Origin of the sequence: Nostoc sp. FACHB-152 (assembly GCF_014697475.1) — a bacterium.
Classification (GTDB): domain Bacteria; phylum Cyanobacteriota; class Cyanobacteriia; order Cyanobacteriales; family Nostocaceae; genus Nostoc_B.
This window is the reverse complement of the sequence record NZ_JACJRV010000004.1, coordinates 1-57,671: the sequence shown is the minus strand read 5'-3', so window position 1 is coordinate 57,671 and position 57,671 is coordinate 1. Positions and strand designations below refer to the sequence as shown.

At 39.7% G+C, this 57,671-nt stretch carries 46 protein-coding genes (1 of these 46 running past the window's edge); 23 read left to right on the top strand and 23 right to left on the bottom strand.

What is annotated here, in order from left to right:
- The 6 genes from H6G76_RS05455 to H6G76_RS05430 form a co-directional block, all read left to right on the top strand.
- A protein-coding gene (locus H6G76_RS05455) for a NarK family nitrate/nitrite MFS transporter (RefSeq protein WP_190696592.1) crosses the window boundary here: on the top strand, positions 1–262 show its 3' portion. Its footprint begins 1,238 nt before the window's first position; only the last 262 of its 1,500 coding nucleotides appear in the window; its start codon lies off the left edge, out of view; the stop codon is at positions 260–262.
- A 219-nt stretch (positions 263–481) separates the two neighbouring features.
- Positions 482–2,713, top strand: coding sequence for a molybdopterin oxidoreductase family protein (locus H6G76_RS05450; RefSeq protein ID WP_190696589.1), 2,232 nt, complete (start codon positions 482–484; stop codon positions 2,711–2,713).
- A 217-nt stretch (positions 2,714–2,930) separates the two neighbouring features.
- Entirely contained in the window at positions 2,931–3,389 is a 459-nt protein-coding gene (locus tag H6G76_RS05445) for a phosphate-starvation-inducible PsiE family protein (protein WP_190696586.1), read from the top strand.
- Between the two features lie 93 nt (positions 3,390–3,482).
- The gene (locus H6G76_RS05440; protein WP_190697251.1) at positions 3,483–3,935 is read left to right on the top strand and encodes a nitrate reductase associated protein; all 453 of its coding nucleotides are present in this window, start codon (positions 3,483–3,485) and stop codon (positions 3,933–3,935) included.
- A gap of 92 nt (positions 3,936–4,027) precedes the next feature.
- Positions 4,028–4,627: a DJ-1/PfpI family protein gene (locus H6G76_RS05435; RefSeq protein WP_190696583.1), complete on the top strand. Its 600-nt coding sequence runs from the start codon at positions 4,028–4,030 to the stop codon at positions 4,625–4,627.
- 398 nt (positions 4,628–5,025) lie between these two features.
- Positions 5,026–6,405, top strand: coding sequence for a PrsW family glutamic-type intramembrane protease (locus H6G76_RS05430; protein WP_190696580.1), 1,380 nt, complete (start codon positions 5,026–5,028; stop codon positions 6,403–6,405).
- A 595-nt stretch (positions 6,406–7,000) separates the two neighbouring features.
- Here the strand turns inward: H6G76_RS05430 and H6G76_RS05425 are convergent.
- From H6G76_RS05425 to H6G76_RS05410, 4 genes are all read right to left on the bottom strand, one after another.
- Positions 7,001–7,645, bottom strand: coding sequence for a hypothetical protein (locus H6G76_RS05425; protein ID WP_190696576.1), 645 nt, complete (start codon positions 7,643–7,645; stop codon positions 7,001–7,003).
- A 174-nt stretch (positions 7,646–7,819) separates the two neighbouring features.
- The gene (locus H6G76_RS05420) at positions 7,820–9,397 is read right to left on the bottom strand and encodes a CHAT domain-containing protein (RefSeq protein WP_190696574.1); all 1,578 of its coding nucleotides are present in this window, start codon (positions 9,395–9,397) and stop codon (positions 7,820–7,822) included.
- A 133-nt stretch (positions 9,398–9,530) separates the two neighbouring features.
- Positions 9,531–11,759 (bottom strand): PP2C family serine/threonine-protein phosphatase, encoded by a 2,229-nt coding sequence (locus H6G76_RS05415; RefSeq protein ID WP_190696572.1) that lies wholly within the window; start codon positions 11,757–11,759, stop codon positions 9,531–9,533.
- A 1,243-nt stretch (positions 11,760–13,002) separates the two neighbouring features.
- Complete coding sequence (locus H6G76_RS05410; protein ID WP_190696570.1) at positions 13,003–13,359, bottom strand: NAD(P)H-quinone oxidoreductase subunit M; 357 nt, start codon at positions 13,357–13,359, stop codon at positions 13,003–13,005.
- A 1,086-nt stretch (positions 13,360–14,445) separates the two neighbouring features.
- Here H6G76_RS05410 and H6G76_RS05405 point away from each other — a divergent pair.
- Positions 14,446–14,727 (top strand): Npun_R1517 family heterocyst differentiation transcriptional regulator, encoded by a 282-nt coding sequence (locus tag H6G76_RS05405; RefSeq protein ID WP_190685194.1) that lies wholly within the window; start codon positions 14,446–14,448, stop codon positions 14,725–14,727.
- Positions 14,728–15,541: 814 nt separating this feature from the next.
- Here H6G76_RS05405 and H6G76_RS05400 read toward each other — a convergent pair.
- A complete protein-coding gene (locus H6G76_RS05400) occupies positions 15,542–16,237 on the bottom strand; it encodes a response regulator transcription factor (protein WP_190696567.1) in 696 nt (231 codons plus the stop codon).
- Between the two features lie 160 nt (positions 16,238–16,397).
- Between H6G76_RS05400 and H6G76_RS05395 the strand changes: the two genes are divergently transcribed.
- Positions 16,398–16,973 (top strand): Uma2 family endonuclease, encoded by a 576-nt coding sequence (locus H6G76_RS05395; RefSeq protein WP_190696564.1) that lies wholly within the window; start codon positions 16,398–16,400, stop codon positions 16,971–16,973.
- Positions 16,974–16,989: 16 nt separating this feature from the next.
- On the opposite strand, the gene H6G76_RS05390 is transcribed toward H6G76_RS05395, so the two are convergent.
- A complete protein-coding gene (locus H6G76_RS05390) occupies positions 16,990–17,958 on the bottom strand; it encodes a glycosyltransferase family 2 protein (RefSeq protein ID WP_190696552.1) in 969 nt (322 codons plus the stop codon).
- A 133-nt stretch (positions 17,959–18,091) separates the two neighbouring features.
- On the bottom strand, positions 18,092–19,429 hold the full coding sequence (gene ctpB / locus H6G76_RS05385) for a carboxyl-terminal processing protease CtpB (RefSeq protein WP_190696551.1): 1,338 nt from the start codon (positions 19,427–19,429) through the stop codon (positions 18,092–18,094).
- 325 nt (positions 19,430–19,754) lie between these two features.
- Between ctpB and H6G76_RS05380 the strand changes: the two genes are divergently transcribed.
- The 4 genes from H6G76_RS05380 to ssuD all read left to right on the top strand — a co-directional run bounded on the left by H6G76_RS05380 (position 19,755) and on the right by ssuD (position 23,929).
- Entirely contained in the window at positions 19,755–20,498 is a 744-nt protein-coding gene (locus H6G76_RS05380; protein WP_190696550.1) for a YdcF family protein, read from the top strand.
- 282 nt (positions 20,499–20,780) lie between these two features.
- Positions 20,781–21,536 (top strand): dienelactone hydrolase family protein, encoded by a 756-nt coding sequence (locus tag H6G76_RS05375; RefSeq protein WP_190696549.1) that lies wholly within the window; start codon positions 20,781–20,783, stop codon positions 21,534–21,536.
- Between the two features lie 205 nt (positions 21,537–21,741).
- Positions 21,742–22,788 carry a sulfonate ABC transporter substrate-binding protein gene (locus H6G76_RS05370; protein WP_190696548.1) on the top strand — a complete coding sequence of 349 codons (1,047 nt, stop codon included), beginning with the start codon at positions 21,742–21,744 and terminating at the stop codon, positions 22,786–22,788.
- Between the two features lie 4 nt (positions 22,789–22,792).
- Entirely contained in the window at positions 22,793–23,929 is a 1,137-nt protein-coding gene (gene ssuD, locus H6G76_RS05365; protein ID WP_190696547.1) for an FMNH2-dependent alkanesulfonate monooxygenase, read from the top strand.
- 42 nt (positions 23,930–23,971) lie between these two features.
- Here ssuD and H6G76_RS05360 read toward each other — a convergent pair whose 3' ends face one another.
- From H6G76_RS05360 to H6G76_RS05340, 5 genes are all read right to left on the bottom strand, one after another.
- Complete coding sequence (locus H6G76_RS05360; RefSeq protein WP_190696546.1) at positions 23,972–25,960, bottom strand: response regulator; 1,989 nt, start codon at positions 25,958–25,960, stop codon at positions 23,972–23,974.
- A complete protein-coding gene (locus H6G76_RS05355; RefSeq protein WP_190696545.1) occupies positions 25,957–32,010 on the bottom strand; it encodes a hybrid sensor histidine kinase/response regulator in 6,054 nt (2,017 codons plus the stop codon). The genes H6G76_RS05360 and H6G76_RS05355 overlap by 4 nt, the downstream gene beginning before the upstream one ends.
- A gap of 625 nt (positions 32,011–32,635) precedes the next feature.
- Positions 32,636–32,824 carry a hypothetical protein gene (locus tag H6G76_RS05350; protein WP_190696543.1) on the bottom strand — a complete coding sequence of 63 codons (189 nt, stop codon included), beginning with the start codon at positions 32,822–32,824 and terminating at the stop codon, positions 32,636–32,638.
- A 904-nt stretch (positions 32,825–33,728) separates the two neighbouring features.
- A complete protein-coding gene (locus H6G76_RS05345; RefSeq protein WP_190696535.1) occupies positions 33,729–34,700 on the bottom strand; it encodes a DUF362 domain-containing protein in 972 nt (323 codons plus the stop codon).
- Positions 34,701–34,817: 117 nt separating this feature from the next.
- Entirely contained in the window at positions 34,818–36,233 is a 1,416-nt protein-coding gene (locus H6G76_RS05340) for an aspartate ammonia-lyase (protein WP_190696533.1), read from the bottom strand.
- A 117-nt stretch (positions 36,234–36,350) separates the two neighbouring features.
- Between H6G76_RS05340 and H6G76_RS05335 the strand changes: the two genes are divergently transcribed.
- The 3 genes from H6G76_RS05335 to H6G76_RS05325 all read left to right on the top strand — a co-directional run bounded on the left by H6G76_RS05335 (position 36,351) and on the right by H6G76_RS05325 (position 38,050).
- Positions 36,351–36,914, top strand: coding sequence for a Uma2 family endonuclease (locus tag H6G76_RS05335; RefSeq protein WP_190696530.1), 564 nt, complete (start codon positions 36,351–36,353; stop codon positions 36,912–36,914).
- A 19-nt stretch (positions 36,915–36,933) separates the two neighbouring features.
- Positions 36,934–37,452 carry a CDP-diacylglycerol--glycerol-3-phosphate 3-phosphatidyltransferase gene (pgsA, locus tag H6G76_RS05330; RefSeq protein ID WP_190696527.1) on the top strand — a complete coding sequence of 173 codons (519 nt, stop codon included), beginning with the start codon at positions 36,934–36,936 and terminating at the stop codon, positions 37,450–37,452.
- 109 nt (positions 37,453–37,561) lie between these two features.
- Complete coding sequence (locus H6G76_RS05325; protein WP_190696523.1) at positions 37,562–38,050, top strand: lecithin retinol acyltransferase family protein; 489 nt, start codon at positions 37,562–37,564, stop codon at positions 38,048–38,050.
- Between the two features lie 142 nt (positions 38,051–38,192).
- Here H6G76_RS05325 and H6G76_RS05320 read toward each other — a convergent pair whose 3' ends face one another.
- Positions 38,193–39,125: an NAD-dependent epimerase/dehydratase family protein gene (locus H6G76_RS05320; RefSeq protein ID WP_190696519.1), complete on the bottom strand. Its 933-nt coding sequence runs from the start codon at positions 39,123–39,125 to the stop codon at positions 38,193–38,195.
- Between the two features lie 252 nt (positions 39,126–39,377).
- Between H6G76_RS05320 and H6G76_RS05315 the strand changes: the two genes are divergently transcribed.
- The 6 genes from H6G76_RS05315 to H6G76_RS05290 all read left to right on the top strand — a co-directional run bounded on the left by H6G76_RS05315 (position 39,378) and on the right by H6G76_RS05290 (position 45,688).
- On the top strand, positions 39,378–40,520 hold the full coding sequence (locus H6G76_RS05315; RefSeq protein ID WP_190696517.1) for a glycosyltransferase: 1,143 nt from the start codon (positions 39,378–39,380) through the stop codon (positions 40,518–40,520).
- A gap of 113 nt (positions 40,521–40,633) precedes the next feature.
- The gene (locus tag H6G76_RS05310; protein ID WP_190697248.1) at positions 40,634–41,389 is read left to right on the top strand and encodes a sugar transferase; all 756 of its coding nucleotides are present in this window, start codon (positions 40,634–40,636) and stop codon (positions 41,387–41,389) included.
- Positions 41,390–42,058: 669 nt separating this feature from the next.
- Entirely contained in the window at positions 42,059–43,138 is a 1,080-nt protein-coding gene (gene gmd / locus H6G76_RS05305; RefSeq protein ID WP_190696514.1) for a GDP-mannose 4,6-dehydratase, read from the top strand.
- A 25-nt stretch (positions 43,139–43,163) separates the two neighbouring features.
- Positions 43,164–44,108, top strand: a complete 945-nt coding sequence (locus H6G76_RS05300; protein ID WP_190696511.1) for a GDP-L-fucose synthase — start codon at positions 43,164–43,166, stop codon at positions 44,106–44,108.
- Between the two features lie 80 nt (positions 44,109–44,188).
- Positions 44,189–44,764, top strand: coding sequence for a 5-formyltetrahydrofolate cyclo-ligase (locus H6G76_RS05295; protein WP_190696508.1), 576 nt, complete (start codon positions 44,189–44,191; stop codon positions 44,762–44,764).
- Positions 44,765–44,848: 84 nt separating this feature from the next.
- On the top strand, positions 44,849–45,688 hold the full coding sequence (locus tag H6G76_RS05290) for a carbohydrate ABC transporter permease (RefSeq protein WP_190696505.1): 840 nt from the start codon (positions 44,849–44,851) through the stop codon (positions 45,686–45,688).
- Positions 45,689–45,694: 6 nt separating this feature from the next.
- Here the strand turns inward: H6G76_RS05290 and H6G76_RS05285 are convergent, their stop codons facing one another.
- The 8 genes from H6G76_RS05285 to psbQ form a co-directional block, all read right to left on the bottom strand.
- On the bottom strand, positions 45,695–46,405 hold the full coding sequence (locus H6G76_RS05285; RefSeq protein WP_397333612.1) for a sugar transferase: 711 nt from the start codon (positions 46,403–46,405) through the stop codon (positions 45,695–45,697).
- Between the two features lie 164 nt (positions 46,406–46,569).
- Positions 46,570–49,092, bottom strand: a complete 2,523-nt coding sequence (locus tag H6G76_RS05280) for a sigma 54-interacting transcriptional regulator (RefSeq protein ID WP_190696502.1) — start codon at positions 49,090–49,092, stop codon at positions 46,570–46,572.
- A 504-nt stretch (positions 49,093–49,596) separates the two neighbouring features.
- Complete coding sequence (locus H6G76_RS05275; protein ID WP_190696498.1) at positions 49,597–50,460, bottom strand: DUF6671 family protein; 864 nt, start codon at positions 50,458–50,460, stop codon at positions 49,597–49,599.
- A gap of 97 nt (positions 50,461–50,557) precedes the next feature.
- On the bottom strand, positions 50,558–51,040 hold the full coding sequence (locus H6G76_RS05270) for a hypothetical protein (RefSeq protein WP_190696496.1): 483 nt from the start codon (positions 51,038–51,040) through the stop codon (positions 50,558–50,560).
- Between the two features lie 71 nt (positions 51,041–51,111).
- The gene (hemJ, locus tag H6G76_RS05265) at positions 51,112–51,693 is read right to left on the bottom strand and encodes a protoporphyrinogen oxidase HemJ (protein ID WP_190696493.1); all 582 of its coding nucleotides are present in this window, start codon (positions 51,691–51,693) and stop codon (positions 51,112–51,114) included.
- Positions 51,694–51,878: 185 nt separating this feature from the next.
- Complete coding sequence (locus H6G76_RS05260) at positions 51,879–52,727, bottom strand: alpha/beta fold hydrolase (RefSeq protein WP_190696490.1); 849 nt, start codon at positions 52,725–52,727, stop codon at positions 51,879–51,881.
- Between the two features lie 88 nt (positions 52,728–52,815).
- Positions 52,816–53,880: an FAD-binding oxidoreductase gene (locus H6G76_RS05255; protein ID WP_190696487.1), complete on the bottom strand. Its 1,065-nt coding sequence runs from the start codon at positions 53,878–53,880 to the stop codon at positions 52,816–52,818.
- A gap of 89 nt (positions 53,881–53,969) precedes the next feature.
- Complete coding sequence (gene psbQ / locus H6G76_RS05250; protein WP_190696486.1) at positions 53,970–54,434, bottom strand: photosystem II protein PsbQ; 465 nt, start codon at positions 54,432–54,434, stop codon at positions 53,970–53,972.
- A 353-nt stretch (positions 54,435–54,787) separates the two neighbouring features.
- On the opposite strand from psbQ, the gene H6G76_RS05245 reads away from it, so the two are divergent.
- Positions 54,788–55,219: a hypothetical protein gene (locus tag H6G76_RS05245; RefSeq protein WP_190696483.1), complete on the top strand. Its 432-nt coding sequence runs from the start codon at positions 54,788–54,790 to the stop codon at positions 55,217–55,219.
- Positions 55,220–55,265: 46 nt separating this feature from the next.
- On the opposite strand, the gene H6G76_RS05240 is transcribed toward H6G76_RS05245, so the two are convergent.
- Positions 55,266–56,057 (bottom strand): Uma2 family endonuclease, encoded by a 792-nt coding sequence (locus tag H6G76_RS05240; RefSeq protein WP_190696475.1) that lies wholly within the window; start codon positions 56,055–56,057, stop codon positions 55,266–55,268.
- A 40-nt stretch (positions 56,058–56,097) separates the two neighbouring features.
- Positions 56,098–56,511 (bottom strand): thiol-disulfide oxidoreductase DCC family protein, encoded by a 414-nt coding sequence (locus H6G76_RS05235; protein WP_190696472.1) that lies wholly within the window; start codon positions 56,509–56,511, stop codon positions 56,098–56,100.
- Positions 56,512–56,587: 76 nt separating this feature from the next.
- Between H6G76_RS05235 and H6G76_RS05230 the strand changes: the two genes are divergently transcribed.
- On the top strand, positions 56,588–57,499 hold the full coding sequence (locus tag H6G76_RS05230; RefSeq protein WP_190697243.1) for an AraC family transcriptional regulator: 912 nt from the start codon (positions 56,588–56,590) through the stop codon (positions 57,497–57,499).
- Positions 57,500–57,671 lie beyond the last annotated feature (172 nt).

Here is a 57,671-nt window from a genome sequence, read left to right as displayed (position 1 = left end):
TGTCCCCCTGATCAAAAAAGAAGCCACCGGACAAATTGCTGGCAACGTTGGAGCTTACGGTAATTTTGGCGGTGTAGTTTACCTGACAATTTTTAGCTTAACCGATGCACCAACGCTATTTTCCACAATGGGTATAGCCGCAATGATTTGTGCTTTTATGTGTGCTTTCTTCCTCAAAGAACCTCAAGGTTCCTTTGCGGGTGCGGCTGAAGAATCACCAGAATCTTCAACTCAAAACTCTGTAATTTTAGCTGAAGAATAAACTCGACAAATTAAGGATGAAATTAGCTAAATAATTTCATCCTTATTCTCTTATCTACTTAGCCTGCGGCAAACTGCTTCCACGTCTAAGTCTGTTTACATCAGCGTTTAATAATTATTTTCTATTACTAATTACCTAAATTGTTTTCATAAAAAACCACAGATGCACACAGATGAATTATCTGTGTCTAACCTCCAAAATAAATAGTGGTGTAGCTACATGAGCGAATTTACTAAAACTCTTTGTCCTTATTGCGGTGTTGGCTGCGGTTTAGAAGTTTCGCCGCCAGCACAACATAATAAAGCAACTAATCGAGATAGTCAGGGAAATCCGACTTGGCGGGTAAGAGGCGACAAATCTCACCCTTCTAGCCAGGGTATGGTTTGTGTAAAAGGCGCAACGATCGCTGAATCTTTAGATAAAAATAGATTACATTACCCAATGGTGCGGGACTCTTTAGACCAAGAGTTCCGGCGAGTTAGCTGGGATGAAGCTTTTGAACTCATCACTAACCAAATTCAAACTGTACGCTTCACTCAAGGGCCAGAAGCTATATGTATGTATGGTTCCGGTCAGTTTCAAACTGAAGACTATTACATTGCCCAAAAACTTTTAAAAGGTTGTCTAGGAACTAACAACTTTGATGCGAACTCACGCTTATGTATGTCCAGTGCGGTATCTGGATATATTCAAAGTTTTGGTGCTGATGGCCCGCCTTGCTGCTACGAAGATTTAGAGTTAACTGATTGTGCATTTTTAATCGGGACTAATACAGCAGAATGTCATCCCATTGTTTTTAATCGACTGGAAAAATACCACAGAAAAAACCGCAAAGTCAAAATGGTGGTAGTTGATCCTCGTCGCACACCTACCGCCGAAGCCGCAGATCTACATTTAGCAATTCGTCCCGGTACAGACATCGACTTGTTAAATGGGATCGCCCATTTATTAATGCGTTGGAACTACATCGATGTTGGATTTATCGACGACTGTACCAGCAATTTTTCAGCCTATGCGGAAGTCATTCGCCACTATCCACCGGAAGTAGCAGCGCGTCAATGCGGAATCAGTATTGAAGATTTAGAAACAGCCGCCCGTTATTGGGGTCAGTCACAACGGGTGCTGTCTTTGTGGTCGATGGGTGTCAACCAATCAAGTGAAGGTACAGCCAAGGTTAGAACTATTATTAACCTGCACTTGATGACTGGACAAATCGGTAAGCCAGGGGCGGGGCCGTTTTCATTAACAGGTCAACCGAATGCGATGGGGGGTAGAGAAGCCGGAGGTTTATCGCATTTATTACCTGGTTATCGCTTGGTGAAAAATGACCAGCATCGCGCCGAAGTAGAAGATTTTTGGGGAGTAAAGCAGGGTCAAATTTCTCCTACCCCTGGTTTGACTGCTTGGGACATGATTACAGGCTTGGAGACTAGTGATGTGGGTGTACTGTGGATTGCAGCTACTAACCCAGCTGTAAGTATGCCAGATTTGGAACGGACTAAAAAAGCATTATTGCGATCGCCTTTCACTATTTACCAAGACGCATATTACCCCACAGAAACCGCCGCTTACGCTCATGTGTTGTTACCTGCTGCCCAGTGGGGCGAAAAAACTGGCATAATGACCAATTCTGAACGCCGAGTCACTCTGTGTCAAGCATTCCGTCAACCACCAAGAGAAGCCAAAGCCGACTGGGAAATTTTCGCGGAAGTCGGACGACGGTTAGGTTTTGCCGATAAGTTTAACTTTGCTAATTCTGCCGAAGTTTATGCCGAGTTTGTTCAACTAACTAAAAATCGCCCTTGCGATATGTCGGGTCTGGGTCATGAAAAATTACAGCAACAAGGGCCAACGCAATGGCCACACACAGCACAAGGGAATGGGGAGTCGGGAATGGGAAATGGGGATAAAACATCTTCTTCCCCTACACCCTCTAACTCAAAAAGACTCTACACAGATTTACGCTTCCACACCCCCGACGGTCGGGCGCGGTTCGGGGCGTATTACTCTAAAGGTTTAGCTGAACCACCTGATCCCAATTATCCTTTTGTGTTAACTACTGGTCGGCTTTATGGACATTGGCACACGCAAACCCGTACAGGCCGCATCGAAAAAATTCGCTCGATGCACCCCGAACCATTTATAGAAATTCATCCCCGTGATGCGGCTAAGTTAGGAATTACTGATAATCAGGTGATAGAAGTGCGATCGCGTCGTGGTCAAGCTCATTTTCCCGCAAAAGTAACAAAAGCGATCGCACCTGGAACTGTATTTGTCCCTATGCACTGGGGCGCACTTTGGGCGAATAATGCCGAAGCTAATGCCCTCACTCATCCTGAATCTTGTCCAGATTCTCTGCAACCAGAATTAAAAGCTTGTGCAGTACAACTAGCACCAATCTCTCTAGAAGTTACAAGCAAAAATTATCAACTCCAGTCCTCGCAATGGTGATCTGCTTGGTATATCCTTAAACAAGAAATTGGTAATTAAGAATTAGTATTTAGTAATTCAATCAATAGACCATAGTCAATGGTGATGATTTAGAATCTTCATCATCTACTATTGATTAAAAATGAGACATAATTTTTTATGTCTTCAGGCTTGATGTGTAATTATTATCTCTACTTCATTACCAATTTATTGTTTAACTAAAACCAGGATGCAGCAGATGAAAAGGTTATTCAAAAGTATCTTAGGCATGACCAGCGATGAAGCCTTTATGCATTTCATCGAAAACATCGAGGTAATAGTTTCTAAGGTTTTATCTGTTTTAATGGTGCTAGTAATTTTGGCTGCGATCGGAGATTTAGGCGTTTTTTTAGTTAGAGAACTATTCGATACTCCTTATGGAAAATTCAATACAACATTATTTAAAATATTTGGCTTGTTTTTGAATATCTTAATTGCCTTAGAAATTTTAGAAAACATCACAGCTTATTTGCGAAAACACGTTTTTCAGGTGGAATTAGTTATTGTCACTTCTTTAATAGCCGTAGCTCGTAAAATTATTATTCTTGACTTAGAAAAGGTTTCTGGTATTGATATAATTGGGTTAGGTATTGCCATTTTAGCTTTGTCAATTAGTTATTTAATAATTCGTTCCAGTAATTCTAAAAATTCGCACTAAATGTAAAAAATTAAACTTAATAATCAAGATTTAATTTATGTATATTAAATAATTTAAAGATTTCCATATCTATACAAAGGATATTTATTTGCTATTATGACCTTCTTTGAATTTGAAGCAGATTTTGTGGATTCTCTGCGTTGTATCCCGATGCAGGTACGCTATAAGTTAGACACTTGTGGTGTAAAGCTGAAGCTATCCGATTGGCACGAAATGACTCAAGCTGAACGTCAAGCTTTAGTAGAATTGCCTTGCACTACACAAACAGAAATTGAAGCTTATCAAGAATATCTCCAACAGCTAGTTTTAGAACGGACAGGTACACCTGCATCATCATTACCTATAGAACCATATCCAGCCTGGATGGATTCTCGTGTTGTACCAGCTAACCTACAAGAAAAAGCCAAAGAGATAGATGTCAATTTAACTTTAGAAGTGTGGACGGCTTTAACGCCTTTACAGCGATTTGCCTTAATTAAACTCAGCCGTCTTAGCCATGAAAATAAAAATTTTCCCAGAGCTATGGCAGAATTTCATCTGCTTTAATTTTAGTCAAGAGTCAATAGTCAATAGTCAATAGTGCATTTACACTTAATTCTTGACCATTGACATATAGCTAAAATAGAGGATTGTAATACATGGCTGCTAAAAAAATTTTGATGCTTGTGGGCGACTATGTAGAAGACTATGAGGTGATGGTTCCCTTCCAGGCTTTGCAAATGATAGGGCATACAATTCATGCAGTTTGTCCAGATAAAAAAGCTGGCGACAAAATAAGAACCGCAGTTCATGATTTTGAAGGCGACCAAACTTATAGTGAAAAACCCGGACACAATTTCACTTTAAATGCCACTTTTGCCGATATAGATGTCAACAGCTACAATGCGTTAGTAATACCCGGAGGACGCGCGCCAGAATATATCCGCCTGAATCAAAGGGTACTAGAAATTACCCGTCACTTTGCTCAAACAAATAAACCTATTGCTGCAATCTGTCATGGGTTGCAGCTATTAGCCGCAGCTGATGTCCTCCAAGGTAAAAGCTGCACCGGTTATCCCGCCTGTAGCCCGGAGGTGCGGGCGGCTGGTGGTGTATATGTACAGGTTCCAGTAGATGAGGCTATTGTTGATGGCAACTTAGTAACAGCACCAGCTTGGCCAGCACATTCCCGTTGGTTAGCGGAATTTCTCAAAGTCCTGGGTACAAAGGTTGAACATCCTGAAGTTGCCACAGTGTGACCGAGATATTGCAGGAGGACTTAGTTTTGTAGCTTTACCCTAAAGGGTAAGGCTAGTTTGAAAAACCGCCTTCTAGGAGAGTTTAATTTAGCTTGCTATTTTATATTTTTTGAATGCTATCAAAAGTGGCAAATAATACTATCTCTGTTAAAGCATATACAACAGCTATGTATTATGATGAAAATGCTCAAGCAAATAGGCACATCAGATACACCAAGTAGCTAAAATGCTTGTCAATATTGAAATAAATAATTTTAAATTTTGCATCAGCAAATTTTGAATTCGTTAGTAGAGACTAAAGCTATAGTGGATTTAGCAATTCTGCTGTGGGTGTGGCTCAGGTTAAGCCCTACTGCCAGAATTGCTGATGAATTAGTTTGGGAAGAAACTCTAACTCGATGACAGGCAAAAACGCAAGACATAATGCATTTCTGCGGCTGGTGTCTGGTAATGCAGCAGCTTTTGGTTCAGAATCTCGTTACGCGCTACACGCTAATAAAGAGGTGGTAATTGGACGTGACCCCAGCTGTCAAGTTGTCTTGGATGCCATGATTTATCGGATGGTATCTCGTCGTCATGCTGCGGTTCGTCCCCTTTCTGCGTCGCCTGATAACCAATTTACTTGGGTAATTTGTGATTTAAATAGTGCTAATGGTACTTATCTTAATGGTCAACGTTTTTATGGGTGTCAAGAATTACAACCAGGCGATCGCATTTCTTTAGGTAGTGATGGGCCACAATTCATTTTTGAGTATGACTTGATATCTCAACCAACAATGATGACCAAACAAGTCACACCATTACCTTCAGCCGCTAACTACCAAAATCACACCCAAATTAAGCAGCCAGATTCGGTTAGTTTTACACAACTTTTTCCCATTATTTCTACTGGTAAAGATTTAACCAGTAAGGCTTATCTTGTACCAGGAGTATTAACAGTAGTTTTTGTAGTGTTAATGTTTGCTACTGTTGGTCGCCCACAAGCTAACCAAGTCATTGTTGCTACTTATATCGCCTTTGTGGTTTACTACTTTGTTTACCAACTTTGTGGTAAGCAAAAGCCTTGGTGGGTATTAATTTGTACAGCACTGACTACAGCATTAATTTTGCTCAGTCCGATTTTAGATTTATTTATCTTCGTTTTTCGTGTTGTCTTGCCAGGTAATTTACCTTCACCTCAAGATTCTACGACCTTCACAGAACTGCTTATACGTATGTTTTTTGGTGCTGGGTTGATGGAAGAATTACTTAAGGCATTACCCGTATTAGGAGCCTATTTTGTTGGGATTAATTTACCTTCGCCTTGGCGCGATCGCATCGGTGTCTGGGAACCTCTTGATGGTATCCTCCTAGGAACAGCTTCCGCTTTGGGCTTCACACTTTTGGAAACCCTGGGGCAGTATGTACCTGATATTACTCAAAATGTTAGTCAACAAGTTGGTATTGGTGCGGCTGGTCAACTAGCTGGTCTACAACTGTTAATTCCACGGATTTTAGGCTCGGTAGCGGGCCACATGGCTTACAGTGGTTATTTAGGATATTTTATTGGTTTAGCTGTCCTCAAACCTAGCAAGAGTTGGCAAATTCTCTCTATTGGTTATCTTAGTGCGTCCGCACTCCACGCTTTATGGAACGCTACAGGTTCTATCAATGCGTTGCTCTTAGTAATCGTGGGAGTTTTATCTTACGCTGTGTTGATGGCGGCAATTTTGAAGGCACGGGCATTATCACCAAACCGATCACAAAATTTTGCGACTCGCTTTCTCGGCCCCAAATAAACCTGGTTTAATCCGATGTTTGGTTGAGCAGTTACTATTGTTACTATTGGGTGTGTCTATGCCGCAACGGCAGAACCAATTCCCTGCTCCTCTACACGCCTGCGGTCTTAATGAGCAGTCTTTAAATAAATAAGCTGTAGCAATAGCCACTTTTGTTAGGACACTGGTACATGGATACAATCTGGACAGCAAAAGACTTTTAAATCTGTCACCTGTCACCTGTTACCTGTCCACTGCTATATCACTTAATCTGCCGGGCTTCTCCTGCCACCTTCTTAAACTGGGTTGGGTGAATTATTAAGTTTTTGTCTATCTTAAGATAGATTGCACTGATTTGAAAATTAACTTAAGGTGGAATTATTTTAGGGTGCTTTTACCTAAAAAAGGTAATTTAAAATATTTGAAATTTTAATACAAATACTACATAAAGTAAAACCAGTAAGCACTACAATTCCAACCAAGCCCAGAAATATGACAGGATCTGCATAGCAGTTGTACCAATATTGATATCAAATAATAATGGCGACATCTGGATTCTGACAACCTAGATGCAGAAACCAATTCTCCATCCCAAATCTAGAGTTAAATAATGGTATTAGGCTTCTGTTTGCAATTCAAGTTGTTTAAGCGCGTAGTAAGCGATCGCTACACTGAGTTTTGCTTGCTCAATTTCTGATAAACTTGTCCAATCTTTACTTTCAACGTTACTAATAATCGCGTCCAGGTTTTTTGATTCACTGCTACGCATAGCATAAGCATAGGGACGAGCAAAAACAGATAAATCATCTGCACCCCAGCTAGGTAACACAGCTTGAACACACTCTACCAGTTGCTCACCCACTGATTGTTGCGACTTAAATATTTCGGCAGCTTTTTGAGCGATCGCATCTAGCCAACCATAAGGTATCTTAGATGCAAAAGAATTGTGTAAACTTGCTTGCAGGCTATTTAAAATTGAATTATTTTTTGTATTATGTTCGTAGTTTAAATTGGTAACTTCCGACCACAAAGTATCTAACTTGCCATAAAAAGACTGCGCTCTGGTATGTAGTTCTTCTTCCAGCAAATCTTGCAGACAAAACTGCCGTTCTACTTCTGTAAAATACGCTTCGGCTTCTTCATCAGCGGGATTCCAAGGATAGGCAGCATCTTCAGATTCTAGAAGTACTTCTAGTAACTCTAATTCCACTTGTGATGTAGGATGAGCGAAGTTTTCGGATATGTGAGGTTGGTTAATCATTTTTTGGCTCCTGATTAATTCTTTATCAATATTGATTGCTACAAGTTCTAAAATAGAATTTCCGCAAAATTAATCTGATTTTGTTAATGTTGACGATTAAGTATGATCTATAAGCTAATACGTATTAAAAATTAGCAAAGGCTACGCTTTTTTACAGTCTTCGTTCCCTAGCTTTTAGTCTTCAATCACAAACTCCCAAATTTCACCGCGATAACTACCAAACTTTAGTTGCATTCCCGATGTTAACGGTACTTCCTCACGGGAGATTTGTTGCCATTCATTAGAGGTGAAGCACCAAGTTGTGCCGAAAGTAGACCGATCCTGTAAGTAATAATTTTGTACTGGATTCGGCCCACTATAATTATTTCGGCATAATATTTCGGCGTGTCGCCTAGAAACCGATGGTTCAGGGATGACAATATCATTGTCTCTAGTGCGACCAATGCGAGTGACACCAGAACGCAAAAACCAAGTTTTACCACCTGGCGCAAGCGATCGCAAACAAGCAGTAGAAACTTGAGAATTTAGATTGGTAATTACACTATCTGGCAGTTCGGTAATGCCTTCATCAAAGCTTTTAATCAGATCGCCATTAAAATCAGGATGTAGATAGAGAACTGGTAAAGTCCAAGCAGGTTTGTTGAACTGATACAGGGTTAACAGTTCTTGTCGAGCTTCTGCTACAGCTTCATCAATTGGTTTACGCGATCGCAATGCTTCCGTAAAAGCTTTGATAAAACTCCGGCTTTCGTGGTCAGCAATTTCATCTCGCATCCCCAATACAGCTGGTACACCATGACGAATCAAAACTTCTGCTAAACTGCTGGCTGCGATCGCTTGACGATTCATAGCTGCTGGTTGTGCGCCCCAGCAGGCATTAAAAACAGCTAATTTTAAACCACTGCGAGTTAATACTTGTGCTAATTCGATGCCATTGAGAGTCATACCATGACTCAAAAATAACAGACCTCCGTCTGGGCCTGGCAAGCCATGACCCGCGTAAAAAAATACATTATAGGCTTTGGTTTCTAATTCTTGAATCAACTCCTCCGGTGTAGGTTGGATGAGTGTTTTCACCATACTAGGTGCATATCCTGAAGAGTTGCGACTTCCCTGGGGACGATTGCCTAGAATTTCTTCGAGGATAGTAGCTTCTTGTTTCAGTTCCAGCTTTTCATCCTTACCTAAAACCAGCAAAATGTTTAGTGCCTGATCTGTACGTAAATACGGCAGAGGTTCAACTTCACTTGTAGTGCGGCTGAATAGCACATTTTGTGATAAAGAAATTGCTGATTGACCAGGCTCGCGCTGCATAATTTCCCAAGGCAGGGCAATCAAATCTGGATCGCGAATTTCTAACTGCAAGCGCAAACGTTGATGCTGCCCCATAGCAATACCAAGACTACGCTCCAGGCTACCGAGAATTGGCCCGTCAAATACCCAGCGCCACAGATATATCCCTAGGTATTGCATCAGGCGGCCACCGTAACTAGGCATCTGGTCGAAAGTCGTTGAACCCAAGTTGACAGATAAAGGATTGGCTGTTTGAGGTGTTGTACTGGCTGTTATATTCAAGCCGCTATGGCCAGCAAACATTTGCTGCCACTCTCGCCAAATTTCAGTCAGTTCCGAAGGCCATACGCAGTCACGCAGAACATAGCCACTAGGATAGGGAGCATTGACCACCCAAATAGCAAAATTATCTGTGCCAGTGTTCGTTAAACGGGCGAGTGCCAGGTTCAGGGATGGCATGGTTTCTTCAAACTAAAAAGCAAAATTCAAATATTGGCAATCACGATTTTCCCTGCGGAAAACTTTTAATTGTGAGTTTTTTATCTAGTCATTAGATGTATTATTCCAGGTTTCTTTAAGTTTATCGAGTATTTCAGTTATTTTCATCGTTCCCACTTAGGTCATTAGACACGGGATTTCGCCTGTTTGCTGGCTGTAAGCCTGCTTTACAGGGATTTTCTTCGTCTGATGGTAAAACGCTAAAGCTTTGCAGTTGAGATAATTTTACGGTGAATCTTTTTTCGCTTTGGGCAGTAGGCGTGGTGTCTGAGGCACAAAGCTGTAATTCCACCACAGACTCTTGAGGAACCTGTGAATTGCTGGATTTTATCTCAATCACTTGCAAAAAACTACCAGACGGAAAATTTTGATTACCTAAAGTAATTTCTTTGCCGTTAGTAATGACCCACCCAGAAGCCAAGTTAGCTAGAGAACGCTCCGGCGTTTGGATAGCAGTTGGTTTTATAGTAGTAGGTGGATTAGAAAAGAAGGGAATTTTGGAATTCGCTCGCAACTGCATCGCTAAATATCCTAGAGAACCTGCGACGATGACCAAAATCAAGGGGACGATTAAGTGTAGTGGCAGTTGAGGATTTGAGGCAGGCTTTTGAATTTCAGGAACTAAGGTTTTCTGCTCAGAAATATCTTCTAGTAAAGTTGGCTGTGGCGGTTTAGGGACAATATTCGCTGTTTTGATCCTCGGACGCTCAGGAATCACAACTTTGAGTGGAACTTCTGGTTCAACATATTTAACTTGATAATGGACTAAGGCGATCGTGACATTATCATGTCCATTTTTAGTGTTAGCAATTTCGAGCAATTTGTCAGAAACTGTTGCTAAGTCTATTTCTTCTGTCAAAATTGGTAAAATCTCTGTTTCCCAGTATTCTTCCACCCGGTCAAAGTCACTCAAACCGTCTGATGTCAATAGAAAAACAGTATCTTCGTCCAGAATAAACCTCTGTGCTGTGGGATGTAACGTTGGGCTGGCACTCATTCCTAATGCCTGAACCAGGGAGCCAGAGCCACTCTGCTGTAATGCTTCTCGATAAATAGCATAGCCCAGGCGGACTTCACGAGAAGCCACATCATCGTCGAGTGTGACTTGATAACAACCATCCCGCGTAATCCAATAAGCTCGACTATCACCAACGTGAGTAATATACATTTCGTGAGCCACAGGCAATGCCATCACCAAGGTTGTACCCATGCGTTTTCTGCCTTGACGATGTTCACTGTCGTTGCGCTGGCTGATTTTATCATTGGCAGTTGCCGCAGCTTGCTCTAAATCAGTCAACAGCATTGCGGGGTCTATATGATCATAAGGAACCTTGGTAAGTTGCTGTACTTGTTGTTGAATTATTTCAATGGCTAAATTGGATGCCACATTGCCGCCTTCGTGTCCACCAATTCCATCACAGACAATAGCCAAGGCTGTAGTTTGGGGAGGTTTACGCAGTAACGTTCCACTAGGTGGATAACAGGCATCTTCGTTACGTTGTCGTCTGGGGCCAGTGTCAGTTTTGGTAATAATTTGAATTTTTGGAGATTGAGATTTGCCTAATTCGGCTAATCCTTGATCTAAAACCGCAATTAGCATTTCCGGTGAGGTGATTTCTTTCTGATTCAGAAAGTTGCTAACTTGGTTAATAAATTCAGCTATGACTGGTTGAGCATCTGGCACTAATTGTTGCCAAAACTTGCCTAGTGTCGATAAATTGATTTCTGCTGATGTATCACATCGTAATTCTAATAAGCGTACTAAAGGCCCTTCTACTCTTAACAAATGGGGGTCAATTAAACTAGAAGCAACACCTTCCGTGACCAGTGGTTGCCAGAGATGGGCTAACTGCCACAGCCAATTTAGTTGACGCATAGATGTAGCACCGCGCCAAGCATTGATCAACTGGGGATATAATCTTACTTGTGAGCCTGTCGCATCTACCTGTAAAGGTGGTTTTTCTAAAAGTAAAATTTCTCTACGCGAACGTCCATCTTTAAGTGGTAACACTCCATATACCTGGGGTATATGTAAGCGATAGGGAATTAGTCTTAAATAAGCTTTAATGGTCTGTAAATTTTCTATTTCTAGCCCTTGGGGAAGTAACCCAGGTTTAGTATCTAAAACCACAGATTTACTTATGACTAAATAGCGATCGGCTAATATTTCTCCAGGACTACCCACATTTAGACCATCACCTATAGCCCAAAGATATCTTTTGGGTATAGGCGTAGAACATCGTTGGCAAAACTTATGAGTCAGGGGGTTGGCAGCCTGACAAAGTTCATTTGGGCAGTTGAGGGTTGCCGCATCATTTTCCATAGTGTTCGCACTGATCAGCGATTGGCAATTTCTTTACAAGCATGGGAGCGGTAATCTAGACCGCTTTTGTTTCTACAATATAGACGCATCCTACCGGGATCATGATTCTAGTTAGCTGGTAAGTACCAGCAAATACTAATACTTGAACTAGTTATTTTCTCTAAACACCATACTCCTTAGCCAATTCTACAGCCTCAATCATAGCTTCTATTGCCATGTGATTTTCCGTCGCCTGAGAAACTAACTCCCACCCTGTCAACAAAGCTTAACCTCAATTTATCTGACACTGTTTACTTTTAGTAAATTACACTATCAAAAATGGGCATATAATACTATCTTTATCTGGAATTTATCAGCCAAAATGGTTCAATTAAAGCTAAAAACTGCAAACTTTACACACGAGGCTACAATTTAATCCGTCAATCTTAATAACGCAGTTATACTTTACTAAAGTGTCCTGAGCGATAAATTTCTTGTACTCAGTTAATTTTAATTAAGAACTAAGAAATTTTATAAAGTAGCTAATTAATAGCTTAAATTTTAGAGAATAAAGATTAAATTTATATAAATTGAAATTTATAACTTGATGTTAGTCAATTAAGTTAAATCAATTTATCAAAAGTTATTATTATCTATCAAACGGTATAATTTGGCTGGTATCAGAACAGAGAAAAATATAATTTTTTATTAATGGACGTATGATTCATACTTTCCAAGGAAAAGCGTTTTAAGGTTATTAATAACTTTGTTGAATTGTCAGTACGCTATGTTCAATTATTAGCGTATTTACGTATAGCTACTGATAATATGAAATTAAAATTTTATTGGATTTATAAGTATGCTGCTAAACACAAAAGGCTTTGACTACATAAATTAGATTCAGCAGATTTTGATTTATATTATGAATCTATAGGAATCCGGTTTGAATTTTGAAATTATCGGTACAGGCTGGGAGTAGGGAGTGGTGAGTAGGGAGTAGAAAAGAGTAATTTTTGGGGTACGGATTTTTTTCACAAATCAAATATGAGTCCTATAGAGGCAAATTATGTTCTTAATACCTTAGGGGCATAATATTGCCCCTAAGGTATTAATAGTGACAAGACAAACTACTTGTAACTTGTGACTTTTGACCTGTAACAACTAAACAGAAGTAAATACTAATTGTAGAAATTCTCCATAATTACTGAGTTATGGAAAGCATCAGCATTCTAGATCTGTTCTTTTCGGCATTTTGTGGAGTTTACTATTTTTGGTCTACAGCAAGTTGGGGTAGCCCCATGCTGTAGTTGGTGACACGAGCAGAGAGATTGTAGCTGATTTCGCCTTTTTGGAGGAGCGATCGCAGATAATGCTCTAAGTCTGAACCAATGCGGCGTAAGTTGTAGTCGGTGAGATCTACACCGCTAGATGCTTCTACTAATTCATCAAACTTACGATAAATCTTTTGTAGAGCATCTTCATTCCAGTTGAATTCGTTGTCTGGGTCAACATCCAAAGTTAAAACCTGATTACTGGGAACTAGTTCGCCATCCCGGTCAATTTCTGCCGCAAAAATGCGGATATGTCGGGTTGTGGACTTGAGCAGCATTGGATTGTCCATAGAAGGCTGTAAGGTTTGGGTTGATTACACTGAAATCATTGTAGACGCTTGCCCAGCCTTTAATCTGCTTTACTTATCAGCTTTAATTAATTAGGCAATAGACTAAACTCAAGAGAAACCGACAAGCTACTTGGACAGCCACTACGTTGTCGCAGTTGCCTCAAAATTGGAAGTGGAACATTTCTGGTGGGTAACCAACTGGACTCAACAGGACTTTCCTTCTTCCCTGCTCCCCCAATAAGGTTCGGATAAGAAATTTACTCGTGTTCGCGTAGCGTCTCCTTTAGAAGAAGGCAAGCAGGAGTGTGAGGGGGCAGAGGAAAGGTTACTAGACCTCTTGCAAAATGAGTTTTGCAAGAGGGGGGAAGGGTAAAGGTAAAAGGGAAAGGGTTTTTTCTTATCCCTTTACCCTTTCCCCGACTTCTGCAAGAAGTCTACTGTCTATTCCCTTCTGCTGTTTTAACGAAGAGATAACCGAACCGTATTGCCTGCTCCACCATCCCTCTGAATTCATAACTAGGGAATATTTTGATTTGCAAGTCTTATCTCCTGTTGCTAGAGGCGGAATATATATTGCTAGTTGAAAATTAGATTTTACTCTTGAGCAATTTATTTATCAAAATCTCCTGAAATTGTTGATGAAAAAAACTAACATCCCGTGTTTTTACGTAATGCTGCTACACATGACTCTAGGATTAATAAATATGAAGAAATCAGCAAATTTACTTACGTATAAACACCAAAAATCTAAGTAACAACTCAAACTGTTATTGACGTTCAGATAAAGTTGATGTAAAAACTTTTAAAAAGGTAGAACAACTTCTTACAGAAACTTTATTGTATAGAGTCTTAAAAACTGAATAATAGTTATGGTTTACCTAAACCGCTTCTAGCAGAGGAAGAGACAACTAAGTCAGCGAAAGGGCATCTGAAAAAGCACAGGAGAGAGAAATATAATCCATATGTTATAGGTTGAAATAAATTCTTAATTGTAGGAGTATGGATTAAAAAAAATATAAAGGATTTTTTGTTGAGGATGGTAGTTCCTTACTCTGATAACCACAAATTAATGGAATACTCAAAACTATGAACTCGAAAGCATTACCACGCCAGATAAATAATATCGAAGTAGGTGTTTATGAGTGCGAAATACATCTGAAATTTCGATTGATTGAAGAAAAGAGTTTATTAGGCGATCGCGAACAACTATTACAAGTGCTGCTAGATGCTTTGACTGAAGGTTCTGATGACTTTTTAGAGACACTGCAAGCCTCTGTTAAGGCTCAGGAGGTCTCCGAATTCAAAGCCTCGCCCCAAATGCGCCGCCAACTGATGCGCTTACGTAATGCGGTTGACAATAGTCAATAGTTGAAACTGAAGTTGTCAATTGGATAAACTTAGCTCCTTTGCCTGTCTTAGCTTGCGATCAGGTAGCCTGTATAAGCTAACCTTCAAGACACAGACCCCTGTTTACCTTGCTCTCGAAAAAGCTAAATCAAGCATCTACAGTAGCCATCACCCTTTGCACTACGAAGATACTTGGAAGCTAATAAAACTAATACGATTTTGGATTTTGCGAAAGCTTAAGCCAGTACGTAAACGGCTTTACCGACTTGAGCAAACTTTTTAAGACAGATTTTATAGCGATCGCCAGTAGTGTTAGGGCATCAGTAGATGAGAAAACTTAGACTCTCAAAGACTTTTAACCCTGTCATCTATCACCTGTCCCTTGCTATAGATTAGGAATCGCCTTCTGGGGCTGGTTTGCCTAAGTCTAAATGTCGTAATAATTTTTTAAATTGGTATAACCGAGAGTTCATACCTTGCTTTCAGGGCTGGTTAAAGTTTACGAAAATTAATCTTTCAGCATAATTTTTCTAACCAGGGTTTTGCTTTGAGAAAAAAAATTAGCGAGTAACCATTGCCGTTTAAATACCTAAACTAAATCTTTTCTAAATACAACAGTTTTCTTTTGTATGAAGCCCAAAGCAGCAGGTCTTGAGAGATTTTACAAAATTTTTGATCCAAATCACTTTTTTGGCTCCTCCTGCCTCGCCTGCTTGCCATCTGTATCAGTCTTAAGGTGAAACGGTAGGAGGCAGGAGTTGAGCCACTGCGGTGGACAGGTTTATCGGCATTAAGGACTGTGCCGCGCATGATTTCTAGAGTGGGAGTGCAGCTTTTATTTAGCAAGACCGTGTTCTAGTGCAAAACGCACTAACTCTGTACGGCTATTTGTACCAGTTTTACTAAACAAGCGGCTGACATATTTTTCTACATTCCGAACACTAGTCTCTAAGCGACGAGCAATTTCTTTGTTCATCAGCCCTTCAGCTACTAAGGTTAAAACACTCTGTTCTCTGGGTGTTAAGTCTATTTTGAAAGGGGCTGGAGATTGAGCGATCGCACTTCGTTGGGTTAATAAGGCTTTGATTTGGGCAATTTGATTTGCTAATTCGGCAATATCTGGAGTTTCACCATCTTCACCTGTAACGTTAGCCTTAGTCGGACGACGAGAAAGTAAATTTTCGACTATTGCGACTAACTCATCTGGATCGAAAGGTTTGGGTAAATAAGCATCCACACCTGCTTGATAACCTTGAATGCGATCGCCTGTCATGCCTTTGGCAGTTAAGAAGATGACTGGTAGTGCTTGAAAGCGGGGGTCTTCCCGTACTTGCTTAAGAAACTGATAACCGTCTACTTGGGGCATCATGATATCAGAAATCACTAAGTCAGGTGTGTTCTGCTCCATTAAGTCCCAGCCTTCACGGGCATTACTGGCAACTTGAACACTAAAACCGCTTTCTTGCAAATAATCTTTGACGGCTTCTCGCAATCCTGGTTCATCATCTACCAGTAACAATTGTGCTGACATTTATCATTCCCTTAAGTCTACCTTTTTCCAATTTAGCGAAAGTTGGCAAACAATAGTCATTTGTCGATGGTTAATGGTCATTTGTCCTTAGTCATTTGTTTTCTGCCTACACGATTAGTTTATAAATCACAATAGGATCTAGCGATCTAATCAAAAGCCGATGACTGCTATTACCTTGACCCTAGAACCTGTAATTCATCTCAACCCTGAGCAGTTTTATCAGCTATGCCAAGTTAACCCTGATACTAAATTAGAACGTACTGCATCAGGAGAATTAGTTGTCATGGCACCGACTGGTGGAGAAAGTGGCAGCCGTAACCGTAGGCTGACGCAACGCTTGGGAATTTGGACAGATGAAAATGGGACTGGCGAAGCGTTTGACTCTTCAACTATGTTTCAATTGCCTAATGGTGCTTTTCGTTCGCCTGATGCCGCTTGGATTTCTTTAGAACGTTGGCAAGCACTGTCTCCTGAAGAACGAAGGACTTTTCCCCCAATTTGTCCGGACTTTGTGGTAGAACTGCGTTCTGAAAGCGATACGCTTAAGTCCCTGCAAGAAAAAATGCAAGAGTACTTGAACAATGGGACGCGCTTAGGCTGGCTAATAGATCCTCAAGGTAAACGGGTAGAAATATACAGACCAGGTAAAGATAAAGAAGTTTTGTTTTCTCCTGTCCAACTATTTGGGGAGGATGTACTGCCAGGTTTTATCTTGGATTTGAGTGAGATTCTCTAAATAATATTGAGTCTTTTTACAGCCAATCAATGATTTTGGCGTTTTCTGGTAATTTAGCATCTCTTTGCCCGATCGCTCTTGCCCTGGCAGTAAATATACTGATAGGACTATTTAACAAATCTATCAGAGTGGCTTTCCCGGCGATCGCCTTAACACTATTGTTTGGTAATTCTTTTAATATCCAACGCCCCAAGCGATAGCCGCATTCTTTCAGTGTAATGTCTCGCATTAAGTCTATACCATGCAGTTCATGCAGATAGCGATTTGAACGTCCATAGCGTCGCCATTGACTGTGTAATTCTTGAAGGGTGGCGCGGTGATGGTGCTGCACAATTGCCTGTGGTGCAAATTCTATACGCCCAATGTTTTGTTGCAAAATCCGCCAGCAAATGTCTGCATCACCACCAGTAGTCAAATAAGGACGGAATAAGCCGGCTTTTTCTAACGCTAGGTGACGAATCGCTAAATTGGCAGTTTGACCATAAGCACAAAAGCGATGAGCAAGCGTGTGTTTTTGTGATAGGGTTTCTTGAAGTTCTGCGTATTGTTCTAGCAAACTGTTGCCGGGTAAGGCTGTAATTTCACCAGCTACGAGGACGACATCAGGATTGACAAACGGCTGCACAAGCAACTCTAGCCATTGTGGTTGTGGCTGACAATCTGCATCGGTAAAGGCAATAATTTCACCTGTGGCAGCACGAATTCCGGTGTTACGAGCTGCGTAGGAACTTTGTATTCTATTTTCGCTTAAAGGCCGAATTGTAATTGGAGAATTTGCAGCCGCTTCTTGAAGTAAAGTCAGGGTGCGATCGCTACTATTATTGTCTACGAGCAAGTATTCTACTCGGTCTTTGGGGTAGGTTTGCGACGATAAACAATTAACTAACGCTGGTAAATCTACCTCACCGTTATAAATAGGAACAACCACCGACACCATTGGCAAAAAGCTGTGGACGGTGGTTGCATCAACTGACTGATGATTCATAAAATTTGGGGTTTGGGTGATGGAATTACTAATTAGTATTCCCAATCCAAAATCTTATGAAGGTTTGATCAGACAGTTTTTATGACTCCAGCAATCTGGATTGAGAAATACTGAATACATGAACCTTGTGTTTTTAGAATTGCAAGTTGCTAGCACCGGTGCTGATAGTCCGGGTGTTTTGAGTAACGGGAGACTGGGCAAAACTGTTACTAGATAAAGCTGCGATCGCACGGGCATATTGTGGATCGCTGGGAGTAGCTAGTAAGTTGGGATTTGTTGCCAACTGACGCTCTTGCGCTTCTGTTAATTCTATTTTGATATCTGGTGTAATGCCCTTATGGTTAATATCTGTTCCTAGTGGGGTGTAGTAATGAGCAATGGTCACTGCCAATCCTGAACCATCAGAAAGTTCATGAACTGATTGGACTAAGGCTTTGCCAAAGGTTTGGCCGCCAATGACTACTGCCCGTTTGTTATCTTTAAGCGCGCCTGTAAGAATTTCGCTAGCACTGGCTGAATTACCATCTACCAGCACTGCCAAGGGGAGTTTTGTCAAGGCAGTACGATTAGCTTTACTTTGTTCACTGCTACCTTGACGGTCAACGGTGCGGACGATCGCACCATTATCCATCCACATCCGGGCAATTTCAATACTGGCTTGTAACAAACCGCCAGGATTTCCCCGCAGATCTAATACGAAAGCATCAACTTTCTTACCGTTCAAATCACGAATAGCACGGCGCATTTGGTCTGCGGCGTGACCGCTAAATTCTCTTAAGCGGATGTAGCCAACACGACGATTACCTTCTTGCTTCAGACCGTAACTGACTGTTGGGACTTCAATAGTTGCGCGTGTCAGTTTCAAGTCAAATGCACTCTGGCCTGTTCTTCCCAAACGTAGAGTTATGGGAGTACCAGCTTTACCACGAATTAACTTAGAAGCATCATCTACCTTCATTTTTAAGGTAGCTTTACCGTCAATTGCTAATATCTCATCGCCAGCTTTAATTCCAGCTTTCAATGCTGGGGAATTGTCTATGGCTTCGACAACAGTGAGCCGCTTGGTTTTTTCGTTGAGTTCCATCCGAATTCCAATACCTGAGACTTCACCTGATGTTTGATTAGTCAGAGCCTCATACTGTTTGGGATCCATAAATCTTGTGTATGGATCACCCAGTTTTTGCAAAGCTTCTCGAATAGCTACATAAGCTTCTTCTTTAGAAGCATAATCTTTACTTAATAGGCTCTGCCTAGTTGCTTGCCAATTTTGTTGATTAAAACTGCCATCAACATACTCACGATTTACCAGTTGCCATACTTGGTCAACTAAGGCTTTAGGGCTATCTTGTAGGGCTGCTCGAACGCAGCGAGTCCAAGCAGGTCCGAATACTGAGATAGTAGCTGTTGTGGCGATCGCTCCACCAATCATAGCTAGCTGGAGCGGCGAGTAACGTTTCGCAGAGTGGTTCATGTATATCAGCTGAAATAATTTGTGTTGTTGACAGTTTAGCAATCAGACTTTTCAGAGATTTTTAAGTTTTTATACTCTATTTTCATTTAATCTTTCTTCATTATTTACTCCTGTAAATTCTCCTCAGAATTTTGCCTTGCTACACTAACAAGGCATTTATACACTTGTTAAGTTGTTTAGCAGCAAAATCTAATACTGTATAGTTATTGTGACACTTTTAACTGTGTCCTATTTACACCCTATATTAATTTTATAAGATAGCATTTTGCTGGCTTGGTTGCAGGTATTTTTGCCGTTATTTAATTCAGCTTTTTTTAGCTATCTCATGACACATAAATTTACTCATATTTCGTCAATTTTCTCTGAACGTCGATTGCTCAAATGGTGGCAATTGTTACAAAAAGTTTCCCGAATTTTATGCTTGCTGTTTGGCTGCTGGCTTATTTTCACCACTATAACCTTAGTTTCTGCATCGTCTAGACCCGTCGATGCTTTATTTGTACTGGGTGGCAGTATTCGCCGTGAAATCTACGTTGCCCAACAAACAAAACAAAATCCACAAATCCCAATCTTAATTTCTAGCGGTTCGCCCGACCCCTGTATATGGTTAATTTTTCAACGAGAAGCAGCCGCATTACAAAATGTTTGGTTAGAAAATTGCGCGGATTCAACCTTTGATAACTTTTACTATGGAATTCCGATTCTGCGGCGTTGGGGAGTACATAAGGTCAAGCTGATTAGTTCTCCATCTCACTTTCCGCGAGCGAAATGGATGGCGCAGATTCTTTTCGGCGCGCATGGCATTTGGATAGAACCAGAGGTTGTGCAAGAAAAAGGCCGGCCTGGTAATCGTGAATTTGGATGGAAGACTGGATTTGATATTGCACGCAGTTTGATTTGGGCAGTTTTAAGTCAAGTTAGCCAACCGCAATGCTCACATATCACCAAGCTGACTGATGTGGATATGGAAGCTTGGCAGCGTCAAGGTTTTAAATGTGAACGTCAGGGAGGGGTGGGGATGAAGAAGGCAGGGGAGCAGAGGAGCAGGAGGGCAAGGGAAGGTAGATGAGTATAGAGGACTCTTGTTTCAGTAACTATTTGTAGAAAACCCATACCTGTGAGATTTAATACTATTTCTCCTAATTTAAAGATACAAATCATGCTCCTCTGCTCCCCCTGCGGTCTAAACTGCAAATTAAATGTTTAATAGCTTACAAGGGTCTTGCTATTGCATGATGTTTGTGAAATACTACTTTTAAAATACGGTAAATCGGTAAAGATTTAGTTGTATTTAGCAAAGCACACCATAAAAAAATCCTGTCCTCAAAGGAATTGCGGACTAATCCTTAAGATGACAAACACAGGAATTCGTACTAATCAAGTTAAAGTCCCAAATGGAGATTTGCAGATTGACGCTTACCTAGCCGAACCTGCAAAACAAGGGAAATTTCCGGCGGTAATTGTGATTCAAGAAATCTTTGGGGTCAACATCCACATTCGGGAAGTTACGGAAAGACTAGCCAAAGAGGGATATGTTGCGATCGCACCAGCATTATTTCAACGTACCGCCCCTGGTTTTGAGGCTGGCTATACTCCCGACGATATTCAACGCGGTCGCGCTGCCAAAGATCAGACCAAAGCTGAAGAGATATTAAGCGATATTCAAGCAGCGATCGCTTATTTGCGAACTTTACCAAATGTTCAAGGGGATGCGTTCGGTTCTATCGGCTTCTGTTTTGGTGGTCATGTTGTTTATCTAGCTGCCACCTTACCAGATATTAAAGCGACAGCATCATTCTACGGTGGTGGGATTCCTACCTCAACTCCTGGCGGTGGAGAACCTACAATTACCCGCACTCCAGATATCAAAGGCCCCATCTACGCGTTCTTTGGTACGGAAGATAAAGGTATTTCTTTAGAACAAACCGAACAAATAGAAGCCGAATTAAAGAAACATCGAATTCCCCATACAATCTTCCGTTATTCTGGCGCAGAACATGGCTTTTTCTGTAACCATCGCGCTAGCTATAATCCCGAAGCGGCGGCTGATGCGTGGAACCATGTTTTAGAACTATTCCAAAAAAATCTGCAATTACAGCCAGTTTAAATCACAATTTTGTTTTGCTAACTCCTCCCTAACTCAACAACCTCTGCATCATTGTTTTGGTAATTAGTAATTATTAATTAACTACTAATTACCAAGCTTTACTTAAACAAAATTAGCAACATTAATTATCCCAAAATTCATTTTTGTATAAACCTCTTAAGTCAGTTGCCACTGGCTTAAATTTGTCCTGTCTAGCCTTAATCAAATGACTGCATTTATCAACCAAACAAAAATTAATATTTTTCGTCGTTTTTCCCTGTTCATAGTTCCGGGATTATTTACTCTTTCTACTACCTTAGTTAGTTGCTCAGTTGATACGCCAAAAGCAGAGAATAAAACTACAGGTTTTACAGCCAAAGTTGTGCATATGGGCTATCAAAGCTCTGGTGATTTAGTCAGGCTGAGAGGAGTATTAGAAAAGCGATTACAACCTTTAGGGGTTACTGTAGATTGGGCGCAGTTTGCTGCTGGGCCACAATTGATGGAAGCGATGAATGTGGGTAGAGTTGATATTGGTTCTGTTGGGGAAACTCCACCAATATTTGCTCAAGCTGCTGGCACAGAGTTAGTATATATTGCAAGCAACAAACCCAGCACTGGTCAAGGCAGTGGCATTGTAGTCCAAAATAATTCTCCAATTAAAACTTTAGCTGACCTCAAAGGTAAAAAAGTAGTATTTCAAAAGGGTTCTGCCTCACATTATCTGTTAATTAAAGCTTTAGAAGAAGGTGGGTTGAAATATAGTGACATTCAAGCGATTAGCTTGCCACCTACAGAGGCTCGTGCCGCATTTATTCAAGGCAAAATAGAAGCTTGGGTAACTTGGGATCCTTATTTAGCATCAGCCCAAAAAGTAGCGAATGCCAGAGTTTTAAGAGATGCTAGCGGCATTGCTACTCAAGGTGGATATTACATGGCATCGCGTAAATTTGCTACAGAAAATCCAGAGCTAGTGCGAGTAATTCTAGAAGAAATAAATAATGTCGGGAAATGGGCTGAACAAAACACAGACGAAGTTGTGAAATTGACTGCTCCTCACCTCAAATTGGATCAAGATATTTTGTCCACTATGATTAAAAGGCGAACTTATGGTTTAAGACCAATCACGCCAGAAATCATGGAAGGTCAACAAAAAATAGCCGATTTATTTGCTCAAGAAAAAGTAATTCCTAAACGCATTGATGTAAAAGAAGCAATGTTAACTACTGAACAATATGCAGCGATAACTCCGAAAACGATTAGCCAGAGATAAAATTATGGAAATATTTTGGTATTTGCCAACTCAAGGAGATGAAAGATATTTAGGCACAAAAATTGGCAGACGACAAGCCAATTATGCCTATATGCAGCAAATTGCCCAAGCTGTAGATAAATTGGGCTACGGCGGGATGTTGATTGGGACTGGGCAAAAGCAGGATACTTGGATTGTTGCTGCTTCTTTGATTCCAGTTACACAACGCTTGCGGTTTTTAGTTGCGTTTCGTCCAGCGATTATGTCACCTTCATTAGCTGTGAGGATGGCTGCTACCTTTGACCAACTTTCTAACGGTAGGATTATTCTGAATGTGGTGACTGGTGGCGACTCTAAAGAATTAGCCAAAGATGGAATTTTCTTAGACCATGACGAGCGTTATGAACTGACTGATGAATTTTTAACAATTTGGCGATCGCTCATGCAAGGTGACGAGGTAACTTTTAATGGTCGTCACCTGCAAGTTGAGGGCGCAAAACTGCAATTTCCTCCTGTACAAAAGCCTTACCCTACCTTATATTTTGGCGGTTCTTCTGATGCGGCTTTGCAAGTTGCAGCCAAACATATTGATGTGTATTTAACTTGGGGTGAACCACCAGCACAAGTCGCTGAAAAAATTAGTAAAGTCCGTCGATTAGCCGCCCAACAAGGCAGAACAGTGCGTTTCGGCATTCGGATGCACGTTATCGTTCGGGAAACTACTCAAAAAGCTTGGGATGCAGCTAACGAACTGATTAAATATGTAGATGACGAAACCATTGCAGCTGCTCAAAAACGCTTCGCCCAGTCGGAATCAGAAGGACAACGGCGGATGGCGCAGCTACACAACGGTAGCCGTCAAAATTTAGAAATTAGCCCGAATTTATGGTCTGGTGTGGGCTTAGTACGGGGTGGTGCTGGTACAGCCTTAGTCGGAGATCCAGACGCAGTGGCAGCAAGAATGCTGGAATATGCCGATTTGGGGATTGATACTTTCGTATTCTCCGGCTATCCCCATTTAGAAGAAGCCTATCGCGTCGCTGAGTTACTTTTCCCCCGCTTACCACTGCAAACTTCTCAAATCGCTATACCGCAGCAGTTACCTACACCGTTTAATGAGTTTGTCACGAAGACAGATTTACTCAAACCCCAGCCTGTTTAGTTTACTGCATCTAGCTTGTAGAGACTTTGCAATGCAACGTCTCTACTTAACAGCACCCTTTGGATTTTTAGATTTTTGCACCAGAATGCTGTGTAAAGTCTGCAATAATTCTTTAGTTGTGTATGGCTTAGGAACAAACTTTTTGACTCCAGGTATTTTAGTCAGTTTATCGCTAGCGTTCAGACCACTCACAGCCACAACTTTGACCTGGGAATTCATTTTTTGCAGCGTCTTAATGGCAGTTGCACCATCCATTGATGGCATCATCATATCCATTAATACTAGGCTAATTTCTTCTTCGTGTTGAGCATAAAGCGCGATCGCTTCAATGCCATTGCTCGCTGTCATTACCCTGTAGTTGTAAGCTTCTAGGGAAATTTGAGTTGTTTCTAAAATTCCGCTTTCATCATCGACTACTAAAATTAACTCTCCATTACCTTTGAGTAAATCCATCTCTTCTCCTAGGGGTGTTTTTGCAACCTCTACTGCTGGTAAGAAGACTTTAAATTCTGTACCTCTGCTAACTTGACTAGTCACAGTTACAAATCCACCATGACTTTGGATGATACCTCTAACAGTAGACAGTCCTAATCCTGTACCTTTGCCAATTTCTTTAGTAGTAAAAAATGGCTCGAAGATTCTATCGATAATCTCTGAGGACATTCCCACGCCTGTATCGGCAACAGAAATCACAATATAAGCACCCACACGCGCCTCCAGATTCATGCGTGCATACTGTTCATCAATTAAGATATTTTCCGCAGAAATTTTGATATAACCACCTGCGGGCATAGCGTCACGCGCATTAACTACCAAGTTCATCATTAACTGATGTAGGTGCGTTGCATCACCGATGACAGCCCAAAGTCCTGGCGGAATATGCGTTGTTAATTCAATCGATTTCGGAAAGGTTTCGCGGACAATTTGCTGAATTTCTGAGAACAGATGGTTGACTTGCACAATGCTACGCTGACCCTCAACTCCGCGCGCAAACTGCAAGACTTGCTTGACCAAAGCCGCCCCACGTTTAGAATTATTTTCTATCGTTTTCAACATCTGTTGATTGCGCTCATTAGTATCAGGCATTTTGAGTTGCAACAGTTGTGCGGCTGTCAAAATGGGAGTCAGTATATTGTTGAGGTCATGAGCGATGCCACTAGCTAGAGTACCAATACTTTCTAGACGTTGCGCCCGCAAAATTTGATTTTCTAAGTATTTTTTTTCTGTAATATCTGTATTGACTGTTAATATTGATTGCGGTTGACTGTTGCGATCGCGCATTAAAGTCCAACGGCTAGCCACAATAATATCTTGCCCTTGTTTATTCAGCTGATGCAGTTCACCATGCCAATAACCAGACTCAGCTATACTTGCATAAATATTTTGAATTTGAGTTAAGGTTTCTGGTGGATATAAGATCTGATTGATATCTTGACCAGTTACTTCTGTAGCTTTCCAGCCATACAAATTCTCAGCCCCTTGGTTCCAAAAACAGATTTGATTGTCAAAATCTTTAACGATAATTGCATCACTGGTAATATCTAACAAAGCAGCTTGTTCGCGGATTTTCTCTTCAACGCGTAAACGTTCAGCAATTTCGCTTTCTAAGCGTAAATTTTGCTCTTGCAGCGTTTTGGTGAGAGTTCGTAGCTTGAGATGGAGTTGAACTCTGGCTAAGACTTCTTGGTGTTGAAGCGGTTTAGTCAGGTAATCAACTGCACCCAGTTCAAAACCTTTGACTTTATCTACAATTTCCGAAAGTGCAGTCATGAAAATGACTGGAATATCTTTAGTTAATTCGCTATTTTTCAGTTGACGGCAGGTTTCAAAACCGTCGATTCCCGGCATAAGGATATCTAATAATATTAAGTCAGGTGGGGCATATTCGGCTCTAGCGATCGCGCTTTCACCGTCTTCAGCAATTAAAACTGTAAATCCAGCTTTACCTAAAAAATCAAACAGCATTTCTAAATTGATGGGAGTGTCATCCACAATTAAAATGACACTCGATTTATTAAAATCATTTTTCATAAAACCTCAGAATATTTTTGGAGAAACTCCAATATTTGTTTCCCTTTAAAACCTTTAGCCAGTTGATATAAATGACTAGCAAAAGGTTGCAAATCCTCATCCATTTCTTCTAGTTTTACAGCTCGTTCAGCAATGCTTTTTAAATCACCTCGCATAGCCAAATCTAGCAACATTGCCAGTTCGCTTGCTGAAGGAGGCACAATCGGAGTCTGAGATGTCAAGTGTAAAGTAGTTGTGAGACTTTTGTTTTCGTCCTTAATTTTTCTTACCTTACCTTTATCTTCGTACACCCATTCCAATCCCAAGTGAACCTGTAACTTTTCTAAAAGTTCTGCTTTTTGGATTGGTTTTGGTAAAAAATCATCGCACCCTACTTTGCGACTTTCTTGTTTATCAAACTCAAATACACTAGCTGAGACAGCAACCACTATCACTTTCTTAAACTTTTGTAGCACTCTCAGGCGACGGGTGGCTTCAAATCCATCCATTCCTGTCATTACCAAATCCATAAAAATCAAATCTGGTTGAAATTTAGGAATTTTGTGCAGACAATCTAAACCATCAGTTGCTTCCAAAAGTTCAAACCCTAAAGGCTCTAAGATATTAACTAATACAGAGCGGTTTTCCCATCTGTCATCTACCACCATAATCTTACGTTTAGAGCCTAAAAAGCCAATAATGTTAAGTTCATTAACATTAATATTTGTGTTTTGAAAAACTTCAGGTAATTCTAAATCTAACCAAAAAACACTGCCTTTACCTAATTCACTTTTGACATATAATTCACTCCCCATCATTTGAACCAATTGACGGCTAATAGCCAATCCTAATCCAGTTCCTTCTGTCTTGAGGCTATGTTCACCTACTTGCTTGAAAGGTAAAAATATTTCCTCCAATTGCTCTGAATCAATCCCAATTCCTGTATCTTCTACTTGAAATCTAATTTTGGAGCTTGATAGTTGATCTACAGCTTTACCGGCATTGATTATCCAGTCTGTATTTTGATTTACGTAGCCTACTTTAAAAGTAATACTACCTTTTTTTGTAAACTTAACTGCATTGCTAAGTAAATTAATTAAAACTTGACGTAAGCGTTTATCATCAGCATAAATTAGCTGAGGTAGTGGATATGAAGGTTGATAAATTAAGTTGATTCCTTTATGTTCAGATCGAATTCGACAAATCTCAACTACTCCTTCTAAAAAAGCTGGAAAATTAAACTCTTGTAGATAGAGTTCCATTTTTCGAGCTTCTATTTTAGAGATATCTAAAATATCGTTAATCAGTGTTAATAAATGTTCACCACACTGATGGATAATATTTATCCCATTCTTTTGTTGAGCAGTTAAAGATGCATCTGTCTGGAAAATTTGAGTATAACCTAAAATCCCATTGAGAGGGGTTCGGAGTTCATGACTCATATTAGCAAGAAATTCGCTCTTGGCACGGTTGGCAGATGCAGCTATTTCTTCAGCTTTTTGGCGATCGCCAATTTCTTGCTGTAATTGTAAATTCTTGTCTTCTAATTGCAGAGTGCGCTCTTTAACTTTAATTTCTAACGTCCGATTATATTCTTCTAAATCATTATAAAGACGAGCATTTTCTAACGAAATTGCAGCTTGTGAAGATAAAAGTTGTAAAATCTCTAATCTTTCTGGTGTAAAAGCTCCAGCAATCAATCTATTTTCTAAATAAAGAATGCCAATCAGCTTACCTTGATGAATAATTGGGCTACATAAAACAGATTTGGGTTGATGCTGAACAATATAACTATCAGTTGTAAATCCTCCCTCACAGGTAGCATCATTAAGTACAATATTTTCCCCCATCCGATGTACATAATTAATTATATATATAGGTAATTGCTGACTCAGTTCTACAGGTATTGATTGCTGCATTTTGATGTCATACTTACCAAACCTTCCTGAAGCTTCTATAAATAAATTACCTGCTCTCTCTAAAATCAAAAACCCAGTTTCTGCACCAGCATTCTCCAGCACAATTTGCATCAATTTAGCTAATAATTTATCAAAAACAATTTCACCAGATAGTGCTTGAGAAGCTTTGATAAATGTTGTCAAATCAAAATCTCCACTAATACTGGAATTCAAACAGGAGATAAGTTGATTTCTTTCTAAGCTCTCCGTTTTTTGTACTGACAACCGGGCAAAAATTTGCGGATATTTTACTTCTAAGTTTCTCAGCTTTGCCGTTGCTCCCCAGTTACTATATCCATAGTAAGCATCAATAAAATAAGTCTGAGCTATTTTGTCTCTTCCACAATCAAAATAAAACTTTGCTGCTAATTCATTAGCGAGAGCCTCTTCTTGGATATAATTTTGTTCCTTAGCACCAGCAATGGCTCGATCATAATGTTCCATTGCTTGCCAATAATGTCCTAAGACTCGCGCTTTTTCTGCCTCTACAAGCTCATATTTATGCAGAAAATTCATGGGAGCATTATTTGCCCACATTTGCATTTTTTTTTGGTTATTAGTTACTTTCTCCAAGAGATGCTTTTGTTGTTCATTTGAAGTAGATTTATAAATTGCTAGTTGTGCTAAAGAATCGTAGAAATGAAATACTGGCACATCTAAAAATGCTTTGACTCCATCTAAATACTGTTGGGCTTGCACTGCATTTTGTGCTGCTTGTTGGTATTTGCCAAATAAATAACAAAGAATAAGTTTGTTTAAGTAAAAATAATGAAGTGCAGTTCTATCATTCGCGGTTTGCAGTAACGGCAATGATTGATTTTCATCGTAGGCTTTTCCTACTAAACAAAATGGATTTACGTCAGGTTGGATTAAATTAATAACTGACTGATGAAAAATATTATTCCAACTTAAGGCATTTTCCTGTTTAAGTTGAGCGATAACCTCGCTGATATTCGCCAATTCTTTTTCTAACTTTGGTAATTCTTTACCAATGAAATATAAATACTGACATTTGTGTGCAGCAGCATAGCAACCATATTCAAATTGTCCATTTTCCATCCCACTAGAGTAAGCATTACCTAGAAGCAATAAAGTTTCTCTAGCATGAACTTTTCCATGCATCGTACAAGATGCAGCCACAAAAAATATACTTGTCTTCAGTTCTAAAATATTTAATTTTTCTACTAAATTTAATGCTAATTTGCCAAATTTATAAGCTGAATCTGTGTCTTCAATGATGCTGTTTAAAATTACTGCATAACAAACATAACCATAAGCTGAAAAAGGTGCATTTCCATAATGGATAGATAAATTCACCAATTCACAAACTACTAGTGGAAACAATGCAGGAGCCGCTTGATAAGTCGGGGAACCCATACTAGTTAGCATCCTGACGGCTGCTAGCTTGTCTATATCTACCATTAACGGTAAATTAATCAGGTCTTCTATTTCTTTTGTAGCTAAATTAGTGGCAGTTTGATTAAGAGCTTGCTGAATGTCAGATGAGCTAGGCAACTCTGGGAACCTAATACCTAGCAATTCTAATGCCTGTAAACCAATTTTGACTGCTTCAACGGGTCTAAGTTGCGCCATACAAGCTTGAATTTTGACCTCATAGACTTTCATTTTGTGGAGTGGAATTTTTGCTTGCTGTAGTACAAGCACCGCCCATGTCTCCATTTGTTCAAAATCACCGTTGAGGTAGGCTACTTCTACGGCTGACTCATAAATTGCTAATGTTAATTCGTAATGATTTTGCCAGCTATTTGGTGTTAATAATCTCAAACATTCTTTTAAATAACGCATGGCGGAATCATAGGCTGCGGCTGTTTTCGCCTTCTGTCCGGCTATGAGGTTGAGTTGGGCTAGTTCATATTTCTCTGGCTCTGAAGTTAGTAAATCGATGCCATAATTTAAGTGATTTGCTAAATAAAATACATTTTCTTTTTGCTCCTCTATTGAAGCTTTTTGGAGCAGCAATTGTCCGATTTTAAGATGAGTTTCTTTTTTTTCAATAGCTGGAATTAGAAGATAAGATGCTTGCTGTACACGGTCGTGTAGAAACTTATATGTAATTACTTGTTGTTCTTCTACCTGCTCATTAAATACCAGAGGTATTTTATAAGATGAGTCTATCGGTAAAATTAAACCTACTTGTAAAGCTTCCCATAATTCTTTTGCTGTTTCCGAGCAAGTTTTTTGGTTAACAATACTGAGAATGTCTAAATTAAATTTATCACCGATACAAGCAGCTAGCTTTAATACCTTTTGTGTTGTTGGTAGTAGCTTTTGAATTTGATTAACCATTAACTCAACAACATTATCAGTAATTCCAATATCTTTAATTAATTCAATATCCCACTGCCAACACCCTGTATCGAAATTAAAAGACAGTAAGTTTTCCTGGTGTAAAGATTTAAGAATTTGAGTTACAAAAAATGGATTACCTCGCGTTTTTCTTAAGAATAATTCAGCTAATTCTTGTGACTGTTCTGGGCGACTATAAAGTGTATCATTAATTAATTGTTTAATATGCCAAATATCTAAAGCTTGCAGAACAATATTGTCAACATTTGCCTCAGATTTTTGTAATTCTTCCAGAGTTAATATTAATGGATGATTGGCACTTACCTCATTATCTCGATATGCTCCTATTATTAATAGATGTTGACTTCCAGGGTCGCTAATCAGCAGTTGAATTAATTTGAGAGAAGCTGCATCTGCCCACTGTAAGTCATCCAAAAAAATTACCAGTGGATGTTCGGCTTGAGAAAATACATGAATAAATTGTTGAAATATTCGATTAAAGCGGTTTTGAGCTTCATTAATTCCTAGTTGTGGTATTTCAGGCTGAGATCCAATGATTTTTTCAACGTCAGGAATAACGTCAATAATAACTTGACCTTTATCGCCGATCGCTGCTAATATTTTTGTTTTCCAGGTTGTAATTTTTTCAGTGTTTTCTGTTAATAGCTGCCGGATTAATTCTTGGAAAGCTTGAATTATTGATGCATAAGGTATATTGCGTTTATACTGGTCAAATTTTCCAGAAATAAAATAACCACGCTGGCGGATAATAGGTTTATGAACTTCCTGAACTAATGAAGATTTGCCAATTCCAGAATACCCACTAACTAGCATTAACTGGGTTGCACCAGAGCTAACTCTCTCAAAGGCATTCATCAATTTGGCAACTTCTTGTTCTCGACCGTAAAGTTTTTGAGGGATAAGAAATTGGCTCGATAAATCAAGTTGTCCAATCACAAAGTTTTGAACTTTGCCAGTTGCTTGTAATTGTCGTAAACATACTTCTAAATCAGCTTTTAATCCCAAAGCATTTTGATACCTTTCTTCAGCAGTTTTAGCTAACAACTTCATGACAATATCAGAAATTGCTGACGGTATTTTGGGATTTAATGCGTGAGGTGAAATTGGGATTTTAGCAATGTGAGCATGAATTAATTCTAAAGGGTCATCTGCAACAAAGGGCAGCTTTTTAGTTAGCATTTCATAAAGCGTGACCCCTAAAGAGTAAAAATCAGTGCGATAGTCTATTGAACGGTTCATTCTCCCAGTTTGCTCAGGTGACATATAAGCTAGGCTACCTTCAAGCAAATTGAGATTATTAACAATGTGATTTTCTCTAGATAGGCGTGATGCAATACTAAAGTCGATAATTTTTATTTGATTGGTGTTGGGATTGATAAGTATATTCTGAGGTTGAATATCTTTATGAATAATATTATTTTGATGTAACTCATGTAATGTTGCGGCTAATTGAATCGCAACGTCCAGAAAATTGTTTAATTGGAGATTGTGTGCGCTAATAATATGTTGCAGTAGTTCGCCATCAAAATGCTGCAAAATCAGTGCTACACCATTTTGGGTGTTTTCTAAAGCTAGAGGTTGAATGACTCCGGCTATTTGCAAAGATTGGAGTATTTGATACTCGTGCCTGATACGTGCAATGTGTTCTATTGTGGGATACTCAGCTTTTAATGCTTTGATAATTACTAAGGCTTGGTCGGGTTTATTGAAAGCATGGTAAATGCAGGTATTTATGCCATCAAAAATAACTTTGATGAGGTTGTAATCGGCATTTATGATACTCATGTTTACTTTGTCAATTGAGTGAGCTAAATTTGCAAATAGGCTAATAAAATTATTGTGAAAATAAAAATGACTATTGACAGAATTTTCAGATAATTTTTATAGTTTGTACCTATAGGATTTTGATTTGATTACTGAACATACTTATTTGGTACGCGAAGCTCGATAGGGCGAGAACGGCAAACAGGGAAAAGAAAAAAGGACAGGAAATGTTTACTGATTTTTTCAAATATCAGTCCTATCGTTCTTTGTATGTTTAGGTTGGAATTATGCTCACTCCAATATTTTTATTTTAAAATTTTGTGATGGTAACTGCCGACTTTTGATTTTTATTTTATGAGTTTTATTTCAAGGTTAAATTTTACAGTGATTTAGATAAGAATATGTCATTAGTTTTTGACATATTAATAAGCTTTATCCTGATTTATGTGATTGAAAGTAAAGACATATAAACTTTTAATGTAATTATGTTACTAAAACTAATACCGTTTTATGGAAACAGCCTTTAATAGCGAAGCGGTAGTGATGCTCTTAACACCACTACCGCTTTGCTCACACCGCCGTCTAGCTAGGTTAATCTTAATAAAAGTGCTGACTCACGATCATCAACTAGCTACTCATTACTTCTTTACTCTGCGCTTCTGTGCAGTTCGTATGTCAGGGGTTGCTGATTGCTTGGCACTTGATTAGAAGAATAATGGGCAATAACAAACACAGGTAAGGTTAACGTTAACAGAGCGATCGCGGTTCCCACAATGTCTGCCAAGCGATGGGAATATGTATCGGTTGGGTTGGCAGACTGGCTATTTGAATTCATACAAATTTGAAATTCTTCAACTCACTTGATTAGTTTTTTTCTCTGGAGGAGAGCGTTAGTACTATTTTAGCGATTTTTTACTGGCTACTGTGTAGCAAGCAAAAATCTGAACCACTTGGACTACTGTCATAACAGTAATCTTATCTCCGACAATATTGATACAAAGTTCCTGGTGAACATTTCGGAACTGATTAAGTGGTTAATTATGTTACGCTTCCTTGCTAAGATATGTCATCTTTGGGTTAAGCAATGGTTAATAAAGTGCATCGAAAAATACATTTTTTCTTACCCACCTAGATTAATTGTTAACTTGATTGAGAGCAATTTGCTATTATTGTAACATCTGTAAATATTCTGTAAATACTGGCTTTAGACATTCAGATGCTTTTGCTCAAAGGCTCTGGATACTGAAATAGTACTGAATCAATGCAGGCTTGAATTCATCTCACTAATATTACCAACTAATTGATTAAGAGCTACTAAAAATAAGTAATCAGTAATTTTTTGGTCATAAAATCATTCCGAATAAATACACTGGTATCTACTAGCTTTGATATTAGTCATACTGAATTGGCTGAAAAATTGAGTTTTTAATTTATCATAATAGTGTTATGTAATATTACTTGGGCTTTGTCAATCTATATCTAGGTAGAATAAAAATAGCTGGTAGCTATCGTTAGCGATCGCTCAACATTCTACCTCTATGCCTAATGACTAATTACTTTAACTAAATCTGTAAAGCACTATACTTAATATCAAAAAAATCAATCATAGCCAATAAAAAACCGTCCCTAATATAGGGACGGCCTGGTTAAGCAATCGGAGGGTATTTATAGATTACTGTGCATATTTTGCAGTTGTTGTAGCATTTGCACTTAATTATTCACCAAAATTGTCAAATAAACTAACTTTTACCATAGGCACTCATTGGTTCTTTGATAAATCGAATATAAAGGTGTCTAAAGGTAGACTTAATAACGCGCGGCATAGCAAAATCAATTGGCATTAACTTATCTGGTAAACGCCAATCTTGAATTTTTAATAAGTCAGGATGCAAGTTAGGAAACTGGATTTCATCTAATTCAGCACAAACCCCTAACCTTTGAGAAGCTGCAACAGTCGGGACTTGATGCAGTGGCACATTCAACACTTCTAACATTGCCCTATCTAAGGCAAATACATCTGCTGCTGCGGCTAAAACTCCTAAATCACGCGGTTCCCCACCACTAGGGCCATTACCTTCATGTCCAATAATGCCATCTAAAATAGTTAAATCTGGGTTAATTGCCTTAGCCGTTTCTACTAACATTTCGCCAAAGCGGTTAGCATCTTTCCCTGCTTCCATGTGCCACCAAGCTTTCATTTTACCGGGAACGCAACCAAACAAATTTTTCACGCCCAATGTTAAAGTTAGCTGCATATGTGATTTGACTTTGGGCAAATTAATAATCACATCCGCCTCCATTGCTTCTTTGCAAAGTAGCAGATGATTGAAATTTTCGCTGACTGTTTGGTAACGCTTCCCGTGAAATTCGCTGATTGAAAGATTGAGTTCTTCGATTAATGGTAGATAACCATTAGCAATTGCTACACCTCTAGCACTGCCAAAAGCTGGGCTATCTCCCAAAAATGGTTTACCACCTGCTTCAATTACCATCTTGGCAACTTCATAAACTAGTTCAGCGCGGGTAGTACATTCTTTTGTCGGACGTGCGCTAGTCAAGAGATTAGGCTTTAATAATACTTTTTGTCCTGGTTTGACAAAAGCTGCCATTCCGCCAAGGGGTTCTAGCAAAGTAATTAAAGATTCCCGTAAAGCTTCTCTCTCGTAAGAAGTAGCCCTGATTAAGCTGACAGAGGATTTTTGTGTTTGCATGGGTAGATAAAAGATATAGCAATCCTATTTGATTTATAAACTAGCTTGACAATAGAGGCTAGAGAATAGGGACTAAGGGCTAGAGTAGAAAGTTCATCCTAGTCCCTAACCTCTTTTTCATTCTGTTGCGAGGGGTAAAATACTGCTCATTTGTTCTAAATCTAAGACTTTGGCGAGTTCAGCTTCTGTCATCAGCCCTTTTTCCAAAACAATCTGCCGTAAGGATTTACCTGTTTTCAACGATTCTTTGGCGACATCAGCAGCTGCTAAATATCCAATGTGGGTATTGAGTGCGGTTACTAAGGCTAAACTACCTTCAGCGTAGGCTAAACAACGCTCTTCGTTAGCCGTAATTCCCTGAATACAGCGTTCTGTCAGCACACTGATAGTATTGCCGAGAATTTCGATACTCTGAATCAGGTTATAGGCAATCAACGGCATCATCACGTTTAATTCTAATTGTCCTGCTTGGGCAGCAAATGCGATCGCACTGTCATAACCCATTACCTGAAAACACACCATTGATGTCATCTCTGCCATGACTGGGTTATACTTCCCTGGCATAATCGAGGAACCGGGTTGGACTGGCGGAAGTTGAATTTCTTTCAAGCCAGTTTTTGGCCCAGAGTCCATCAACCGCAAGTCATGAGATATTTTGACTAAATCCTGTGCTAAGTTGCGTAAAGCCCCAGAAACGCTGACAAATGGGGACATACTCTGCATAGCTGCCATTAAGTGAGGCGCAGGTTCTAAAGGCATATTCAGTAATTCTGAAAGTACCGCAACCACACGGGCGCGATATAAAGGATGAGTATTCAAGCCTGTACCAGCTGCGCTACCGCCTAAACCCAGCACCATCAAGTCTCCCGAAGCGGTATAAATGCGGTTTTGATGTTCTGTTAGGATGTGCGCCCAAGCACCAAAAGTATCACCCAACCGCACAGGTACAGCATCCTGCATATGGGTTCTGCCAGATTTGACGACATTTTGAAATTCTACCGCTTTGCTTTCTAAAGCGGCGATCGCTTTATCTAAAGCTGGGTGTAATGTATGCGAAAGTGCTAATAGACCGCCAATTCTAATTGCTGTGGGAATCACATCATTAGTAGACTGCCCGTAGTTAACATGGTCATTAGGATTAACCCGTTTGTAATTACCCTTTTCGTCACCGAGAATTTCTAACGCCCGGTTTGCCAAAACTTCGTTAACATTCATGTGGTGCGAAGTTCCAGCACCTGCTTGATAGACATCAACTACAAACTGGTCGCGCAACGCGCCCGCCAGAATTTCATCGGTGGCTTTGACAATTGCTTCACTAATATCTTGGGAAATACAACCTAATTCACCGTTAACAATTGCTGTAGCTTTTTTGATGACTAGGCAAGCATCTACGTAAGTATTTAAAGGTTTGAGTCCGCTAATGGGGAAATTTTCGGTAGCGCGTAGAGTTTGAATACCGTAATAAGCACTACTAGGAATTTGGCGATCGCCCATTGAATCGCGTTCAATGCGAAAATTTATATTGTCAGACATAGTATTGTTTGGATGATCTCAAAATACAGATCATGCCATGTAAATGACGCTAACGCCTCTTTTACTATGTCTAATCTTCCCGCCCCAAATTAGTTTAAATACGAGCAGGTAAATATTATGATTAAAACACCACCTCGCCGTATATCTTTAGAGGAATTTTTACAATTACCAGAAACTAAACCAGCCAGTGAATATATCGATGGTGAAATATTTCAAAAACCTATGCCTCAAGGTAAACATAGTAGGCTTCAAGGTGAATTAGCAACTACAATTAATGGTGTATTAGAACCTCAAAAAATAGCCTTAGCTTTTCTAGAGTTACGCTGTACCTTTGGCGGATGTTCCACTGTTCCAGATATTGCGGTATTTGCTTGGGAGCGAATTCCTGTTGATGAAACAGGCAATATCGCTAATGTGTTTAATACATACCCAGATTGGACAATTGAAATCCTATCACCTGAACAAAGTACAACCAAATTTACCAAAAATATTTTACATTGTTTAAATCATGGTACTAGCTTAGGGTGGTTAATTGATCCAGAGGAATATTGTGTTTTAATTTATCCGCCTCACGAGCAAATAATATTTTTAGAAAACGAACAAGATATATTGCCAGTTCCCGAATTAGTCAGTGATTTACATTTGACATTAGGGCAATTATTTGATTGGTTAAAATTATAAATAATTCCTAAACCAAATCATGACTTTACCCAACTGGATTACTTTTTCTCGCCTTCTCGGTGTTCCGTTTCTGCTGTACGGTTTGTATAACCCTGCGCCGCAAGCTAGGTGGATATGTTTGACAATTTTCTTGATTGCTGCATCAACTGACTGGTTAGATGGATATTTAGCGCGGAAACTCAACCAAATTAGTGATTTGGGTAAGTTTTTAGATCCTTTGGTGGATAAGTTCTTAGTGCTTGCGCCGTTGATGGTGTTGATTGAATTAGGGAAGGTTCCAGCTTGGGGAGTGTTTTTGATTTTAGCGCGGGAATTAGCGATCGCTGGTTGGCGGGTTAATCAAGCGACGATTTCCGGGGCGAATATTTGGGGTAAACTCAAAACTGTTAGTCAAATAGTAGCGATCGCGCTTTTGATTGCACCTTTATCATCCCAATGGGAAACTGCATCGTTAATTGCTTTTTGGATTTCTGTTGCTTTAACTTTAATCTCTGGATTAATTTATCTTTTGCCACCAAAGGTTAAGACTGTTGAGTAAATTACCTAATAAATACCTATTTTATTTTTAAACTTAAGATAGGTTATCTGTGATTATTTTTTGGGAATACTACAAATAGTAATAAATCTAGCTATTTGTTAGTTTTCCTATGGCTAAAGGTGATCACATTTTTGTTTGGTGTGGTAATTCTATTATTCCTACCCATACTCATCATGGTATTGATTGCGGTAACGGTACAGTCATACACTTTGCAGGGAATAAGAATAAAAAAAATACTTTTGTTATTACAAAGACTTCTTTAGTTTCATTTGCAGCAGGAAACGTAAAAAGTCAAAAAGAAGTATATGCACTAAATTATGATGTTCTTGGGATTCCTTATGATCTACCTGATTTAGTTATACAAAGGGCTGAAAATTTTATAGGAAAAGGAGAATACCATCTTTTTGAAAACAATTGTGAACACTTTGCTTTTTTCTGTAAAACAGGTATTAAGAAGAGTTATCAGATAGAAAAACTCATCGAAGATGGTGTACAAGGAAGAGTAGCTTCTTCCGCATATATGTGGTCTATAGGTGTTCTAATTAATAATTTGTTCAAAGCCTCTCCGCAAAAATATAAAAAAATTAGAGTTGCTTAATTGTATTCAGCATAATTAACACAAGCTATTTAATACTTTGGAAATTTGGTTCCTACTCCCGTAGAGCAGGAAAACCAACAAGTTGATAGATTAGCTGCAAAGTTACGGGAATTAGGTATCGACCCAAATCAGATCTAAAACTCTACATAGCTTGGAGAATTTCATCATCTACAGAAAAATCAATTTCTTTGTTGTCTCGGCCATTGACGAGATAATCATTTTTGAAGGCATCTGTTAGCCCTGAAATTAAATTATATTCAGGCTGCCAATTTAATTCGGTTTGTGCTTTATGTACTGATGCGAAGAAATGTTGTACTCGCATTGGGAATGCTTTGCGTTTACCAAAATCAAATTTTTTCGGGTCGTAGTGAACTATTTTGAGTGCATCAGGTGATTTACCAGCAGCTACAGCACAAGCACGGGCTAAACCATCAAAAGTAACAAAGCGATCACCTGAAACATTATAAATCTGTCCAATCGCTTTTTGATTACCCACAACTAAAGACATCGCTGTTGCCAAATCTTTGACATGACCGAACTGGGTAATATGTAACCCATTACCCGGAATCGCAATTGGGCGATCGCGCACAATTCTATCAAAAAACCAGCTTTCTAAATCGTTGTAATTTTGCGGCCCGTAAATATAAGTCGGGCGAATTGAGGTAAAAGGTAAGCCCTTTTCAGCCAAGTAAGCTTCTGTTTCATGTTTACCTTTGTGGCGACTCTTCGGGTCTATCGCATCCCCTTCCACATGGGGTAATTGGTCAGATTTGAGATAAACTCCCGCCGAACTCATGTAAACAAAATGTTGCACTCGACCGTAGAAAATTTCTGCTAAAGGCTGAGTATCACTTAATTCTCGACCATTATTGTCAAAAATGATGTCAAAATTTTCTTGTGATAATTTTTCCTTCAGCTGTGTTGCATCCGTGCGATCGCCTATAATTTGTCCTACTCCTGGCGGTACAGGACGATTACCACGATTGAACAGTACCACCTCATGTCCTTGTTCTAACAATATTTGAGTTAGGTAAACACCAATGAACCTAGTGCCACCCATAATCAAAATTCGCATAAATTCCCCTTTTATATCTAATGGAGGGGCTAGGGATTAGAGGTTAGAGGCTAGAGGTTAGATATCTCAAATTATCTGTTTGTCTTCGATACTAATCCCTACTCCCTATTCCCCACTCCCCACTCCCCAACTTGAGGTTATCAGGTTGCTGATCCCTGTGGAACCTCTGGCAGTAGAATTGCGTCATAGGGTTGAATCTGGGGCGCTTCCTCACAATTTACCTGATGTCTTTTCCACTTATTCAAGTTAACTGTGCCCTTGAAATATGCTCTGGTTCATGAGTGGCTGACACCTAAAGCCACAGGCGGTTCAGAACTAGTTGTACAAGAGATTCTGAATCACGTTGATGCTGATTTATATGCTCTGATTGACTTTGAATCCAGCAATCCTGAAAGTTACTTGTACAAACGTCAAATTGGTACAACCTTTTTGCAAAATTTTCCTTCTGCCCGTAATGGGGTGCAAAAATATTTACCATTGCTGCCCTTGGCGATTGAACAATTAGATTTGCGCCAATATGACGTAATTTTATCTTCGTCTCATGCTGTGGCTAAAGGAATCCTAACTACCCCAGACCAGTTGCATATTTGCTACTGTCATAGCCCGATGCGTTATGCTTGGGATTTGACTTTTGATTATCTCCGCCACAGCAAATTAGGCACAGGTTTACCTGGTTGGTTCACAAGGTATCTATTGCATAGGTTGCGCCAGTGGGATGTATTAAGTGCTAATCGTGTTGATTACTTTATCGCTAATTCGCAGCACACGGCTAAACGAATTTGGCGTTGCTATCGACGCGAAGCCGCAGTTATTTATCCACCAGTAAATATCGATGCATTTCCTCTTTTTCACCAGAAAGAGGATTTTTACTTGACTGTTTCTCGGTTAGTTAGTTATAAGCAGGTATCTTTAATTGTTCAGGCTTTTAATAAATTGCAGCTACCACTGGTAATAATTGGTACGGGTTCAGAAATGGAAAAAATTCGCAAAATTGCCAACTCTAACATTAAAATCTTAGGTTGGCAGCCTGATGATGTAGTCAAAAAGTATATGGCAAAAGCTAAGGCATTTGTCTACGCAGCTTGTGAGGACTTTGGCATTGCTTTAGTAGAGGCACAAGCTTGTGGTACTCCGGTGATTGCTTATGGTGCAGGGGGGGCTTTAGAAACAGTTCTGGATGTGCGATCGCACAATGAGCAGGGAACAGGTATATTCTTTAAAGAGCAAACCGTAGCAGCCTTGACAGAAGCGGTAGAAAAATTTGAAACTTATCAAAATGCTTTTAATCCTGAGTATTTGCGATCGCACGCTGCCCAGTTTTCACCGCAAGTTTTTGCTCAGAACTATCTAAACTTTCTGACTCAGTGCCAAAAAACCAGACCATACTTAGAATGATGGTAAATATTTGTGTACTGAAATTGTGTATGCTTTTGGAACTTCCCTCCAGAAGCACCTCATTTTGGCTTTAAGATTGGGACTATGTGTGGTGTGGATTATTAAGGAGTATGATGACTGCCCAGAGCTCACTCCTCTCCGGTAAGCGAAGCCTACGGCAAGACGCTAGCTCGTCTACGCGTTTGTTAAAACGTAGTAAAAAAACAAAGACACCTAAAGTCAAACCTAAAGGCTGGTCTTTTCAGGCTTTAAACGGAGAGTTTGCCAAGCGACTATTCGACATCGGATTTTCGCTATCAGTATTGATCCTGTTCTTTCCGCTTTACTTAATTTTGGCCATACTGATTGCTTCAAGCTCAGAAGGCCCGATTTTTTATGTCCAAGAACGGGTAGGAAAAAATTACAAACGCTTCAATTGTATTAAATTCCGCACAATGGTCAGCAATGCAGATGAGATCCTCATGCAAATGATGGAAACCTCACCTCAGATGCGGCAAGAATTTGAAAGCAGTTTTAAGCTCAAACATGACCCGCGAATTACCAAAATTGGTAGATTTCTACGAATTACTAGCTTGGACGAATTTCCCCAGTTTTGGAATGTTCTCAAAGGGGATATGAGTGTTGTTGGCCCTCGACCTCTAGTAGCTGAAGAATTACCAAAATACGGTAGTCATATTGATCAGATATTAACAATCAGACCAGGAATTACTGGACTATGGCAAGTTTCAGGGCGGAATGATATTCCTTACCCTAGAAGAGTTCAAATAGACTTGCACTATGTCAAATTTAGGAATCTCTGGCTTGACTTGTGGATAATACTGAAAACGATTGATGTAGTTATTATTCCTAAAAATAACGGAGCTTACTGAGAAAACATCAATTTTAATGATAGGGGTAGTAAATACCCCTAGAAACACTTTTAAAATTTACACTTAATATAGCAGTGTATTTTTTAGGTAATTACTGAAAAATGAGGGTCTGCCAAGAGAAATTAAGCAAAATCATTAGATTGGTTGATCAACTAATTAATCTTTATATAGTTATACAGCAGATAAAGCATAAGTATTAAGCTAATTCTGGATTTTTATTTGTTAAAATATTATATTCAATTAATTGCACAAAAATATTTTTAATAATTAGAATTCACTACTCAATTGCAAAAAGTTTTTTCTAGTGAAGAATTTTTGAAAATATCATTAAACTCTTTGTTAGAAGCAAAAAAACTGAACTAACTAATAAACATTTTAAATTTAAAAACTACTAAAACTCCAATTAAATTTGGAATTAATAAAAACTAAAATATATGAATTTTTAGCAAAGATTCAAAAAATATCAAAAAAATCTACCGTTTAATTGCGTTAGGCTATTAAATTATTGACTTTTGAAAAAACCTCCTATTAAGTATATTTATTTACGGCCAACCTTTGCGATTAATTAAGACCCGTAAGTTTCCCATTAGGCAATTTAGTCATTAGCTGCTAGGTTGTATCAGTTGGTCTGAAAGTATAGATTCAAAAATCACATAGGGATAATTGAGCATGGTGCAAATCAAGCGAGCGTTGATTACTGGTATTACAGGTCAAGACGGTTCATATTTGAGTGAGTTTTTACTAGAACAAGGTTATGAAGTTCATGGAATTATTCGTCGGACTTCCACCTTCAATACAGACCGTATTGATCACATATATGAAGACCCCCACAAAGAGGGAGTGCGGTTGTTCCTTCATTACGGTGACTTGACCGATGGTACAACGCTGCGACGAATTTTAGAAGAAGTTCAACCAACGGAGATTTACAACCTAGGCGCACAATCCCATGTCAGGGTGAGCTTTGATTCACCAGAGTATACAGTCGATGCAGTTGGGATGGGTACACTGCGTTTGTTGGAAGCGATTCGTGACTACCAACATCGCACAGGTACTGAAGTACGTTTCTATCAAGCTGGTTCTTCTGAAATGTATGGTTTAGTACAAGCAGTACCTCAAAGTGAAACCACACCCTTTTATCCTCGCAGCCCTTATGCTTGTGCCAAAGTTTACGCTCACTGGCAAACAATAAATTACCGTGAATCTTATAATTTGTTTGCTTGTAACGGTATTTTGTTTAACCATGAGTCACCACGACGCGGTGAAACTTTTGTTACGCGTAAAATTACTAGAGCAGTAGCGAGAATTGTTGCTGGCAAGCAGAAAAATTTATATATGGGTAATCTCGATGCTAAACGAGATTGGGGCTATGCTAAAGATTACGTCCGAGCAATGTGGCTGATGTTACAACAAAACCAGCCAGATGATTACGTAATTGCAACTGGTGAAACCCATTCAGTAAGAGAATTTTTAGAATTGGCATTTGGTTATGTCAATCTCAACTGGCAAGATTACGTAGAGTTTGACGATCGCTACCTGCGTCCGGCAGAAGTAGACTTATTAATTGGTGATCCTACTAAGGCAAAACAGAAACTGGGCTGGGAACCTTCAGTTACTTTTGAAGGATTAGTCGCTCTCATGGTGGAAGCAGATTTACAAGCTTTGGGACACACTTCACCCAATGGCAACGGTACATCAATGGCTGTAGATATTGCTACCATTCGGCAAGAACTGGGCGCTCTCCATTTCTGATTCACACGCTGAGGATAACAATAATATGACCGCCTTAGAACTGAAAAACAAAAGGATTCTCGTCACAGGTGGGGCAGGATTCCTAGGTCGTCAGGTAATAGATCAGCTGTGTAAAGCTGGGGCTGATAGTGCAAAAATTACAGTACCGCGATCGCGTGAATGCGACATCCGTGTTTGGGAAAACTGTCAACGTGCAGTTGACCAACAAGACATAATTATTCATCTAGCGGCTCACGTCGGTGGGATTGGTCTCAACCGCGAAAAGCCAGCAGAGTTATTCTACGACAACTTAATTATGGGAACCCAGCTAATTCATGCTGCCCATCAAGCTGGAGTAGAAAAATTTGTCTGTGTGGGTACAATCTGTGCCTATCCTAAATTTACTCCCGTGCCATTTAAAGAAGATGACCTTTGGAATGGCTACCCAGAAGAAACCAACGCACCCTATGGTGTGGCAAAGAAAGCACTGTTAGTTCAGTTGCAATCTTACCGCCAACAATACGGTTTTAATGGTATTTATCTACTGCCAGTAAATTTATACGGGCCAGAAGATAACTTCGACCCCAGCAGTTCCCATGTAATTCCGGCATTAATTCGCAAAGTCCACGAAGCCCAAGTTAAGAAAGAAAAACAACTACCAGTTTGGGGTGATGGTAGTCCTACCCGCGAGTTTCTCTATTCTGAAGATGCAGCGCGGGGAATTGTTATGGGTACTCAATTTTACAATGAATCTGAACCAGTTAACTTAGGCACTGGCTATGAAATTTCTATTCGTGATTTGGTAAATTTAATTGCCGAACTGATGGAATTTGACGGTGAAATAGTTTGGGAAACAGACAAACCCAATGGTCAACCTCGGAGATGTTTGGATACTGAACGCGCCAAACAAGCATTTGATTTCACGGCTCAAGTTGGCTTTAAAGAAGGGCTAAAGAATACCATTGATTGGTATCGTCAAAACGCCGCTTAATTACTGTAGAGTAGACTTTACCGTTCTGTAGAGACGTTTCAATGAAACGTCTCTACAATTTTTATGGGTAAATTTTCTGCATGAATACAGTTGATATTCAACTAGATAAAATAAAATTACGCCGCACATTACTAAAAAAACGGCAATTGATGTCCGTTGAAGAGTGGAGAGAAAAAAGCGATCGCATTTGCACAACACTACAAAGTTTTATTCTCTATACTGAAGCAAAGACAATACTCACTTATTTTAGCTTTCGTCAAGAACCAGATTTAAGTCCTTTATTTGCAGATATTAAATATAAATGGGGATTTCCGCGCTGCATTGGTAATTCCCTATCTTGGCATATTTGGACACCTGAAGATTCTGTGCAGATTAACAAGTATGGGATTAGCGAACCGTATCCCAATGCCCCAATCATAAATCCTAGTGAAGTAGATTTAATTCTTGTGCCTAGTGTCGCTTGCGATCGCCAAGGTTATCGCCTAGGTTACGGAGGTGGATATTATGACCGCTTACTGGGTTCTCCAGAATGGGCAAATAAACCAACAGTAGGTATAGTTTTTGATTTTGCTTACTTACCTCAATTACCAGTAGAAAATTGGGATAAACCTTTACAAGCAATTGTTACAGAAACTAAATTCGTTATTTATCCTTAGAATAAACTTTGTTGTAGGTAGAGATGGGCTTTACCGAGTTAGATAATTCAAAAGCCTATCAATACAAGAGATAAGGTAAATTTTATGAAACTAAAGATAAAAAACTCACGCTGGCAAATTTTAATAACCTATGGTTTACTAGGAGCGATCGCATTATTAACGCTGTTTCCTCTGCTGTGGTTAATTAGTACAGCGTTGAAATCACCAACTGAAAATATTTTGCAGTCGCCACCGCAGCTACTACCCAGCCAACCTACACTTAATAATTTTTCTAGTGTTTGGCAATCTCTGCCTTTTGCCCAGTATTTATATAACAGCACCTTGGTTTCTGTGCTGACTGTTGGCTTGAATCTACTATTTTGTGCTTTAGCTGCTTACCCGTTAGCTAGACTTTCATTTCCGGGAAGAGACTGGATTTTTGTTGCGATCGTCTCGACAATCATGATTCCCTTTCAGATTGTCATGATTCCTCTATACATTTTGACAGTGCAGCTAGGCTTAGTAAACACTTATTGGGGAATGATGTTTCCTAGTTTAGCTTCTGCTTTTGGCATTTTTTTGCTGCGGCAAGCTTTTATGGGTGTGCCAAAAGAAATCGAAGAAGCCGCCCGGATGGATGGTAGTTCAGAAATAGGCTTGTGGTGGTTGATTATGTTACCAGCTATCCGTCCTGCATTAGTTACGCTGGCAATTTTTGTATTTATTGGTTCTTGGAGTGATTTTCTTTGGCCTTTGATTGTCATCCAAGACGAAAAACTTTATACCTTACCTTTGGGAGTTGCAAAATTAGCAGGTACGTTTTCTCTAGACTGGCGGTTGGTGGCTGCGGGTTCGATTATTTCTATCGCTCCAGTCCTAATATTATTTCTATTTGTACAACGCTATATTGTCCCAACTGACACTGGTAGTGGTGTTAAAGGTTAATTTCGACTAACAAGCACCACTTTTGTTAAAGACCACCCAGATTGTTTTAAATATGAGCTTTAGGTCATAAACTACAGACCATTTACGTTGATAGTCAATATCCATTTTGACGATGGTTTCAAAATCTTTGATACTGGAACGACCATTAACTTGCCATTCTCCAGTCATACCTGGCTTGACTCTTAATCTCTCCCAATGATGGGGTGCATAGTTCATGACTTCATCAGGGGTGGGTGGACGAGTACCAACTAAGCTCATGTCCCCCATTAGCACATTCCAAAACTGGGGAAACTCATCTAAGCTGGTGCGACGCAAAAATTTACCAATAGGTGTAATGCGAGGGTCATCATTAGATTTAAAAATGTGACCATTGGCTTGATTTTTTACTAAATGCTTGAGTTTTTCCGCATCAACTACCATCGAACGGAACTTCCAGATGCGGAAAGTTTGTCCGTTTGTACCGCAGCGAATTTGGGAATAGAATACTGGGCCTGGGCTATGAATTTTGGTGGCTATGGCTATAGGAATTAGCAATATAGCTGTAATAACTAAACCAACAATAGCTCCTATGATGTCAATTAATCTTTTTGTGATACTTGAGGTTGAGCAGTGCAAAGGCTGTTGTAAAGAGTTAGCTATGTTCCAATGAGTTGTATGAGCTAAGTCATGGACAACATAACCTCCTGCCTCAGAATTCACAGTAGGTATTGACATCATAAAGAGTTTAGTGGTTAGGGTAAATTAAATAGCATCTGTACTGAGTGCTAATATAAACAAAAAAGTCAGTATTAATGAAACTATAGTTCAAAGTTTACCCAATCTTTGAACTAAACAGAAGATTTTAAAATTTGCATATCAAATGCATGAAGGCAGTTATTTAACTAAGACACTATCAGTCTCCACATACTAGCTGCCAGGGCAATAGTTGCTAAGTGTTGCCAAATGAGCGATCGCAGTAGTTGTCTTGCTATTTTTTGCGTTAATACTATTGTTAAAAATACTGAAAAAATTAAAATAGAACCTTGCAAAAAAGCAATAACTGCTGGATGTGCTACCAGAATTGGTAAATTTTCATTATTCAACCCAAAAGTTGCCACAGTCACAGGTAAAATTCGCCCGCCTTCTCCTAAACCTAAACGTAGGTAGTGGGCTAAGTTACCTCCTAACACCAGTGGTAAGTAACCATAAGCAAGTTCTATGAATGGTTTAGGCTTGCGTTGATTAAATAGCTGTATCAAGCCATATGCTGCCCAAGTTACAGCAACTGGGAAAATTAAGACTGCTAATGATAAGCCTAAATGTTGCCAAAACTGGGTTAAATCTAGATGCAAACCCAACGATGATTGCAATTCTGGCAAACGATGCAGATATATACCACCTAAAAGTAAAAATAATAATGCTACTTCATACTGGCGAGGTAGATGAGTCGTCCATAGTTCAATGCCAGGGGGACGCAAGTTAAACTCAACGGAACGATGGGGACAGGCTTTTAAACAAGTCATGCACAAGACGCAATCTCTGTTATCTTCTAGCTGGGCGGGATGAGAATATAACGGACAGCCATTGGTTTCCATGCCTTCGCCTTTTTGCGGCCCGCCTTTGTAACACTGATAAGTAGTACAGGTAGCCGAACAAATCCCTTGTTGTGCGCGTAGTTCTGTCATGGAGAGTTTGGCAAATAAACCATTCATCCCGCCAATAGGACAGAGATAGCGACACCAAAACCGCCGTTCAAATATGGCGGAGAAAATCATTGCGCCGGCGGTAATTAATAACAGCAAACAGGCAGACAGGTAAGCTGTATTTTCTAAGTGCCAGAGTTCTTCCCAAAGAAAAATTAGAGTAAATAAGCCAAACACAAACCATCCACCCCATTTTTCGGCTTTCTCTCTAGGCCAGCGTTTGAGTTGGCGCGGAATTAGCCATAAAGATAATTTTTGGGTAATTTCGCCGTAAATCATGAACGGACAAACGGCACACCACACACGACCTAAAAACGGAAACAGAAATAGGAAGAACGGCCACCACCAAGCCCAAAATAAATTTAAAGCGAAATTGCGATCGCGTGTTTGCGGCCCCACAAATAACACAGCAATGATGATCGGAAAAACTACCACAGTAAAGCCATAGTTAATGCGGTCTGGCCACCAGTCACTCCGTAAGAACTTCCGCAACCCAGGATAGACATTTAACAAATTAACGCGAAATTCTTTTTTCTTGGGTTGGGCTGACCAAAAGATTTCTTCTGTTAGTTCTTGCCTTTCTCCTGCTTGAACAATTGCCCGTTCCACTAAATTTTTTAATTCCTTGAGATTGCCAGGAAAGTCATAGGACTGCAAGCGGCGTAAGGCTTCTGGGGTAACATGAGGTTTCGGCAAACCTCGCGATCGCACATAAAGACTGGTGTAATATTCTACCTGTGCTTTGATATCAGTCTTCCGCACGCGCACTGGTGGTACTTTAATCAAACGGCCTACACAGCGTTCAATTTTGGACTCAGTTTTTTCGGAAATAATCAAAATCCTGGCTTGGCTGGGGCGGGGTGCGGCTGTGGCTTCTCCAGCACGAGTTACCGGGCTGTAAGTACCTGTTTTGATTAACTGTACCATTGCTGGTAATAATTCTGGAGGCAATTCTTGAATGTTGTTGAGTACTAAAGTGCCTTCTCCCAACCATTCCAAAAGACCAGGTTTGCCGCCTGCACGACCAAATAGGTCTATACCGCTAGTTTGCAGAATGCCACAATTGATTTTAATAATGGGTTCTCGCCGTTTGGGTGAACCATAGTGAATCAAAGCTGCAATATTGTCCTTTTCCAAGCCTGGTTCACCAAAGATTTCTACTGATTTGCTGTCAGCTGCGGCTTCGCGTATTTGTTCGCGTAAACGTACTGCATAGCGGCTGCTACCAACAATACCTCGTTGGGCTTTGGTCACTAAATAGGGACGCAAGGCGACAGAACGTTCTTGTTCGTAGGTTAAGGCTGATGTGACTTGCGCTAATTCTTGGGCTAAAGAGCGAGATAATGCTTGAGTAATTTCTGGGTATTGGGTTGCTATGGTGCGAAATTCCGCAGCCGGAATAGCCCATACATGACATTCCGAAAGGGCAATGATTGTAGATAGTGTTAATTCATCTAATAACAGTTCTTTGAGGTTAATTACTGCCCCTGGAAGAAAACCACAGGCGGGGGTAAAGTTATTTTTATTGCTGGTTTCGCTTTCAATTTGCCCGTCTTTGAGGATGTAAACGGCTTCTGGGGGAGTACCTGCGCTGACTAAGTTACGACCTTGTGGTACAACTCGTTCTTCCAGGGCTTGGGCGATCGCATTTAACGCCGCATCTGAGAGAATTCCTAAAGTTGTACGTTCTTGTAGCCAAATGACTGTTTCTGGTGATGCCATTGTGGGTTTCCCATGCAGGCTGCTTGCTGTATAAATTGAATTATCCCTGATCAGAATGTCGAAAATACTAAGTGATGAGTTTGTCGGATGTACCTAATCTTTGGGTTCCCTTGGCACTTTTAGGGTTAATCGTGCTGGCTGCGGTATTTTTTACTCGTAGCTAATAATTTTTAGCGATCGCATAATTTTCATACTAATGTGATAGCACTGTCACATTCCCTAGCTAACCTATAGTTAAGTAAACAAATAGTTTGCTCCTTACACCATACCGTCAGCCCTTTTGCTTTTGAGAAGTACTGGGGCTTTTTTCTTCTAGATTAAGGGAAGACACAACACTAGTCTAGTCCTTAACCTCTCAATACGGTTCGGTTAAAGGGGAAAGGCGAAGGGGAAAAGGCGAATAAAAAACCTTTAACCCTTACCCTTTAACCTTTTCCCCAAACCAATTCTTAGTTCAAAATGGTTATCCGAACCGTATTGCCTAACCTCTAGCCTCTTCTTCACTTAAGGATTACAGTACATACATTGTGCTGGATCAGCAAATTCTCTGCCATTGGGAAATAACTTTTCTTGCTTGAAACCACATTTTTGACACTGATAAATGACTGCAAGTGTCAAATTAGTTGGCATAGCACACATTTCACAGGGCAATCCTGCTGTTCTCTCAGTTATAGCAAAACCAGGTGCAGAACATTGTGGGCATAAGCTTTTAATTTTTTTGATTAAATCTAATGTGGCTTTTTCAATATTCTTCATGCGGGTTGGGTTATGATGCGCCCGCATATCTGTTTCTAAGTTAACTTTACCGTCTACAGCATTTTTAAATGCTGTGTTAATAGTTTCTTGCAGTTTTGCTTCTGTCGTAATTCCTTTAATTATCTCAAGGCTATTTTTAGCGGCATCTTCCCAGTAAATTACTAGACCGTGTTCAGGGAAACCAACTTTTTTAGCAAAATCGTAGGCTTCTTGAATATTTTCAACTATCTGATGATTAAAGTTTGTTTCTATTGAAAATTCTTCGCCAATAATTTCTATTTTATTTTCTTTATCTAAGAAAATAACGATTTCTCGATTAGAGTAAATATATGGTACAAGAGGATGAGGTACAAAACTACCTTCACTAGCGATCGCTAAAGTTTCACCAGTTATTTTTAAGGCTGCTTCTGCTTTTAGTTTAGCAGCTTCCATTTGATTACCAGGACGTTTTACTTCTCTTGTAAATGTACCAAAAGCATCAGTATTAAAATTAGCTGGTACTATAGTTTTAATATTTAATTCATTCTCTAATAATGGCGCAATTACCTTTTCTTTTTGATGCATTGTCGCAATTACGCCCACGCGATCGCTAAATAACTGCTGAATTTGCATTCGGCGATTATCTCCTTTGCTACTTTAAATAAAGCAGAGGTGCGCTAACAAAGTTGAACGCACCTGACAAAATTAAGTTTTTCAATTCCTAAACTTATTAAGCATTAGCCGAGAGTAAAGGAATATTTTCAGCTATATAATCTGAAACGCTAACTCCTTGTTGTTTTGCCCAAAACTGGCTTAAAAAATGGATTTGTCGTAAACCAACAATTAAATTTAATCCGGGGATAAATAGCCACCAAACTACTAATGGTTCTTTTAAACCTGCTTGGCGGTACAATTCATTCACAGTCTTATATAGCTTAAACTGAACAATATAAATCCAAATAATACCCAACAGCGAAAACCAACCAAACCATCCAGGTACATCAGGATCAAATATTCGTAAAGCTTGGGGAATTGCTACTCCGAAAACAAACGGTGCTAAACACAGCGTTCCTGACCAACCGAAACCTTTATAACGACGTAATTCTTCTTGAATAATCCATTTATACCAGCCGTAATACAGCATACCTGTAATTACAGACAAGAAGATTACACGCCATAAGGGACGCGGTTTCCCTAAATCTTTTGCTGACATTGATTTACGCCTGAGATATCAAATATATTTTTTAACATTTCTTAATACTAAGATATCTCAGGCGTTTTCGTCTAACTTTGCTCTTGAGGTTGGCCTATCTGTGCCATCATTTGTTCTTTATCACGCTTGCGTTTCTTTGCATATAGCTGAATAGTCACAGCCATAAATACAATTAGACCAAAAATTACCCAAGCGGTAATATCTGTAGGGAGATTGTTTTTAAACACTGCCAATAGTACAATCACCACCAACATAACTGTAGGGGCTTCATTTAAAGCACGTAACTGTTGACCTGTCCAACGACATTCATCCTTCGCTAACTTCTTCATCAAACGACCGCAGTAATGATGATAACCCAGTAATAAGGCAACAAATAGCAGTTTGAAGTGTAGCCAAGTCTGTTTTAAAACTTCTGGTTCAGTACTCAACAAACCTATCGCCATTGCTACTGTCACTAACATTCCCGGAGTAGTGATAATACGATAAAGCCGTAGTTCCATAATTTGATACTGATTTTTCAGTATCGTGCGTGCTGGTTCTGGTTCTTGTTCAGCTTCTACATGGTAAATGAAAAGACGCACCAAGTAAAATAACCCAGCAAACCAAACTACAATCCCAATAATATGAAATGCTTTAAACCAAGAATAAGCCATGAATTCTCTTCTCCATTAAGGTGGCTTTAATACATCATAAGTTACTCAACAATTTTCTACTTACGAGCGCATTAAATACTATGCCAAATCATCTAATTAGCTATTTGTTAAACACAGATAAATTATCTGTGTTTATCTATGGTTTCATTTTTTATAATATCGATTTTTGCAAAATTTATTTCTGATTATTTATTTACACGTCTGACAAAGGGCAGTAAATCTTCTAAAATTGCGTTGTGATAATGTTCTTGTGGATAATGTCCAACGTTATTAAGTTTTATTAATTCTGCGCTGGATACAGAATCACTAAATTTTTGTGCTATGTCTACTGATAACCAAGGGTCAATCATGCCCCATTGAAGCAGAATAGGCTGTTGCCATTTTTGAAAGCCAGATTCAATTTCTGACATTGCTTGAGGGAGTTGTAAATTGCGAATAGTTGATAATAGACCTCTACCAGCCGCAGAAGTTTTCAAAAAAGGTCTGCGGTACACATCTAAATCTTTATCTTCGATGCGGTAACGGCTACCCCCTTCGAGGGTGCGGTCAACTAATAAAGGGTCTTGAGTTATCATTTCACCTGCTAAAGGTAAACCCATTTGTTTGAGTTTCCAAGGTAATTTAGTGTTGGTAGAAATGGGTGCATTTAAAATAGCAATGTTGGCAATTTTTTCAGGATGACGCAATGCATATTGTAAACCAACAGAACCTAAGAAGCCTTGAACAACTAAAGAAAATTTTTCAATTTTTAGTGCTTGGATAAATCCTTCCAAAGCTTGAATAAATGCGTCAGGAGTATAAGCAAAATCGCGTTTTTCTGGCATAGCAGAAAAGCCATACCCAATCCAATCAGGTGCGATCGCGCGTGTTCCTTGACTGGCTAAAGCTGGCATAATATTACGCCAGCTATAACTTTGGGATACTATTCCGTGCAGCAAGATTACAGGTAATAAATCACTTTGTCCAATCGGTTCGGCTTCCCGATAAAACCACTCTAATGAATCAACTTTTACTTTATTTTCTGTTACAGCCACGCTACTTTCCTAATAGAAACTAAGAATTCAGAATATAGAAATCAGAAGGACGATTAATTCTGAATTCTGGCTCCTGACTTCTGAATTCTCAAACAATCATCTCACGAATCGCATAGGCCGTTGCAGGTGCTAGTAACACACCGTTACGATAATGTCCGGTGGCGAGGAGGATGTTGTTAAATCCTGGCAGTTTTTCAATTATTGGTGCTGGGCGACCTTCGGGGCGGGGGCGTAACCCTAACCATGTACGGGTAATAGTCGCTGAGGCTAATTCTGGACAAAAGGCGATCGCTTGTTGTCTCACAGACTCTAATAGTTCATGATTCGGTGGGATTTCATCGCCATTGCTAGGAAACTCTACCGTCGCGCCTATCCAATAATCTCCGCAGCCTACTGGGACGATATGCACATCATTACAAGTAATCATCGCCTGAAATGCAGGGTTGCCGATAGGATTTTCTAAATGTATTTGTAATGCTTGTCCTAAAACAGGGCGAATATTAATCTTTTGGTTTAACCCTGATGTCAGTAGTGTAGAACCAAGCCCAGCTGCAACTACAATCCAATCAGCAGCAATTTCTCCTGCTGTAGTTTCGATTGATGTGGCTGAGATATTTACAACGTTCACACCAAATTTGAAGGTTACGCCTTTGTGTTGGGCGGCTTCAACTAAGGCTAAGGTTAAGGCGGTGGGGTCAAGTTGACGGTCTTGAGGTGAATAGACCGCGCCAGTGATTTTGTCATTATTAACTTGAGGGCAAATATTCTTGAGTTTCGCTGTGTCCCAAATTTCTAATTGCCAACCTTGAGAGGCGCGAATTTCGACTAAGTTTGCCCAATTATCAAAATTTTCTTCTTCCCAACACAGATGTAGGATTCCCTGACGGTTAAAAGGGATTTTACGTCCTGTTAAGGCTTCTAGTTCAGGAATTAAAGTTTCGTAACGTTCAATGCTGGTTTGCCGTAGCCGCCAAGCTTTGCCCTTGATTTTTTGACTGATGACACCCATCAAAACGCCAAGGGCTGCACCTGTAGAAGCTTGTGCGGGTGGTTGTTGGTCAATAACGGTAATTTGCAACCCTGTTACTTGACTCAGTTCATAGGCGATCGCGGCTCCAATTACACCACAACCGATAATAATTACATGACTCATTGCTGGGATATTGAGAAGTTATAAGCTAGGAGTTAAGACTAGCTACTTCCTAACTTCTAACTCATAACTTACCACTAAGGAATCACTGCTTAGGATTCAGCTTCCTTGTTACCTTCAGGTAACAGTTGCAGGAATTTATCAACATCTGTAAAGGCGGCTTGATAGTTACTCAAGGCAAGTAGACTATTACCATTACTAGCTGCTTGATCAACTTTAACCAAGTGATTCAGTAAATCTTTGGTAATTTGACGGGCTGCGGTTTGGTCTTTGGGGAGAAGGTGGGGTGCTATGTAAGTCATCGCCAGTCTAGCTTCTGCCATCGGGCCATGAATAAAGTTACCCACCTTAATCCACTCATTTTTTTGGATGAGGTTTTTTAGTTCGTCTGCGCGATCGCGCACAGTCTGAATTTCAGGCACATATTCCTGAATTTGTGCAATTTGTTCTGTTGTATATGTTGGAGGTGCAACTGCTACTCCAGGCCCGCCACAACTAATGAGGAACGTAGCCAATAATACTAGAATTAATGAGAAAATCGAGCGTTGACGCGCCATAAACTGAACTTAATTTTTTTTAACGTTTGCCAGCTAACAGTGTAATTTTAGATCGTCAAGGTAATTTATCGTTCTAGCCAGTAGACGATTTTGCGGAAAATTCTGAAATTTTCTCCAGACTGATACGGATTCAGTCAGTTTTCCTAATTTTTTAGGTACAATTACTTAAAGTATTTAATTATAAGGGTCTAATAATAAAATTTCATACTTCATAAATTGTTAAGAAAAGATAATTTTAAAGTTGCGAAATTTAAAACGTCTTGATAAGCTGAAACACAAATAAAATAAGCCTTCTGGCGGTTTTCTGTCGTCACATTCCCCTTAGCTGACTAACTATTTAGGAGTGTTTTTTCGTGAACGCAGCTGAACAGGCAACTAACCTTGAACTCGCCAGCAAGATTGCTACGGTAGTTAATTTGTTCAAATTCCAGTTTCCTGATGCGAAATCGGATTTGAAACCTTGGAAGAATGACCCAGAAACCAGAGAATTAGTTGATCCAGATTCTATAGACATTGGGTTTCACTTTCCTGGTATCAGCAAATCCTGGCGTAGTCGTAGTGTCTTGATTCAAATCCGCTTTCATCAAGATCCGATAACAAACTTACGTCGGGCAATTGGTATAGAAGTTGCTGGATTTGACCATCGCGGTGAGGCGTGGCGACTTTCGACAGTAGAGAACTGGAACATTGTTGGCGAGTCGGCACCTTCTGCACAAGTAGGTGACAAGCTAAAACAATTTTGTCGGCAGATTTTAGAACTGTTTAATGAAAAGTCTGAAGTCTGAAATTTCATTCTTTCGCCTTCATACCATTAACCCCACACACTCATCATTAAATATCAGGGTCTTCACCTAACTCTCTTAAACGGGCGGCTAAACGTTCAGCCCGTGCTTGGGCGATTTCGGCTTGGGCTTGGGCTGCTTGGGCTTGGGCTTGTGCCGCATCGGCTTGGGCTTGGGCTGCTTCTTCTGGTAAAGGCACAAGATTACCCTCAGAATCGTAAAACCGTAGCCAAATTGCTGATTCTCTATCTACTGTGCCTTCCCAAGTTCCTAACCAAAAACCTAAACGCTGACACCACAGCCAACCACGTTCATTCGGGGTTAAAAGTTGGTAAGTCTGATTTGCATCTAAATGCCAGCCTTGCAACGAGTTGGGGTCAAACGGGTCATAGACAAAATAATCTGGTGTGCGGAAGGTTTGTTGATAAATATCTTTTTTTGTAACTTTGTCAACCCGCGCTGTAGATGGTGACATCAATTCGACGATGACATCAGGGTAACGGCCATTTTCTTCCCAAACTACCCAGCCTTGTCTAGGGATAGTACCATCAACATTCAGCACTGCAAAAAAATCGGGGCCGCGAAAATCATTGTTACGCGCTTGGGTACTGCTGTAGTAGATGAACATATTGCCACCTGTGTAAAAGTCAGTTCGGTCAGCCCAAGCTTGTTGCAATGACCGAATTAAGACATTCATGGCAATACGGTGGCGATTTGATTCCAATGGTTCTCCATCATCAAATATTAAATCTGTGGGTGGCATTGGGGGTTCCCAGTCCACAATATCATCCACAATATCAGTCGTCTGGGATGTTTCTAAATCTGGCTTACTTACTGTCATACCAACCCCCTAAATTAGACTATCAAAAATTGCTCATATACTAATCATTACCAATTTTGCAGCCACCATCCACACAGTATGCTGATTGATAGGTCGAAGCACGTTTGCCAAATAGAGTGTAACGATTATCGCGGATTTGTTCGTAAAAGCGATCGCCTGTCCACTTCATTCCCGGTATAGCGCGATAAGCATCGACAATCAAACTTCCCATTGGGTGTAACTTGCCAATTTCTTCAGCCGCATCGCTACCTTGCCAGCGTCGCTCAGGAGCATTAGCATCAATTAATATCACTCCTTTTTGGCAATCTTGGGATGTAATTCCCCACCGAGTAAGTGTTTGTTCGTCTTGCATAGAAGCGTAACGAAACATCTTCCCTTGGTCTAATCTTTCTAAAAATTGCACGAAAGTAACGCAGAGATTGCAATTTCCGTCGTATATTACATAGTAATTCATTGAAATAACGCCTCTTTCCGGATTACGGTTTAAGTATAGCGTTACACCTAATTCTATTATCTCTGCGGTGAGAATGATGCTAGAAGAGAAAATCTTAAATATTGATTTTACTCAAGAAGATGCTTGTGCAGAAGTTCTGCCGCGATCGCCCTTAATTTCTAGTTACCATGCAGGGTGGGATGGTATACGTCTAGATATTCATCAACAGCCTGCTTACGAAACTCCCGAACATTCGCCACAACAACACGTCATATCTGTTAACTTGGCGCATCATTTAACTAAAGCAGAGCGAGTATTAGATGGACGGTTTCAAGAGGAAAACATATTCAATGGTCATGTGGCAATTATACCCGCTAACGCCCATCACATTTCCCGTTGGGCATCAGAAACCGACTTTTTGCTCCTCAGTTTGGAACCTGCGTTTTTCAATCAGATAATATTAGAGTCAATAGATTTACAAGGTGTTGAGTTAACACCCCACTTTGCCGCACCCGAACCGTTCATTCAGCAAATTGGTTTAGCACTTAAATCAGAATTAGAATCAGACGGTGTAGGTAGCAAAATTTATATTGAGTCTCTGAAAACTACACTCTGCATTCACCTGCTGAAACATCACTCAATAGCCAGCGATAAAGTTACGCACTTCTCTAACAATAAAGGTCTTTCTCCCAGAAAGTTACGTCAAGCTATCTCATATATTCAAGACAACTTAGAAAAAGATTTAACTCTGGCTGAAATTTCTGCGGTTGTAGAGATGAGTATGTATCATTTTTCCCGCTTATTTAAACAATCTACAGGTTTTGCGCCGCATCAGTATGTAATGAATTGCCGTATTGCTAAGGCAAAAAAGCTATTGGCTGAAAGCAACAAAACTATCGAGCAAATATCTGAACAAGTTGGTTTTCAAAGCCAGAGTCATTTTACCAATGTTTTTCGTAAATTCATGGGCATAACGCCAAAAGTATATAGAGAACAGGTGAAAATTTGATGGCAGGGGAGCAGGGGAGAAACTATTATCGTTAATGGTATTAATACTGGTAAACGAATATCAAAGACTCGTGCGCCAGTATCAAAGACTCTCGCGTGAGTAGCAATGACTTGTACGCGAGTATCAAAGACTCTCGCGCGAGTAGTAATGACTTGTACGCGAGTATTAAAGA

What these genes read in the sequence shown, in the direction of transcription:
- H6G76_RS05450 (WP_190696589.1), top strand. Translation starts at nt 482, where the DNA reads ATGAGCGAATTTACTAAAACTCTTTGTCCTTATTGCGGTGTTGGCTGC.
- H6G76_RS05445 (WP_190696586.1), top strand. Translation starts at nt 2,931, where the DNA reads ATGAAAAGGTTATTCAAAAGTATCTTAGGCATGACCAGCGATGAAGCC.
- H6G76_RS05435 (WP_190696583.1), top strand. Translation starts at nt 4,028, where the DNA reads ATGGCTGCTAAAAAAATTTTGATGCTTGTGGGCGACTATGTAGAAGAC.
- H6G76_RS05430 (WP_190696580.1), top strand. Translation starts at nt 5,026, where the DNA reads ATGACAGGCAAAAACGCAAGACATAATGCATTTCTGCGGCTGGTGTCT.
- H6G76_RS05425 (WP_190696576.1), bottom strand. Translation starts at nt 7,645, where the DNA reads ATGATTAACCAACCTCACATATCCGAAAACTTCGCTCATCCTACATCA.
- H6G76_RS05420 (WP_190696574.1), bottom strand. Translation starts at nt 9,397, where the DNA reads ATGCCATCCCTGAACCTGGCACTCGCCCGTTTAACGAACACTGGCACA.
- H6G76_RS05415 (WP_190696572.1), bottom strand. Translation starts at nt 11,759, where the DNA reads ATGGAAAATGATGCGGCAACCCTCAACTGCCCAAATGAACTTTGTCAG.
- H6G76_RS05410 (WP_190696570.1), bottom strand. Translation starts at nt 13,359, where the DNA reads ATGGACAATCCAATGCTGCTCAAGTCCACAACCCGACATATCCGCATT.
- H6G76_RS05405 (WP_190685194.1), top strand. Translation starts at nt 14,446, where the DNA reads ATGAACTCGAAAGCATTACCACGCCAGATAAATAATATCGAAGTAGGT.
- H6G76_RS05400 (WP_190696567.1), bottom strand. Translation starts at nt 16,237, where the DNA reads ATGTCAGCACAATTGTTACTGGTAGATGATGAACCAGGATTGCGAGAA.
- H6G76_RS05395 (WP_190696564.1), top strand. Translation starts at nt 16,398, where the DNA reads ATGACTGCTATTACCTTGACCCTAGAACCTGTAATTCATCTCAACCCT.
- H6G76_RS05390 (WP_190696552.1), bottom strand. Translation starts at nt 17,958, where the DNA reads ATGAATCATCAGTCAGTTGATGCAACCACCGTCCACAGCTTTTTGCCA.
- ctpB (WP_190696551.1), bottom strand. Translation starts at nt 19,429, where the DNA reads ATGAACCACTCTGCGAAACGTTACTCGCCGCTCCAGCTAGCTATGATT.
- H6G76_RS05380 (WP_190696550.1), top strand. Translation starts at nt 19,755, where the DNA reads ATGACACATAAATTTACTCATATTTCGTCAATTTTCTCTGAACGTCGA.
- H6G76_RS05375 (WP_190696549.1), top strand. Translation starts at nt 20,781, where the DNA reads ATGACAAACACAGGAATTCGTACTAATCAAGTTAAAGTCCCAAATGGA.
- H6G76_RS05370 (WP_190696548.1), top strand. Translation starts at nt 21,742, where the DNA reads ATGACTGCATTTATCAACCAAACAAAAATTAATATTTTTCGTCGTTTT.
- ssuD (WP_190696547.1), top strand. Translation starts at nt 22,793, where the DNA reads ATGGAAATATTTTGGTATTTGCCAACTCAAGGAGATGAAAGATATTTA.
- H6G76_RS05360 (WP_190696546.1), bottom strand. Translation starts at nt 25,960, where the DNA reads ATGAAAAATGATTTTAATAAATCGAGTGTCATTTTAATTGTGGATGAC.
- H6G76_RS05355 (WP_190696545.1), bottom strand. Translation starts at nt 32,010, where the DNA reads ATGAGTATCATAAATGCCGATTACAACCTCATCAAAGTTATTTTTGAT.
- H6G76_RS05350 (WP_190696543.1), bottom strand. Translation starts at nt 32,824, where the DNA reads ATGAATTCAAATAGCCAGTCTGCCAACCCAACCGATACATATTCCCAT.
- H6G76_RS05345 (WP_190696535.1), bottom strand. Translation starts at nt 34,700, where the DNA reads ATGCAAACACAAAAATCCTCTGTCAGCTTAATCAGGGCTACTTCTTAC.
- H6G76_RS05340 (WP_190696533.1), bottom strand. Translation starts at nt 36,233, where the DNA reads ATGTCTGACAATATAAATTTTCGCATTGAACGCGATTCAATGGGCGAT.
- H6G76_RS05335 (WP_190696530.1), top strand. Translation starts at nt 36,351, where the DNA reads ATGATTAAAACACCACCTCGCCGTATATCTTTAGAGGAATTTTTACAA.
- pgsA (WP_190696527.1), top strand. Translation starts at nt 36,934, where the DNA reads ATGACTTTACCCAACTGGATTACTTTTTCTCGCCTTCTCGGTGTTCCG.
- H6G76_RS05325 (WP_190696523.1), top strand. Translation starts at nt 37,562, where the DNA reads ATGGCTAAAGGTGATCACATTTTTGTTTGGTGTGGTAATTCTATTATT.
- H6G76_RS05320 (WP_190696519.1), bottom strand. Translation starts at nt 39,125, where the DNA reads ATGCGAATTTTGATTATGGGTGGCACTAGGTTCATTGGTGTTTACCTA.
- H6G76_RS05310 (WP_190697248.1), top strand. Translation starts at nt 40,634, where the DNA reads ATGACTGCCCAGAGCTCACTCCTCTCCGGTAAGCGAAGCCTACGGCAA.
- gmd (WP_190696514.1), top strand. Translation starts at nt 42,059, where the DNA reads ATGGTGCAAATCAAGCGAGCGTTGATTACTGGTATTACAGGTCAAGAC.
- H6G76_RS05300 (WP_190696511.1), top strand. Translation starts at nt 43,164, where the DNA reads ATGACCGCCTTAGAACTGAAAAACAAAAGGATTCTCGTCACAGGTGGG.
- H6G76_RS05295 (WP_190696508.1), top strand. Translation starts at nt 44,189, where the DNA reads ATGAATACAGTTGATATTCAACTAGATAAAATAAAATTACGCCGCACA.
- H6G76_RS05290 (WP_190696505.1), top strand. Translation starts at nt 44,849, where the DNA reads ATGAAACTAAAGATAAAAAACTCACGCTGGCAAATTTTAATAACCTAT.
- H6G76_RS05285 (WP_397333612.1), bottom strand. Translation starts at nt 46,405, where the DNA reads ATGATGTCAATACCTACTGTGAATTCTGAGGCAGGAGGTTATGTTGTC.
- H6G76_RS05280 (WP_190696502.1), bottom strand. Translation starts at nt 49,092, where the DNA reads ATGGCATCACCAGAAACAGTCATTTGGCTACAAGAACGTACAACTTTA.
- H6G76_RS05275 (WP_190696498.1), bottom strand. Translation starts at nt 50,460, where the DNA reads ATGCAAATTCAGCAGTTATTTAGCGATCGCGTGGGCGTAATTGCGACA.
- H6G76_RS05270 (WP_190696496.1), bottom strand. Translation starts at nt 51,040, where the DNA reads ATGTCAGCAAAAGATTTAGGGAAACCGCGTCCCTTATGGCGTGTAATC.
- hemJ (WP_190696493.1), bottom strand. Translation starts at nt 51,693, where the DNA reads ATGGCTTATTCTTGGTTTAAAGCATTTCATATTATTGGGATTGTAGTT.
- H6G76_RS05255 (WP_190696487.1), bottom strand. Translation starts at nt 53,880, where the DNA reads ATGAGTCATGTAATTATTATCGGTTGTGGTGTAATTGGAGCCGCGATC.
- psbQ (WP_190696486.1), bottom strand. Translation starts at nt 54,434, where the DNA reads ATGGCGCGTCAACGCTCGATTTTCTCATTAATTCTAGTATTATTGGCT.
- H6G76_RS05240 (WP_190696475.1), bottom strand. Translation starts at nt 56,057, where the DNA reads ATGACAGTAAGTAAGCCAGATTTAGAAACATCCCAGACGACTGATATT.
- H6G76_RS05235 (WP_190696472.1), bottom strand. Translation starts at nt 56,511, where the DNA reads ATGAATTACTATGTAATATACGACGGAAATTGCAATCTCTGCGTTACT.
- H6G76_RS05230 (WP_190697243.1), top strand. Translation starts at nt 56,588, where the DNA reads ATGCTAGAAGAGAAAATCTTAAATATTGATTTTACTCAAGAAGATGCT.